This is a genomic window from Pseudomonas sp. D4002 (assembly GCF_013385665.1).
Taxonomy (GTDB): Bacteria; Pseudomonadota; Gammaproteobacteria; order Pseudomonadales; family Pseudomonadaceae; genus Aquipseudomonas.
In genome coordinates this window covers 55,166-112,000 of record NZ_JACAPN010000033.1, presented here as the reverse complement: position 1 = coordinate 112,000, position 56,835 = coordinate 55,166, and the positions used below count along the sequence as shown (strand labels likewise).

52 protein-coding genes and 1 pseudogene (2 of these 53 only partly in view) are annotated in these 56,835 nt (G+C 61.8%); 28 read left to right on the top strand and 25 right to left on the bottom strand.

Annotated elements, in window-relative coordinates; genetic code table 11:
• Positions 1–34: the beginning of an RcnB family protein gene (locus HX824_RS23460; RefSeq protein ID WP_003211589.1), read on the bottom strand. The gene continues 275 nt to the left of window position 1, outside the view; the window shows 34 of its 309 coding nt (coding positions 1–34); the start codon lies at positions 32–34; its stop codon lies off the left edge, out of view.
• Positions 35–194: 160 nt separating this feature from the next.
• Between HX824_RS23460 and HX824_RS23455 the strand changes: the two genes are divergently transcribed.
• Complete coding sequence (locus tag HX824_RS23455) at positions 195–545, top strand: LemA family protein (RefSeq protein ID WP_177021662.1); 351 nt, start codon at positions 195–197, stop codon at positions 543–545.
• An 11-nt stretch (positions 546–556) separates the two neighbouring features.
• Here the strand turns inward: HX824_RS23455 and HX824_RS23450 are convergent, their stop codons facing one another.
• Positions 557–934 carry a DUF4440 domain-containing protein gene (locus HX824_RS23450; protein ID WP_256344142.1) on the bottom strand — a complete coding sequence of 126 codons (378 nt, stop codon included), beginning with the start codon at positions 932–934 and terminating at the stop codon, positions 557–559.
• A gap of 72 nt (positions 935–1,006) precedes the next feature.
• Here HX824_RS23450 and HX824_RS23445 point away from each other — a divergent pair, with 72 nt between their 5' ends.
• The 4 genes from HX824_RS23445 (at position 1,007) to HX824_RS23430 (ending at position 6,080) form a co-directional block, all read left to right on the top strand.
• Positions 1,007–1,564 (top strand): helix-turn-helix domain-containing protein, encoded by a 558-nt coding sequence (locus HX824_RS23445; RefSeq protein ID WP_177055146.1) that lies wholly within the window; start codon positions 1,007–1,009, stop codon positions 1,562–1,564.
• Positions 1,565–1,575: 11 nt separating this feature from the next.
• On the top strand, positions 1,576–2,922 hold the full coding sequence (locus tag HX824_RS23440) for a glutamine synthetase family protein (RefSeq protein WP_008435874.1): 1,347 nt from the start codon (positions 1,576–1,578) through the stop codon (positions 2,920–2,922).
• Between the two features lie 50 nt (positions 2,923–2,972).
• Positions 2,973–4,070 (top strand): DNA alkylation repair protein, encoded by a 1,098-nt coding sequence (locus HX824_RS23435; RefSeq protein ID WP_102604863.1) that lies wholly within the window; start codon positions 2,973–2,975, stop codon positions 4,068–4,070.
• A 150-nt stretch (positions 4,071–4,220) separates the two neighbouring features.
• Positions 4,221–6,080 (top strand): DUF3857 domain-containing transglutaminase family protein, encoded by a 1,860-nt coding sequence (locus HX824_RS23430; protein WP_177055144.1) that lies wholly within the window; start codon positions 4,221–4,223, stop codon positions 6,078–6,080.
• On the opposite strand, the gene HX824_RS23425 is transcribed toward HX824_RS23430, so the two are convergent.
• On the bottom strand, positions 6,077–6,967 hold the full coding sequence (locus HX824_RS23425; protein ID WP_003211603.1) for a LysR family transcriptional regulator: 891 nt from the start codon (positions 6,965–6,967) through the stop codon (positions 6,077–6,079). The genes HX824_RS23430 and HX824_RS23425 overlap by 4 nt on opposite strands.
• Before the next feature lie 129 nt (positions 6,968–7,096).
• Here HX824_RS23425 and HX824_RS23420 point away from each other — a divergent pair, with 129 nt between their 5' ends.
• The 6 genes from HX824_RS23420 (at position 7,097) to HX824_RS23395 (ending at position 15,135) form a co-directional block, all read left to right on the top strand.
• Positions 7,097–8,740, top strand: coding sequence for a GMC family oxidoreductase (locus HX824_RS23420; RefSeq protein WP_087694091.1), 1,644 nt, complete (start codon positions 7,097–7,099; stop codon positions 8,738–8,740).
• 192 nt (positions 8,741–8,932) lie between these two features.
• A complete protein-coding gene (locus HX824_RS23415) occupies positions 8,933–10,555 on the top strand; it encodes an MFS transporter (RefSeq protein WP_008435879.1) in 1,623 nt (540 codons plus the stop codon).
• A 235-nt stretch (positions 10,556–10,790) separates the two neighbouring features.
• Positions 10,791–12,740 (top strand): DNA topoisomerase III, encoded by a 1,950-nt coding sequence (locus tag HX824_RS23410; RefSeq protein WP_177055142.1) that lies wholly within the window; start codon positions 10,791–10,793, stop codon positions 12,738–12,740.
• A 135-nt stretch (positions 12,741–12,875) separates the two neighbouring features.
• On the top strand, positions 12,876–13,316 hold the full coding sequence (locus HX824_RS23405; protein WP_003211614.1) for a CBS domain-containing protein: 441 nt from the start codon (positions 12,876–12,878) through the stop codon (positions 13,314–13,316).
• 14 nt (positions 13,317–13,330) lie between these two features.
• Positions 13,331–14,179 carry an NAD-dependent protein deacetylase gene (locus tag HX824_RS23400; RefSeq protein ID WP_177055141.1) on the top strand — a complete coding sequence of 283 codons (849 nt, stop codon included), beginning with the start codon at positions 13,331–13,333 and terminating at the stop codon, positions 14,177–14,179.
• Positions 14,180–14,805: 626 nt separating this feature from the next.
• Positions 14,806–15,135: a hypothetical protein gene (locus tag HX824_RS23395; RefSeq protein WP_003211618.1), complete on the top strand. Its 330-nt coding sequence runs from the start codon at positions 14,806–14,808 to the stop codon at positions 15,133–15,135.
• Between the two features lie 64 nt (positions 15,136–15,199).
• Here the strand turns inward: HX824_RS23395 and HX824_RS23390 are convergent, their stop codons facing one another.
• Entirely contained in the window at positions 15,200–16,108 is a 909-nt protein-coding gene (locus HX824_RS23390) for a LysR family transcriptional regulator (protein WP_023658941.1), read from the bottom strand.
• A 133-nt stretch (positions 16,109–16,241) separates the two neighbouring features.
• On the opposite strand from HX824_RS23390, the gene HX824_RS23385 reads away from it, so the two are divergent.
• The 3 genes from HX824_RS23385 to HX824_RS23375 are packed head-to-tail and all read left to right on the top strand — an operon-like array spanning position 16,242 to position 18,824.
• Entirely contained in the window at positions 16,242–16,940 is a 699-nt protein-coding gene (locus tag HX824_RS23385) for a CoA transferase subunit A (RefSeq protein ID WP_008435892.1), read from the top strand.
• 31 nt (positions 16,941–16,971) lie between these two features.
• Complete coding sequence (locus HX824_RS23380; RefSeq protein WP_003211625.1) at positions 16,972–17,631, top strand: CoA transferase subunit B; 660 nt, start codon at positions 16,972–16,974, stop codon at positions 17,629–17,631.
• 11 nt (positions 17,632–17,642) lie between these two features.
• Complete coding sequence (locus HX824_RS23375) at positions 17,643–18,824, top strand: acetyl-CoA C-acetyltransferase (protein WP_177055140.1); 1,182 nt, start codon at positions 17,643–17,645, stop codon at positions 18,822–18,824.
• A gap of 60 nt (positions 18,825–18,884) precedes the next feature.
• Here HX824_RS23375 and HX824_RS23370 read toward each other — a convergent pair whose 3' ends face one another.
• Both HX824_RS23370 and HX824_RS23365 read right to left on the bottom strand, forming a co-directional pair.
• Positions 18,885–19,304 (bottom strand): PaaI family thioesterase, encoded by a 420-nt coding sequence (locus HX824_RS23370; protein ID WP_003211628.1) that lies wholly within the window; start codon positions 19,302–19,304, stop codon positions 18,885–18,887.
• Between the two features lie 93 nt (positions 19,305–19,397).
• Positions 19,398–20,483: a DUF1615 domain-containing protein gene (locus HX824_RS23365; protein ID WP_008435895.1), complete on the bottom strand. Its 1,086-nt coding sequence runs from the start codon at positions 20,481–20,483 to the stop codon at positions 19,398–19,400.
• A gap of 146 nt (positions 20,484–20,629) precedes the next feature.
• On the opposite strand from HX824_RS23365, the gene HX824_RS23360 reads away from it, so the two are divergent.
• On the top strand, positions 20,630–21,244 hold the full coding sequence (locus tag HX824_RS23360) for a LysE family translocator (protein WP_003211632.1): 615 nt from the start codon (positions 20,630–20,632) through the stop codon (positions 21,242–21,244).
• Positions 21,245–21,369: 125 nt separating this feature from the next.
• Here HX824_RS23360 and hemB read toward each other — a convergent pair whose 3' ends face one another.
• The 3 genes from hemB to HX824_RS23345 all read right to left on the bottom strand — a co-directional run bounded on the left by hemB (position 21,370) and on the right by HX824_RS23345 (position 24,017).
• Entirely contained in the window at positions 21,370–22,344 is a 975-nt protein-coding gene (gene hemB / locus HX824_RS23355) for a porphobilinogen synthase (protein WP_177055139.1), read from the bottom strand.
• Between the two features lie 123 nt (positions 22,345–22,467).
• Complete coding sequence (locus HX824_RS23350) at positions 22,468–23,310, bottom strand: PhzF family phenazine biosynthesis protein (RefSeq protein WP_177055138.1); 843 nt, start codon at positions 23,308–23,310, stop codon at positions 22,468–22,470.
• An 8-nt stretch (positions 23,311–23,318) separates the two neighbouring features.
• Entirely contained in the window at positions 23,319–24,017 is a 699-nt protein-coding gene (locus HX824_RS23345; RefSeq protein ID WP_008435902.1) for a glutathione S-transferase N-terminal domain-containing protein, read from the bottom strand.
• A gap of 217 nt (positions 24,018–24,234) precedes the next feature.
• Between HX824_RS23345 and HX824_RS23340 the strand changes: the two genes are divergently transcribed.
• Positions 24,235–24,936, top strand: a complete 702-nt coding sequence (locus HX824_RS23340) for a hypothetical protein (protein ID WP_008435916.1) — start codon at positions 24,235–24,237, stop codon at positions 24,934–24,936.
• A gap of 125 nt (positions 24,937–25,061) precedes the next feature.
• Entirely contained in the window at positions 25,062–26,117 is a 1,056-nt protein-coding gene (locus HX824_RS23335; RefSeq protein ID WP_003211251.1) for a permease, read from the top strand.
• Positions 26,118–26,246: 129 nt separating this feature from the next.
• On the opposite strand, the gene mnmH is transcribed toward HX824_RS23335, so the two are convergent.
• The 4 genes from mnmH to HX824_RS23315 all read right to left on the bottom strand — a co-directional run bounded on the left by mnmH (position 26,247) and on the right by HX824_RS23315 (position 29,507).
• Positions 26,247–27,350, bottom strand: coding sequence for a tRNA 2-selenouridine(34) synthase MnmH (gene mnmH / locus HX824_RS23330; protein WP_177055137.1), 1,104 nt, complete (start codon positions 27,348–27,350; stop codon positions 26,247–26,249).
• Positions 27,350–28,384 carry a selenide, water dikinase SelD gene (gene selD, locus HX824_RS23325; protein ID WP_003211248.1) on the bottom strand — a complete coding sequence of 345 codons (1,035 nt, stop codon included), beginning with the start codon at positions 28,382–28,384 and terminating at the stop codon, positions 27,350–27,352. The genes mnmH and selD overlap by 1 nt, the downstream gene beginning before the upstream one ends.
• Positions 28,385–28,468: 84 nt before the next feature.
• Positions 28,469–29,215: a TerC family protein gene (locus HX824_RS23320; protein WP_003211245.1), complete on the bottom strand. Its 747-nt coding sequence runs from the start codon at positions 29,213–29,215 to the stop codon at positions 28,469–28,471.
• Between the two features lie 28 nt (positions 29,216–29,243).
• Positions 29,244–29,507, bottom strand: a complete 264-nt coding sequence (locus HX824_RS23315; RefSeq protein ID WP_177055136.1) for a hypothetical protein — start codon at positions 29,505–29,507, stop codon at positions 29,244–29,246.
• A 134-nt stretch (positions 29,508–29,641) separates the two neighbouring features.
• Here HX824_RS23315 and nhaR point away from each other — a divergent pair, with 134 nt between their 5' ends.
• Positions 29,642–30,544 (top strand): transcriptional activator NhaR, encoded by a 903-nt coding sequence (gene nhaR / locus HX824_RS23310; RefSeq protein ID WP_177055135.1) that lies wholly within the window; start codon positions 29,642–29,644, stop codon positions 30,542–30,544.
• A 4-nt stretch (positions 30,545–30,548) separates the two neighbouring features.
• Here nhaR and HX824_RS23305 read toward each other — a convergent pair whose 3' ends face one another.
• Positions 30,549–31,703: an MFS transporter gene (locus HX824_RS23305; protein ID WP_177009760.1), complete on the bottom strand. Its 1,155-nt coding sequence runs from the start codon at positions 31,701–31,703 to the stop codon at positions 30,549–30,551.
• A 214-nt stretch (positions 31,704–31,917) separates the two neighbouring features.
• Here HX824_RS23305 and sstT point away from each other — a divergent pair, with 214 nt between their 5' ends.
• A complete protein-coding gene (gene sstT, locus HX824_RS23300; protein ID WP_003211235.1) occupies positions 31,918–33,138 on the top strand; it encodes a serine/threonine transporter SstT in 1,221 nt (406 codons plus the stop codon).
• 68 nt (positions 33,139–33,206) lie between these two features.
• On the opposite strand, the gene HX824_RS23295 is transcribed toward sstT, so the two are convergent.
• Positions 33,207–33,716 (bottom strand): DUF1993 family protein, encoded by a 510-nt coding sequence (locus HX824_RS23295; RefSeq protein WP_003211233.1) that lies wholly within the window; start codon positions 33,714–33,716, stop codon positions 33,207–33,209.
• 126 nt (positions 33,717–33,842) lie between these two features.
• On the opposite strand from HX824_RS23295, the gene HX824_RS23290 reads away from it, so the two are divergent.
• Positions 33,843–34,490 (top strand): YceH family protein, encoded by a 648-nt coding sequence (locus HX824_RS23290; RefSeq protein ID WP_003211232.1) that lies wholly within the window; start codon positions 33,843–33,845, stop codon positions 34,488–34,490.
• A 219-nt stretch (positions 34,491–34,709) separates the two neighbouring features.
• On the opposite strand, the gene HX824_RS23285 is transcribed toward HX824_RS23290, so the two are convergent.
• Entirely contained in the window at positions 34,710–35,528 is an 819-nt protein-coding gene (locus HX824_RS23285) for a shikimate 5-dehydrogenase (protein ID WP_003211230.1), read from the bottom strand.
• A gap of 241 nt (positions 35,529–35,769) precedes the next feature.
• Between HX824_RS23285 and HX824_RS23280 the strand changes: the two genes are divergently transcribed.
• The 3 genes from HX824_RS23280 (at position 35,770) to HX824_RS23270 (ending at position 36,833) form a co-directional block, all read left to right on the top strand.
• Complete coding sequence (locus HX824_RS23280) at positions 35,770–36,123, top strand: hypothetical protein (RefSeq protein WP_008435927.1); 354 nt, start codon at positions 35,770–35,772, stop codon at positions 36,121–36,123.
• A 232-nt stretch (positions 36,124–36,355) separates the two neighbouring features.
• Positions 36,356–36,550 carry a hypothetical protein gene (locus HX824_RS23275; RefSeq protein ID WP_003211226.1) on the top strand — a complete coding sequence of 65 codons (195 nt, stop codon included), beginning with the start codon at positions 36,356–36,358 and terminating at the stop codon, positions 36,548–36,550.
• 103 nt (positions 36,551–36,653) lie between these two features.
• Positions 36,654–36,833 carry a hypothetical protein gene (locus HX824_RS23270; protein WP_003211225.1) on the top strand — a complete coding sequence of 60 codons (180 nt, stop codon included), beginning with the start codon at positions 36,654–36,656 and terminating at the stop codon, positions 36,831–36,833.
• On the opposite strand, the gene HX824_RS23265 is transcribed toward HX824_RS23270, so the two are convergent.
• Entirely contained in the window at positions 36,830–37,891 is a 1,062-nt protein-coding gene (locus HX824_RS23265) for an AI-2E family transporter (RefSeq protein WP_003211223.1), read from the bottom strand. The genes HX824_RS23270 and HX824_RS23265 overlap by 4 nt on opposite strands.
• A gap of 149 nt (positions 37,892–38,040) precedes the next feature.
• Between HX824_RS23265 and yegQ the strand changes: the two are divergent.
• From yegQ to HX824_RS23245, 4 genes and pseudogenes are all read left to right on the top strand, one after another.
• Positions 38,041–39,427, top strand: a pseudogene (gene yegQ / locus HX824_RS23260) (tRNA 5-hydroxyuridine modification protein YegQ); the annotation flags it as partial.
• Positions 39,428–39,568: 141 nt separating this feature from the next.
• Positions 39,569–40,810, top strand: a complete 1,242-nt coding sequence (locus tag HX824_RS23255; RefSeq protein ID WP_177055134.1) for an exonuclease SbcCD subunit D C-terminal domain-containing protein — start codon at positions 39,569–39,571, stop codon at positions 40,808–40,810.
• Positions 40,807–44,445: an AAA family ATPase gene (locus tag HX824_RS23250; protein WP_102604851.1), complete on the top strand. Its 3,639-nt coding sequence runs from the start codon at positions 40,807–40,809 to the stop codon at positions 44,443–44,445. Before HX824_RS23255 ends, HX824_RS23250 begins: the two co-directional genes overlap by 4 nt.
• The gene (locus tag HX824_RS23245; protein WP_177055133.1) at positions 44,442–45,035 is read left to right on the top strand and encodes a glutathione S-transferase; all 594 of its coding nucleotides are present in this window, start codon (positions 44,442–44,444) and stop codon (positions 45,033–45,035) included. Before HX824_RS23250 ends, HX824_RS23245 begins: the two co-directional genes overlap by 4 nt.
• Positions 45,036–45,166: 131 nt before the next feature.
• Here HX824_RS23245 and HX824_RS23240 read toward each other — a convergent pair whose 3' ends face one another.
• The 5 genes from HX824_RS23240 to HX824_RS23220 form a co-directional block, all read right to left on the bottom strand.
• Positions 45,167–45,346, bottom strand: coding sequence for a hypothetical protein (locus tag HX824_RS23240; protein ID WP_003211212.1), 180 nt, complete (start codon positions 45,344–45,346; stop codon positions 45,167–45,169).
• 156 nt (positions 45,347–45,502) lie between these two features.
• A complete protein-coding gene (locus tag HX824_RS23235) occupies positions 45,503–46,678 on the bottom strand; it encodes a lactonase family protein (RefSeq protein WP_177055132.1) in 1,176 nt (391 codons plus the stop codon).
• Positions 46,665–46,961, bottom strand: a complete 297-nt coding sequence (locus HX824_RS23230; protein WP_177055131.1) for a DUF5629 family protein — start codon at positions 46,959–46,961, stop codon at positions 46,665–46,667. Before HX824_RS23230 ends, HX824_RS23235 begins: the two co-directional genes overlap by 14 nt.
• 118 nt (positions 46,962–47,079) lie before the next feature.
• On the bottom strand, positions 47,080–49,455 hold the full coding sequence (locus HX824_RS23225) for an RND family transporter (protein ID WP_003211205.1): 2,376 nt from the start codon (positions 49,453–49,455) through the stop codon (positions 47,080–47,082).
• 15 nt (positions 49,456–49,470) lie between these two features.
• Complete coding sequence (locus tag HX824_RS23220; protein WP_256347045.1) at positions 49,471–50,511, bottom strand: YCF48-related protein; 1,041 nt, start codon at positions 50,509–50,511, stop codon at positions 49,471–49,473.
• Positions 50,512–50,938: 427 nt separating this feature from the next.
• Between HX824_RS23220 and HX824_RS23215 the strand changes: the two genes are divergently transcribed.
• Positions 50,939–52,054: a Gfo/Idh/MocA family protein gene (locus HX824_RS23215; RefSeq protein ID WP_087694111.1), complete on the top strand. Its 1,116-nt coding sequence runs from the start codon at positions 50,939–50,941 to the stop codon at positions 52,052–52,054.
• 102 nt (positions 52,055–52,156) lie between these two features.
• Here HX824_RS23215 and HX824_RS23210 read toward each other — a convergent pair whose 3' ends face one another.
• The 3 genes in view from HX824_RS23210 to HX824_RS23200 are tightly spaced (each overlapping or abutting the next) and all read right to left on the bottom strand, a layout consistent with a single transcriptional unit that may run on beyond the window.
• On the bottom strand, positions 52,157–55,270 hold the full coding sequence (locus HX824_RS23210; RefSeq protein ID WP_134326900.1) for an efflux RND transporter permease subunit: 3,114 nt from the start codon (positions 55,268–55,270) through the stop codon (positions 52,157–52,159).
• Entirely contained in the window at positions 55,267–56,538 is a 1,272-nt protein-coding gene (locus HX824_RS23205) for an efflux RND transporter periplasmic adaptor subunit (RefSeq protein WP_177055130.1), read from the bottom strand. Before HX824_RS23205 ends, HX824_RS23210 begins: the two co-directional genes overlap by 4 nt.
• Positions 56,531–56,835: the 3' portion of a TolC family protein gene (locus HX824_RS23200; protein WP_177055129.1), read on the bottom strand. The gene runs 934 nt beyond the window's last position; only the last 305 of its 1,239 coding nucleotides appear in the window; the start codon falls outside the window, past its right edge; the stop codon is at positions 56,531–56,533. The genes HX824_RS23205 and HX824_RS23200 overlap by 8 nt, the downstream gene beginning before the upstream one ends.

Genomic DNA, 56,835 nt, shown 5'->3' with positions numbered 1-56,835 from the left:
CCAGCAGGCAGGCAACAAGGGATTTGGACTTCATGGGCACTTCCTTCAATGAATGACGCGTAAAGATTCCGACCGCAGCGGCGTGGAATCATTCAGCGCCGTGATGGAAGCGGCAGATGGATGGGCGGCCAGCGACCGGGCCGGCGATTAATCAGATAAGATTGGTTCCTTTTTCCAGCCGCTCAGGAATTCCAATGACTGGTACCCACGTCATCATCATTTTCGTGACCGTTGTCACCTTGCTCGCGCTCTACGTGTTCGGCACCTACAGGGAACTGGTGGCCCTGCTCGATCGCTGCAAAAAAGCCTTCGGCCAATTCAAGGAGGCCGAACAACAATTGGCGGCGGCGCAAAATGCCTCGTCACCCAGCGCAGAAATCGCCAGCCTGGAAAGCCGTGTCGCGTTCACCCGCCAGCTCTTCCACGACTCGGTCAACAACTACAACACCTACAAGCACAAGTCGCCGACCTCGGTGGTGGCCGAGCTGCTCGGGCATCGTGATGATGTCAGCCTGTCGGGGTTCGAGGCCAAGCGTACGGCCTGACCTGCCGGCGCTTACACAGGTGCACGCTGACGTGTTGGCGTGCCCTGATGAAACACCATCTGCCACTGCCCGCCGCTTTCGCGCCACACCGAACTGCGCAATGACTCCCCCGCCGCATTTGCATCCGTCGCCGCGCGCTGGCAGCGATACGTCACCAACGCCACGCCTTCGGCCAGCACCTTCATTGCAAAGTCACTGACGCTTCGGGCTGAAAACACCTCATCCTGCAGCCCCTCGATCACCTCGGCCTTGCTGCCCCACACATTGCCGCTGGCACCAAATTCGACGAAATCATCCGCCAGCAGCACCGACAACCGCGCCGCATCTGCACGGGTGGTGCATTGGTGCAGCTCCTGTTCCAGGCGGCGTAAATGCTCTGCCAACTCCATACCCATTGCCCTCGTGAAATTAATCCTGTAATTTTTCATGAAATTTCCTGATAAGAATTTCACGAAGCGCCCATGGACAAGCAAGAAGAAATCGACGCCCTGGCGATCCTGATCCACGACCTGCGCAAGCACAAGAAGCTCACCCTGGCGCAACTGGCGCAAAAGATCGAGCGTTCCGTGGGTTTCCTGTCCCAGGTTGAACGCGGCCTGTCGCGCCCGACCGTGGCCGACCTCACGGCCATCAGCCACGCCCTCGGTGTGCCCACCACCTATTTCTACAGCCTGTCCAAACCCAAGGCGGTGGACTGGGTCACCCGCCCCAACGAACGGCGCACGGTGTATTACGCCAATGGCATCACCGACATCCTGGTGTCGCCGAGCATGCACGGCGCGTTCTCGATCCTCGACAGCCTGCTGGCTCCCGGAGCCAACAGCGGCGAACAAACCATGAGCGACCGTGCCGAACAGGCCGGTTACGTGCTGGAGGGCGAGTTGACGCTGTGGGTCGAGGGCGAGCCGGACTCGGTCACCCTGGGCCCCGGCGACAGCTTCCACCTGGCCAGTTTTGCCCACTGCCGCTACGGCAACCTGACCGACCTGCCAGCCCGCGTGCTGTGGGTCTACAACTAGGAGCAACACCCGTGAAAAGCCATGCTTCCACGCTTTTGGCCGAAGTCCGGACCTTTCGCCAGAACCATCCCGATGTGCGCTACGTCGACCTGATTGCCCTGGACATTCCCGGGCATTTCTACGGCAAGCGCTACCCGGTGGAGATGCTGGAAAAGGTCGCCGCCGGCAGCCCGTTGAAACTGCCGCAGAACGCGGTGCTGCTGGGTGCCCAGGGCGGTCTGTTCAAGATCGGCGACTATTGCTTCCACGACGGCGACCCGGACGCCAACCGCCGCCTGGTGCCCGGCACCCTCAAGCCGGTGAGCTGGGAGGCGCAGCCGCTGGGGCAGATGTTGATTACCTCCGACGGCACCGAAGCGCCCATCGAATTCGAACCCCGGGAAGTACTGGCCAAGGTGCTGGAACGCCTGCAGCGCAAAGGCATTCACCCGGTGGTCGCGTTCGAGCTGGAGTTCTACCTGTTCGACAAAAAGCTCAGCGACGGCCTGCCGCAATTTGCCCGCGACCCGCTGAGTGATGACGCGGACGACCAGCCCAACTTGCACATCGAGCGCCTGTCACGCTTTGCGCCGGTGTTGGACGATATGGTCGAGACGGCCAAGGCCCAGGGCATCGACATCACGGTGATCACCGCCGAACTCGGCCCCGGCCAGTTCGAAATCAATTTCGGCCACCTGGAAGACGGCCTGCGCGCCGCCGACTGGGCCGCCCTGTTCTGCCGCAGCACCCGTGGCGTGGCCCTCAAGCACGGCTATCGCGCCAGCTTCATGGCCAAGCCTTACCTGCAACACCCCGGCAGCGGCATGCATGTGCACGTCAGCCTGTACGATGCGGCGGGCAATAACCTGCTGGCGGCCCACCAGCAGCAACCGTTGCGCCACGCGGTGGCGGGTTGCCTGGAACTGCTGCCGCACTGCATGCCGATCTTCTCGCCCAACCACAACGCCTTCCGCCGCCTTGGTGGCACGGTCAACGCGGCAACCCGCGCATGCTGGGGCTTTGAAGACCGTGACGCGTGCGTGCGAATTCCTGAATCCGACCCGCGCAACCTGCGCATCGAACATCGCCTGGCGAGTGCCGATGCCAACCCGTATCTGGTATTGGCGGCGATTCTGGTGGGGCTTGAGCATGGTCTTGAAGCAGCGAAGGAGCCCATCGCCCCACTGAACGAAGACCGCAACAGCGGCGCGGACTTCCCCCTGGAAATGCTGGAGGCGGTGCGCGCCATGCAGCATCAGCCGACGTTGCGCGAAGGCCTGGGCGCGGAGTTTGTCGACGTGTATTGCGAAAACAAACGCCAGGACCACCTGGCATTCCAGCAGGAGATTCATGCACGGGAATATCGCTGGTATCTCTAGGCACTGATGGTTAGCCTCGTGGGCATCTCTGGCTAACCGCGGACTTGCCCATGACCGACCAAAGCGCCCCGGCCCTGAAGGAAATCTTCAACGCCGAACGCCTGCAACACATCGCCAGCGAAATGACCGCGGTGTACCCGGCGTTCGACGCCAAGGGTTTTCTCAAACACGCCAAGGCCGGGTTGGCAGACCTGTCGGTGATGCAGCGCATGGCGCGGGTCAGCGAAAGCCTGAACGCTGTGATCCCGCTGGATTATCCGCAAACCCTGAAGTTGCTGTATGCCCTTGCCCCTCGGCTGAACAGCGCCTTTGTCAGCCTGTTCCTGCCCCACTACGTTGCCAGCTACGGCGGCGATGATTTCAAGCGTTCCATGGCTGCCCTCAAGTACTTCACCACCTTCGGCTCCGCCGAGTTTGCCGTGCGGCATTTCCTGCTGAGGGATTTCAAGCGCACCCTGGCCGTAATGCAGCAATGGTCGCTGGATGACAACGAACACGTGCGACGCCTCGCCAGCGAAGGTTCACGGCCACGGCTGCCATGGTCGTTTCGCCTGGCCGAGGTGCAGGCCGACCCGAACCTGTGCGCTTCGATCCTCGACAATCTCAAGGCCGACAGCAGCCTCTACGTGCGCAAGTCGGTGGCCAACCACCTCAACGACATCACCAAGGACCATCCGGATTGGGTGCTGGGCCTGATCGAAGGCTGGTCCCTGGATAACCCCCACACCGCGTGGATCGCCCGCCACGCGCTGCGCAGCCTGATCAAGCAAGGCAACACCCGGGCGCTGACGATCATGGGCGCCGGGGCCAGGGCCGAAGTGAAGATCCATCAACTCAAGGTCGAGCCGGCGGCGATCAAGTTGGGGGAGCGGATCAACCTGTCCTTCAGCCTGGAGTCCACTGCCGATTCGTCGCAAAAGCTGGTGGTCGACTACGCCATCGACTATGTGAAAAGCGCCGGTCACAGCGCGTCCAAGGTGTTCAAGCTCAAGGCATTTACCCTGGGTGCCGGAGAACATCACGCCATCAGCCGTGGCCAACATATCCGTGAATTGACCACGCGCAAGCACTATCCCGGCAAGCATGCGGTTCACGTGCTGGTGAACGGTGAGCGGCTGGGAAGCGTCGAGTTTGAACTCGAAAAATAATCCTTAAAACATTAACAAAGGCTCTAGATCGGGCCTTACAGCGTAATTAATTGTCGGACAATGCTAGGCATTCGTGTTGCGATCCATTATCATCCGGCGCCTTCTCGGTACCCCTAGGGTACTTGTGTCAATGTTCCACCTGAGGCGCCCATGCTCCGTTTTTCGTTTTACCGTCCCCTGATCTGCATCAGCTGGGGGCTTGCCAGCCACAGCGCGTTTGCCGCCCTGCAACCAATGGCCGAAGCCCCGCTGGCCAGCGACACCGAGCTGCATTGCCACTTCAACCGCGACGCCAGCGTCGACTGCACTACCCGCTTTCACTACACCATCCTCAAGCCAAGCGGCCGCGAAATGCTCTCGCGGATCGACTTCAGCTACCAGGAAGAAGACGGCTTCGAACTGATCAAGGCCGAGTCCACCCAGCCCGGCGGTAAACCTGTGCCCCTGGACCCGACGCAAATCGACACCCGCACCGCCCCCAACCCGGACCAGGGTTTTTCCCGGGAAAAACAGACCTCGCTGGCGTTTCCCAACCTGCGGGTCGGCACGCAAATCCGCTACACGGTGCGCGAACATCACCCGGCCAAACCGCTGATGACCGAGTTCTACTACGCCTTGCAGTTCGGCCCCAACGCCGCACGGCGCGACCACTTCAAGGCACGCTTCACCGCCGAGCGGCCGATCGAGTGGCGCAGCGAATTGATGGAGGGTTTCAGCATTACGCCATCGGCCAATCGCAAGACCCTGGACGTGGTGCAAAAGGCCCCGACCTACCTCAGCTACATCAACGAATCCGCCAACGCCTACATACGCCACGCCCCGCGTATCGAAGTCGGCAGCTCCCTGGATCGCCAGCAGTACTTCGGCGGCTTTGCCGAACGCTACAACCAGATCCTCGGCGCCAAGCTGCCGCCCCAGGGCGCCGCCGCCGTGGCCGCCGTTCGCGGCTTGCCACCGGCACAACAGGTGGCCGGCCTGATGCAGCACATCAACGACCACTATCGTTACCTGGGCGACTGGCGCGCCTCGGATCGCGGCTATGTGCCCTTCAGCCTGGCGGAGATCGAGCAGCACGGCTACGGCGACTGCAAAGACCTTTCGACGCTGCTGGCGGCCATGCTCAAGGCCAGCGGAATCAAGGCCGAACCGGCCTGGGTCAGCCGCGGCGATGTGGTTAACCCGCTGCTGATTCCCGGTACCGGCGCGCCGAACCACGCCATCGTCCGCGCCGAAGTCGATGGCCAGGTGTGGTGGCTGGACCCGACCAACCCGATCTTCGCCCCCGGCCAGACCCTGCCCGACATCCAGGACCGCTGGGTGCTGGTGACCAACGCCGAGGGCCAGGTACGTGAAGAACACATCCCGCTGCAACCCGCCGCCGCCACGTTGATCCTCGACAAACAGGAACGCTTCGACGCCCAGGGCACCGCCCGGGTCTCGGCCACCGTTGATTTTCGCGGCATGCCGCTGATGCAACTGAGCGTCGCCGACCGCCAGCAAGGCGCCACCGCCAGCGACCAGAACATCTGCGACAACTTCGGCAAACAGATCACCGACTGCCAGGTCGAGCGCCCCGCCACCGCCTTCTTGATCCCGGCCAGCTACAAGGTCAGCGCCACCCTGACGGACATGCGGCCCCTGGAACCGCTGGGCAACGACCACATCTACAACGATGCCTTGCTGCAAGAGAAATGGGACGGTCTGCTCAACTACCGCCGCAATGGGCAACTGGCCGACTTGTACATAGGCAACCCCGAGACGCTGGATTACACCATCACACTGTCGGGTGGGCAGATCGACAAGGACATCAAGGCTTGCCAGGTACGCTCGCCGTGGTACGACCTGGACCTGACGGGTGAGCGCGTCAAGGGCGACTGGCGTTATCACTACGTCCTGACGCAGAAAATACGCTGGCTGACCCACGATGAAATTGTCAGCGCGCCGTTTGAAAAGATGATCAAGGAGATCCGTGCCTGTGGTGAGCAGGTGCATCAGGTGGTGAAGCTCTAACCCTCCCCCAGCAAAACCCCTTGCTCCCGCGCGCAGAGTTCCACCAGGTAATCCCACAACACCCGCAACCTTACCGACTTGTGCAACTCGCGCCGGGAGCTGATCCAGTAGCTGCGCTGGATGCTCTCCGCCGGCAGCAGCGGCACCAGGTCCGGGTCGCTCGCCGCCATGAAGCACGGCAATACGGCAATTCCCAACCCCGAGCGCGCCGCCTGGTGCTGGGCGATCACGCTGGTGCTGTGGAACACCACCTTGGGGTTGCGGCAGAAACTGCTGAGGAATTTCAGTTCCTGGCTGAACAGCAAATCATCGACGTAATCGATCCAGGCGTGCACCGCCAGGTCCTCGCGTTTTTCAATCGGCGGTGTGCGGTCCAGGTAGCTGCGGCTGGCGTAGAGCGCCAGGCGGTAGTCGGTGAGTTTGCGAGTCACCAGTTGGTCGACGCTGGGGCGTTCGAGGTGGATGCTGATTTCCGCTTCGCGGTTGAGGATGCTGACAAACCGTGGCACTGCCAGCAGTTCCACTTCCAGGCCCGGGTAGCGTTCGAACAGGCCGCCCATGCGACTGGCCAGGAACATCACGCCCAAACCTTCGGCCACCCCCAGGCGGATCTTGCCCAGGGGCGCGGCGGAATGAGTCAGTTCTTCTTCGGCCAGCAGCGCCACGTTTTCCATGGCTTCGGCATGTTTGAGCAGGGCTTCGCCGGAGGGCGTGAGTTCGTAACCCTGGGCATGCTGCACGAACAGCGCAGTGCCCAGGCTTTTCTCGATGGCCTCGATGTGCCGGGCCACGGTGGCGTGGGTGGTTTTCAGGCGTTGCGCCGCCGTGAGCAAGCGTCCGCTACGCTGTAACTCAAGAAAGAACCGCAGATCATTCCAGTCGAACATGCCTTCCCCTTCTTCCCTTGAACAGCAGCGTTGTCTAAAAACGCACAGCAGCTGGGTAAAAACTAACATTTTTAAGACGAAAACTAACAACTAGGATGGGACCAATAAGAAAAACAAGCGAGGTCACAGATGCATTCTGCAGCTGCTGAATACGATTACGTGGTGGTAGGCGCCGGCCCGGCGGGCTGCCTTCTGGCCAATCGACTGTCTGCCAACCCTGCCCATCGCGTGTTGCTGCTTGAAGCAGGCGGTCGCGATAACTACCCCTGGATCCATATTCCCGTCGGCTACCTGTTCTGCATCGGCAACCCGCGCACCGACTGGTGTTTCAAGACCGAAGCCCAGGAAGGCCTGCAAGGCCGTGCGCTGAGCTACCCGCGCGGCAAGGTGCTGGGCGGGTGCTCGTCCATCAACGGCATGATCTACATGCGCGGCCAGGCCCGGGATTACGACGGCTGGGCCGAGGACAATCCCGGCTGGGCCTGGAAGGATGTGCTGCCGCTGTTCAAGCAGAGCGAAAACCATTTTGCCGGTGCCTCGCAATTTCACAGTGACGGCGGTGAATGGCGGGTTGAGCAACAGCGCCTGCACTGGCCGATCCTCGATGCGTTTCGTGACGCGGCGCAGCAAAGCGGTATCGACAGCATCAGTGACTTCAACCAGGGCGACAACGAAGGCTGTGGCTATTTCCAGGTCAATCAGAAATCCGGCGTGCGCTGGAATGCGGCCAAGGCGTTTCTCAAACCGATCCGCCAGCGGCCCAACCTGACGGTGATGACCGAGGTTGAAGTCGACCGCGTACTCCTGGAGAACGGCCGTGCGGCGGCGGTGGTTGCTCGCCAGAATGGCCAGCCAGTCACGTGGCGGGCGCGCAAGGAAATCATCCTGTGCGCCGGCTCCGTCGGTTCGCCCGGCATCCTGCAACGCTCCGGTATCGGCCCCTCCAGCGTGCTCAAGCCTTTGGGCATCGATGTGCTGCACGAGTTACCCGGCGTGGGCGGCAACCTGCAGGATCACCTGCAACTGCGCCTGATCTACAAGCTGGAAAACGCCCGCACCCTGAACCAGATCGCCGGCACCGTGTGGGGCAAGATGGGCATGGGCCTGCGCTACCTGTACGACCGCAGCGGCCCGTTGTCCATGGCCCCCAGCCAGCTTGGCGCGTTTGCCCGCTCCGGGCCGGAGCAGACGTCGGCCAACCTCGAATACCACGTGCAACCGCTGTCCCTGGAGCGCTTTGGCGAACCACTGCACGGGTTCCCGGCCTTCACCGCTTCGGTGTGCGACTTGCGCCCGCAAAGCCGTGGCCGCATCGACATTCGCTCGGCCAACCCGGCAGACGCACCGCTGATCCGCCCCAACTACCTCAGCCATCCGGAAGACCTGCGGGTGGCCGCCGACGCCATTCGCCTGACCCGACGCATCGTCTCGGCGCCGGCCCTGAAGCAATTCAACCCGGTGGAGTACCTGCCCGGCGCAGAACTGCAGACGGACGAACAACTGCAGGAAGCCGCCGCCCGCATTGGCACCACGATTTTCCATCCAGTGGGCACCTGCCGCATGGGCAGCGACAAGGACGCGGTGGTCGACGCCCAACTGCGAGTGCACGGGGTTCCCGGCCTGCGCATTGCCGACGCGTCGGTCATGCCCCGCATCACTTCAGGCAACACCTGCTCACCGACGCTGATGATCGCGGAAAAAGCCGCGCAGCTTATCCTTTCGCCGAACACAAGGAGCCTCGCCCCGGAGAAAGAACTGACCTTACCGGCTTGAACTTACCTTACCGGCTAGACCTGTGGGAGCGGGCTTGCTCGCGAAGAACGCAAAGACACCGCGTTAATCCAGAATGCACGCGTTATCGTTGACGTTTTTCGCGAGCAAGCTCGCTCCTACAGTGGAATAGCGGCGCTGAAACTGGCGCCGACAGTGGAACAACAATAAATAATCACTGTGAGGGCTACCCAAATGTCAGAACACGCTCAACCCCTGGGCTCCGCCACCAAGGCGCGAGACAGCAACGACACACAGAAAGTCATCTTCGCCTCCTCCCTCGGGACGGTGTTCGAGTGGTATGACTTCTTCCTCTATGGCGCACTCGCGGCGGTAATCAGCAAGCAGTTCTTTGCCGGGGTCAACGACACCACGGCGTTTATCTTTGCCCTGATGGCCTTCGCCGCCGGCTTTGTGGTGCGCCCGTTCGGCGCGCTGGTGTTCGGTCGGCTGGGTGACATGATCGGGCGCAAGTACACCTTCCTCGCCACCATCATCCTGATGGGCCTGGCGACTTTCTGCGTCGGCCTGCTGCCGACCTATTCGAGCATCGGTATTGCCGCACCGATCATCCTCGTCGCGCTGCGCATGCTCCAGGGCCTGGCGCTGGGCGGCGAGTACGGCGGCGCAGCCACCTATGTGGCCGAGCACGCCCCGGCGGGCAAACGCGGCTTCCACACCAGCTGGATTCAATCCACCGCGACCCTCGGTCTGTTGCTGTCGTTGCTGGTGGTGCTGGCCTGCCGTTACTTCACCGGCGACCAATTCGAAGTGTGGGGCTGGCGCCTGCCGTTCCTGCTGTCGATCGTGCTGCTGGGTATCTCCACCTGGATCCGCATGAGCCTGCACGAGTCGCCGGCGTTCCTGAAAATGAAAGAGGAAGGCAAGGCCAGCAAGTCGCCGATCCGCGAGTCGTTCGGCAAATGGGAAAACCTCAAGATTGTGCTGATTGCGCTGTTCAGCATCAACGCCGGCCAGGCAGTGACGTTCTATGCCGCGCAGTTTTATGTGCTGTTCTTCCTCACACAGTTTTTGAAGATGGATCCGGCACTGGCCAACATGCTGCTGATCATCAGCGTGGTGATTGGTGCGCCGTTCTTCATCTTCTTCGGCTGGCTTTCGGACAAGCTGGGACGCAAGCCGGTGTTGATGGTCGGCCTGCTGCTGGCCACCGCGCTGTACTTCCCGATCTTCAAGGGCCTGGCGCACTACACCAACCCGGCGATGGACCACGCCAGCCGCCAGTCGCCGATCACCGTATTGGCAGACCCGGCCACCTGCACCTTCCAGTTCGACCCGGTGGGCAAGGCGCGTTTTGACAGCCCCTGCGACAAGGTCAAGACCTTCCTGGTGAAACAGGGCCTGCCGTACGAAAGCGCGGCCGCCCCGGCGGGCAGCGCGGTGCAGGTGAGCGTGGGTGATGTGCGTATCGACGGTTACGACGAAGCCGCCCTGAAAGGCGCGGTGACCCTGGCGGGTTATCCGCAATCGGCTGATGTGGCCCAGGTCAACAAAACCATGGTGGTGGTGCTGATCGTCGCGCTGATCCTGATCGCCGCCATGTGCTACGGCCCGCTGGCAGCGCTGATGGTGGAGCTGTTCCCGACACGCATCCGCTACACCTCGCTGTCGCTGCCATACCACATCGGGAATGGCTGGTTTGGTGGCTTCCTGCCGACGGTGTCGTTTGCGCTGGTGGTGTACACCGGGGATATTTTCTATGGGCTGTGGTACCCGGTGGTCATTACCGGGGTGAGCCTGATCGTGGGGCTGATTTGCCTGAAAGAAACCAAGAACGTCGATATCGACAATAACTAAACGTCGATCCGGCCGACGCTGGAGTTTCAGTGTGGGAGCGGGCTTGCTCGCGAAAGCGGGGTGTCAGTCGCCGGATAGGTTGACTGATACACCGCATTCGCGAGCAAGCTCGCTCCCACATTGGGTTTAGCACCAGACACACAAATTGCTGTATATCCATCCAGATAAAAGTTGCCCAATTCTGATTTATTGCCCATCCTGCTCCCCATTCAATTGCGTAGCGAATGTGGTGACCATGCGGCTGTTCCTCTGTGAAAAACCGTCCCAGGCCAAGGATATCGCCGCCGTGCTCGGCGCGACCCGGCGTGGCGACGGTTGCTGGCTGGGCTCAGGCGTGACGGTGACCTGGTGCATCGGCCACCTGCTGGAAACCGCCCCGCCCGACAGCTACGACGCCAAGTACAAGCGCTGGGTGCTGGCCGACCTGCCAATCATTCCCGAGAAGTGGAAGATGCTGGTCAAGCCCAAGACTGCCAGCCAGTTCAAGGCGGTCAAGCGTCTGCTGGGGGAAGCCAAGGAACTGGTGATCGCCACCGATGCCGACCGTGAGGGCGAGATGATCGCCCGTGAACTGGTGGAGCATTGCCGTTATCGCGGTCCCATCCAGCGGCTGTGGCTCTCGGCACTCGATGACGCATCCATCCGCAAGGCCCTGGCCTCGTTGAAGCCCGGTGCTGAAACCTTCAGCCTCTACCATTCGGCCCTTGGCCGCTCCCGTGCCGACTGGCTGATCGGGATGAACATGAGCCGGCTGTTTACCCTGCTGGGCCAACAGTCCGGCTACCAGGGCGTGTTGCCGGTCGGCCGTGTGCAAACCCCGACCTTGCGCCTGGTAGTGGACCGGGACCGCAGCATTGCCGACTTTGTACCCGTCGCTTATTGGGCCACCGATGTGGATCTGCTCCACGACGACATCACCTTTACGGCGCAGTGGCGCGCAACAGAAGACGCCTGTGACGATCAGGGCCGGTGCCTCAATCCGCAGCTTGCCCGGGACGCCGCCAATGCCATGAGCAACGCCGCCAGCGCCCGGCTGGTCAAACTGCGTACCGAGCGCATGCGCGACGTCGCGCCCCTGCCCTTCGACCTCGGCACCCTGCAGGAAATCTGCTCGAAAAAGCTTGGCCTCGGCGCCCAGGAAACCCTGGATGTTGCCCAGTCGCTCTACGAAACCCACAAGGTCATCACTTACCCACGCAGCGATTGCGGCTACCTGCCCCTGAGCCAGCACGGCGACGCGCCGAAAATTCTCGCGGCGCTGGGGCGGGCCGATCCGGCGGTGAATGAATTGATGCCACACATCGATCCGAAGCGACGCTCCCGAGCCTGGAACGACGCCAAGGTCAGCGCTCACCACGGCATCATTCCCACCGGCGCCGGCAAGGATGTCGGGCAATTGACGGGCAAGCATCGCGCCGTCTACACCTTGATTCGCGCCCGCTACCTCGCGCAGTTCCTGCCCAACCACGAGTACGACCGTACCCAGGCAGATTTCGATTGTGCCGGTGAAGCCTTGCGGGCTGTCGGTAAAGTCATCGTCGAGCCTGGCTGGAAACGCGCATTGCCGGAAGCATTGGCGCCGGCCAAGGGCCGTGAAGCACCTGCGCCGCAGTCCTTGCCAAAACTGGTTCAGGGGCAGGACTACGCCGTGGCCAAGGTCAACCTCAAGGACCTGTGGACCCAGCCACCCAAACCCTTCACCGAAGGCGACCTGATCAAGGCGATGAAAAACGTCGCCAAGCTGGTGGAAGACCCGCTGCTCAAGCAAAAGCTCAAGGACACCACCGGGATCGGCACCGAAGCCACCCGCGCCGGGATCATCCAGGGCCTGCTGGACCGCGGCTACCTGGTGAAAAACGGCAAGGCGCTGTCGGCAACACCCGCCGCTTTCAGCCTGATTGATGCAGTGCCACGGGCAATTGCCGACCCCGGTACCACCGCTATCTGGGAGCAGGCACTGGACATGGTACAAAGCGGCGAGATGAGCCTGGAAGAGTTCGTCGCCAAACAGGCGGCATGGATGAGCAAACAGGTGACCCGCTGCACTGGCATGCGCCTGACCATCAGCGGCCCGGCCAGCCCGGCCGGACGTGGCGCCACACCATGGAAAAACAAACGCAAACCGTCCAAGCGCAAGACGGCCACCAGCCCGAAGCGGGCGGCAAAACCGGCAAACAAAGGCTGAGAAGCACTAAGAAATCGCGACAATGACGTTTTTCGACGGGATGTATGCCGCTTTGGACCTTGCCCTGCTGCAGGCCATCCAGGATTCTGTAGGGCCTGCTAACCTCCCAACAATAACAACACCGGAGTGGCCTCCATGAAAACCGTTGCCCAAGTGCTGAAGTCCAAAGACCAGCATAACCATCAAGTCCACACCATCCCCCACGACCATACGGTATTTGAGGCCTTGATCGTGATGGCTTCGAAAAACGTCGGGGCCTTGCCAGTGCTCCAGGACGGCAAGGTGGTGGGCATCATCAGTGAACGAGACTATGCCCGTAAGGTCATCCTCCATGGATTGTCTTCGGTGACGACCAAAGCCCACGAGATCATGAATTCACCGGTGATCACCGTCGACACTCACCAGACTGTCGAGACGTGCATGACGATCATGACCGACCGACATCTGCGGCACCTGCCTGTGGTGGAGAATGGCGAACTGCTTGGCTTGCTGTCCATCGGCGACCTGGTCAAGGAAGCGATTGCCGAACAGGCCGACCTGATCAAACAGCTGGAGCAGTACATTCGCGGCGAATAATCATTGGGGACCCCATGCTCGATACCCTGCAACATCAAGTCGATAACCAACTCGACAGCCTGCACCGGGCCATGTCCCAACGGCGCTTCCTGGTGCTGACCGGTGCGGGTATCAGCACCTCTTCGGGGATTCCCGATTATCGCGACAGCGAAGGCGTGCGCCGGGGCAAGGCGCCGATGATGTACCAGGAGTTCCTGGCAACCTCGCAGGCGCGCCGCCGCTACTGGGCGCGGGCGATGCTAGGCTGGCCGAGGGTGCGTGTCGCGCAGCCGAACGCGGCGCATATCGCCCTGGCCACTCTGCAGCAACGCCAGCGCATTACCGGGCTGATCACCCAGAACGTCGACACCCTGCACGATCAGGCTGGCAGCCATGATGTGATCGAACTCCACGGCAGCCTTCACCGGGCGCTATGTCTGGATTGCCAGCAGACCAGCGACCGGAACCTGATCCAGCGCCAAATGGAAGCCGAGAACCCGTACCTGGCGGGTGTGGATGCCGTTCAGGCCCCCGACGGTGACACCCTGCTGGACCCGGCCTTTGAAGGACGTTTTCAGGTGCCCCGCTGCCCCCACTGCGGCGGGCAACGGTTGAAACCGGACGTGGTGTTTTTCGGCGAGAACGTCGCCCAGGGCACGGCAGCCAAGGCGATGGCGGCGGTGGATGACGCAGAAGGATTGCTAGTGGTGGGTTCGTCGCTGATGGCGTATTCAGCGTTTCGGTTGTGCAAGGCGATGGTCGAGCAAGGCAAGCCCGTGATTGCCATCAATCTGGGCAAGACACGGGGCGATGAGTTGCTGCAACTCAAGATCGAAGCCTCCTGCGAACGTTTGTTGCCGTTGCTGGCAGAACGCCTGGGATAGCCCAATCCTGCTTTTCTGTGGCGAGGGAGCTTGCTCCCGCTGGGCTGCGCAGCAGCCCCAAAACCGACAACCGAATGATTCCTGCAGAACCGCAGTCAGCCTGGTGGGGGCTCTTCGCACCCCAGCGGGAGCAAGCTCCCTCGCCACAAAAAGCCCCCGGATCCCGCGACCTGCCCGCACGAAAAGTGACGCCCAAGTCATGTTTTCCGCTCACACCCCCGCCCTGCAAGGATTTATGTAGTGCTCAAAAATAATCACTACATAATCGTTGACGTAACCGTTTTGTAATTGCATGATTCAAGCGTCTCCCGGATCGGGAGCGTTGGTAACACGCGTTTTGAACAAGCTCGTCTGACCGCCGAGCTGTTTTTTCCGGATGTGCACTGCCCACAAGGCAGATTGATGAAGCTGACCGGCCCGAAAGGATCGGTACAAGGAGCTCAAACGCTGCTTGTCTTCGTTATGAAACCATTGCGTAGCAGGTCATCAGCAAGACTACATGCATCGGTTCAAGACCCTGCCCGTATTCGGCAGACAGTCGCTGACGCCCGGTTTTCTGAGCCGGAGACAACTTAGTAGTTTTAACGGATCAACTAGAGATCGCCAACTGGTCAAGGGGCTTACACATGAATCTGAACAACCAACCAACTATCGATGAATTGGCTGAGATGTTCGCAGCGCAGAAAGACACGCTCGACGACCATATCCTCTGGATTGGTAAATCGGGCCAGGTCCATATTGACTGCCTGGCGCCCCACACCGTGGAAGAAGAGTTCGACAGGAATAACCGTGAACTGGCAGCGCGCCTGAAGATGTACCGCCGCGGCCAGGGTTATGTCGGCAAGAAAGCCGCCGCCGATCGCAACTTTATCGAGCAGGTCTTCCATACACTTAATACCGAGTGGCAGAACCTTAAAGGCCATTCGCAAGTTAAGGTGATCGACAGATACTGCTGATAACTACGCACTTATCACTTAAGCCTGCTCGCTTAAAACGAGCAGGCTTTTTTATGGCCGACGGTTATTGCAACAACGCCGGGAAACGCCCCTTCCCCGCTTCATCGCAAAAAATATCAAACATGGCCTGGGCCGCCGCTGAAAGTTCGTGGCCGGGCTTGGTCAGTACACCAATCGGCCGTTCGATCACCGGATCGCTCAAGGTGATGCAATGGGCGCCTGCTTCCTGCATTTGGCGTGCACACAACGCCGGCACTGCACTCACGCCCAAGCCACTGGCAACCATCTTGCCCACCGTCGCCAGTTGATGGCTCTCCAGGGCTACGGGCAGCTTCAGGTCCAGCGCCTTCAGGTGTTCTTCAAGCATCACTCGTACCGTGGACGGGCGCTGCAAGGTGATGAAGGGTTGTTCCAGCAAGGTGTGCCAGGCGATATCGGAGCGGCGTGCCAATGGCGAGTCACCGGGCACCACCGCCACAAAGCGGTCCACATACAGCGGGGTGAACACCAGCGATGAGCTTTCCGACGGTTCAAACGCCACGCCCAACTCCACTTGGCGATCGCGGACCATTTCCAGCACCTGCTCGTTGATCACGTCATTCACCGTTACGTTGACCTGAGGATAGCGCGCGCGAAAAATCTTCAGGATCGGTGGCAGCAGGTTTCCGGCAAACGACGGCATCGCCGCCACCGTTACCCGCCCGCGCTGCAGGGTGAAACGCTGGCGCAACTCATCCTCGGCATTGTCCCAATCGGCGATCAGGCGCCGGGCCAGGGGCAGTAGCGATTCTCCTTCGGGAGTCAGCGCGACATTGCGCGTATTGCGGCTGAACAGCCGCCCGCCCAGGCCTTCTTCCAGGCCTTTGATGGTCAAGCTCAAGGCCGACTGGGAAAGATGCAAACGCTCACAGGCGGCCGCAAAGCTCAAGGTCTGGGCCACGGCAAGAAAGGCGCGCATCTGTTTAACTGTCATGAAGCTTCTCCCGATGGCTGAGGACTGTGCTGTTTTTTAAATCAATCAACCTTAAAAAACAACTTAACAAATCAATCCGTCGGCGCAACACTCGGTTCATATGGCTGGCCCACAAACAATAAAAGAGGTGCATATGGCAGGTTTTGATAAACGCGTAGCGTCCTATGAAGAGGCGCTGGCAGGCCTGGAAGATGGCATGACGGTTCTTGCCGGTGGTTTTGGCCTGTGCGGCATCCCGGAAAACCTCATTGCCGAAATCAAGCGCAAGGGCACCCGCAACCTGACCGTGGTCTCCAACAACTGCGGCGTCGACGGCTTCGGCCTGGGCCTGCTGCTGGAAGGCAAGCAGATCAGCAAGGTCTTCGCGTCCTACGTCGGTGAAAACGCCCTGTTCGAGAAGCAACTGCTCAGCGGCGAAATCGAAGTGGTCCTGACGCCCCAAGGCACCCTCGCCGAAAAACTGCGCGCAGGCGGTGCCGGCATCCCGGCCTTCTTCACCGCCACCGGCGTCGGCACGCCAGTCGCTGAAGGCAAGGAAACCCGCGAGTTCAACGGTCGCCCGTACCTGATGGAAGAATCCATCACCGGCGACTTCGCCATCGTCAAAGGCTGGAAAGCCGACCACTTCGGCAATGTGATCTATCGCCATACCGCCCAGAACTTCAACCCGCTGGCCGCCACCGCCGGCAGGATCACCGTGGTCGAAGTCGAAGAAATCGTCGAACCGGGCGAGCTGGACCCGGCGCATATCCACACCCCAGGGATCTACGTCGACCGGATCATTTGCGGCACCTTCGAGAAGCGCATCGAACAGCGCACCCTCCGCAAATAATCCACCAGCCCAAATAATAAGGAGACAAAAAATGGCTCTTACCCGCGAACAAATGGCTCAACGCGTCGCCCGCGAAATGCAGGACGGTTTCTACGTCAACCTCGGCATCGGCATTCCGACCCTGGTGGCCAACTACATCCCAGAAGGCATGGAGGTCATGCTGCAGTCGGAAAACGGCCTGCTGGGCATGGGTCCGTTTCCTACTGAAGAAACCATCGATGCCGACATGATCAACGCCGGCAAACAGACCGTCACCGCGCGCATTGGCGCGTCGATCTTCTCCTCGGCCGAGTCCTTCGCGATGATTCGCGGCGGCCATGTCGACCTGACCGTGCTCGGCGCGTTTGAGGTCGATGTACAGGGCAACATCGCCTCGTGGATGATCCCCGGCAAGCTGGTCAAGGGAATGGGCGGCGCGATGGACCTGGTGGCCGGTGCCGAGAACATCATCGTGATCATGACCCACGCGTCCAAGGACGGTGAATCCAAGTTGCTGAGCCAATGCAGCCTGCCGCTGACCGGCGCCAACTGCATCAAGCGCGTGCTGACGGACCTGGCCTACCTGGAAATCGAAAATGGCGCTTTTGTCCTCAAGGAACGCGCACCTGGCGTCAGTGTTGAAGAGATCGTCAGCAAGACAGCCGGTAAACTGATCGTCCCGGACCACGTTCCAGAAATGCACTTCCAGTGAGGACAGATTCCATGCAAGACGTCGTGATTGTTGCTGCCACCCGCACCGCCGTGGGCAGCTTCCAAGGTTCGCTGGCAAGCATCCCGGCCCCGGAGCTGGGGGCTGCGGTGATTCGTCGCCTGCTGGAGCAGACCGGCATCGACCCGGCACTCGTGGATGAAGTGATCCTTGGCCAGGTGCTCACCGCCGGCAGCGGCCAGAACCCGGCCCGCCAGGCCTCGATCCTCGCCGGCCTGCCCCACGCCGTGCCGGCGCTGACCCTGAACAAGGTCTGCGGCTCGGGGCTCAAGGCCCTGCACCTGGGCGCACAAGCGATCCGTTGCGGCGATGCCGAGGTGATCATCGCCGGCGGCATGGAGAACATGAGCCTGGCCCCGTACGTATTGCCGGCCGCCCGCACCGGCCTGCGCATGGGCCATGCGAAGATGATCGACAGCATGATCACCGACGGTCTGTGGGATGCGTTCAACGACTACCACATGGGCATCACCGCCGAGAACCTGGTGGACAAGTACGGCATCAGCCGTGAAGCCCAGGACGCCTTCGCCGCCGCCTCCCAGCAAAAAGCCACGGCGGCCATTGAAGCCGGGCGTTTCAGCGATGAGATCACACCGATCCTGATTCCCCAGCGCAAGGGCGACCCGGTGGCCTTCGCCGTGGACGAACAGCCACGGGCGGGCACCACCGCCGAATCCCTGGCCAAGCTCAAGCCGGCCTTCAAGAAAGACGGCACGGTCACCGCCGGCAATGCATCCAGCCTCAACGACGGCGCGGCTGCCGTGCTGCTGATGAGCGCGGACAAAGCCAAGGCCCTGGGCCTGCCGGTACTGGCACGCATCGCCAGCTACGCCAACGCCGGCGTCGATCCCGCGATCATGGGCATTGGCCCGGTATCGGCCACCCGCCGCTGCCTGGACAAGGCCGGCTGGAGCCTGGGCGACCTGGACCTGATCGAAGCCAACGAAGCCTTTGCCGCGCAGTCACTGGCGGTGGGCAAAGAGCTGGAATGGGACGCGGCCAGGGTCAACGTCAACGGCGGCGCGATTGCCATCGGCCACCCGATTGGCGCGTCAGGCTGCCGTGTGCTGGTGACCCTGCTGCATGAAATGATCAAGCGTGACGCCAAGAAGGGCCTGGCCACCCTGTGCATCGGTGGCGGGCAAGGTGTAGCCCTGGCCCTTGAACGCAGCTGATTTCAAAGAGCAACATGGAAAAGGCCCGGTTCCACGAAAACCGGGCCTTTTCTTTATCGGTCAGTCCCGCGCCTGGGGCACCGCAAACACCGCATTTGCCCGCACCACCACCTTCTCCCCGACCTGCACGCTGACCGTGGCAAACGCCATCTGCCGCCCGCGCTTGTGATGCTCCAGACGCACCTCGACCCACTCCCCTACCTGCACCGCGCCGAGATAGTCCAGGGTCATGCTCGCCGTGATCAACGGCAGCGGCGGCTCGCTGGAAAACGCCATGGCGTAGCCCATGCCCACATCCGCCAGGGTGGCCAGCACGCCACCGTGCACGGTGCCGCGTCCGTTGGCGTGGCGGTTGTCGGCGCGCAGGCCGATTTCCAGCTGCAAGCCTTCACCTCGGCTATACACCGGGCCAAGCAGGTCCAGGAGTGGGCTGCTGCGACGCAGTGGAGTAAAGCCTTCGGGGATGGCATGGGCAGTCATGTCAGGTTCTTCCTTGGGGACAAGACTGGAGGTGTATCCCACCGCCGCCATCCGGACCATCAACATCAGCCCGGTAAATCCCCGGTGATAAGCCTAACGCTTCATGCAGCGCTGATAACGCTCATCCACGCGCTTGGCAAACCAGGCCGTGGTGAGGTTGCGGGTGATCTTCGGGCTTTTCAGCACGATACCCGGCAGGATCGCCCGCGGCACCGGTTTGCCGGCGGCCTTGTCGGCCAGGGCGAACACCCGCTGGTACAGGGTGGTGTCTTCAAAATCCAGGCGCTCGCCCTGCTCCAGCTGGCTGCGGATGCTCGGGTTGCGCATGTCCAGCGCCTTGCCCAGTGAGCGCACTGCCAGCTCGGTGGTGCCTGGCAGGAACGAGCCGTAGTTGATCAAGTCGCCGTCCAGCGCCAGCGTGGTACCCGAGACCCGGCTGACCGCTGCCTGGAATGCGGCGTTGCGGCTGGCGTACCAACCGGCATTGAAATCGGCGAAGCGGTACAGCATCTGGTCGTAATTCACCGGGTAGCCCAGCAGATGGGTGATGCCAAAGTACATGCCGCCTCGGCGGGTAAACACTTCCCGGCGGATGCTGCCATCCACGGTGTAGGGATAATCCCGTGCCTGCTTTTGTGCAAAGTCGATGCTGACCTGCATCGGGCCTGCGGTATGCACCGGGTTGAAGCCGCCAAACAGCGTATTGCCCAAGGGCACGACACTGATGAAGTCGTCAAAGATTCCACTCAAATCCCGCTCGGTGCGCGCAGCGTTCAAGCGCTCGGCGTAGGACTTGCCGGTGGGCGAGCGCAGTTGCAGTGCCGTGCGCACCAATACCGCCGGCACATGGACTTTAGCGGCGCGCCGCAGGATTTCGTCCTGGGCGATCTTGCCCATGTTCGGGACCGGCGGGTCGACCTGATAGGTGGACTCCTGCTCGGTCACGGCCAATACCGCGCAGATGTTCTCCGTACCGGGGTAGATTTTCTGCGTGTTGAAGGCGGTGTAGATGTCCTGGGCCCAGCCGCCACGATCCGGCACGCTGGCCGGCATCAGTCGCACGATCTGCGCTTTCACCTCGGCTTCGCTGCGTTCCGGCAGTTGCTGGGTGCGCTGGCTGGAGCAGCCGGCCAATACCAATAAGGTGGTAAGGCACAGGATGAGGCGAGATGAACGCATGGGGCTTCCTTGGGCGACAATGGGCCAGTCTTGGCAGATATCGACCGGTAAGTCTAACCGGGGTTCGCCGACCTGCCGCACTCGCCAAAAAAACCGCAACGTGAAAGGATCAGGCTCCCGTCGTTCCTACAAGGAGTTTGAATGCCATGCTTAGCCTGAACTTCCTGATCACCTGCCTGATCGTCGTGCTCATTCCCGGCACCGGCGTGATCTTCACCGTGTCCACCGGACTGACCGCCGGCAAGCGCGCCAGTGTGTTCGCGGCGCTGGGCTGCACCGCCGGGATCGTTCCGCACTTGTTGGCCTCCGTGCTTGGGCTGTCCGCCCTGCTGCATACCAGCGCCCTGGCGTTCGAAGCCCTCAAGTATGCCGGGGCCGCCTACTTGCTGTACCTCGCCTACGCCACCTGGCGGGACCGAACGGCCTTTGCCATGAACGACACACCGACGATTTCCAGCGCCCACAGCCTGATGGTGCGAGGCCTGTTGCTGAATATTCTGAACCCCAAGCTGACGATTTTCTTCCTGGCGTTCCTGCCGCAATTCGTCACCCCGGGCGCGGGCGCACCGGCCCTGCAAATGCTGTTGCTGAGCAGTGTATTCATGGCGATGACGTTTGCGGTGTTTGTGATTTATGGCCTGCTGGCCAATGTGTTCCGCCGCGCGGTGATCGAATCGCCACGTGTACAGAACTGGCTGCGCCGCAGTTTTGCAGCGGCGTTTGCGGGGTTGGGGCTGAACCTGGCGTTTGCCCAGCGCTAAGTTGCAAGCAGCCGCGAACAGCCTTCTTGTGGCGAGGGAGCTTGCTCCCGCTGGACTGCGCAGCAGGCCCATTTTCAGGGCCGCTGCGCGCCCCAGCGGGAGCAAGCTCCCTCGCCACAGGTTACTTAGATCCCGGCGAGTGCCAGGTCCATCGCGAAGTAGGTGAAGATCAAGTCCGCACCGGCGCGCTTGATCGAGCCCAGGGTTTCCCGTACCACGCGGGCTTCGTCGATCGCGCCCGCCTGGGCGCCGAACTTGATCATCGCGTACTCGCCGCTGACCTGGTACGCCGCCACCGGCAAACGCGAGGCTTCGCGGATGTCGCGGATGATGTCCAGGTACGCGCCGGCCGGCTTGACCATCAGCGCGTCCGCACCTTCCTGCTCATCCAGCAACGATTCGCGCACCGCTTCGCGGCGGTTCATCGGGTTCATCTGGTAGCTCTTGCGATCGCCCTTCAGCGCGCTGCCGCCGGCTTCGCGGAACGGGCCGTAGAGGGCCGAGGCGAACTTGGTGGAATAGGCCATGATCGGGATATGGCTGAAGCCTGCTTCATCCAGGGCCCGGCGAATGGCCTGGACCTGCCCGTCCATCGCGGCAGACGGCGCGATCACATCGGCACCGGCACGGGCGGCGGCCACAGCTTGCTTGCCAAGGTTGACCAGGGTGCGGTCGTTGTCGACTTCGGCGCCGTGCATCACGCCGCAATGGCCGTGGTCGGTGTACTCGCAGAAACAGGTATCGGACATCACGATCATTTCCGGCACCGCATCCTTGATGATCGAGGACATGCGCGACACCAGGCCACGCTCTTGCCAGGTGTCACTGCCCGAGGCGTCCAGGTGGTGGGACACGCCGAAGGTCATCACCGACTTGATCCCGGCTTTCGCATAGCGTTCGATCTCGCTGGCCAGCTTCGACTCGGGAATGCGCTGCACCCCGGGCATGCTGGTGATCGGCACGAAGTCGTCGATTTCTTCTTCAACGAAGATCGGCAGCACTAGGTCATTGAGGGTGAATTCGCTTTCCTGGAACAGGCCACGCAACTCCGGGGAGCGGCGCAGGCGGCGTGGACGGGCTTCGGGGAACTGGCTGGACATTGATGCTCCTGAAAAAAGGCAGGCCAAAAATCTTTGGGGCGAAAGCTTATGCCTCGTGCACCGCAGAGCACAAACGCCAAGTGCGGAACAGTTTATTGCAGGCTTGGTAACAATTGCATTGATCTAGAGCTGTAGACGGCCTTCAATGCAAACGGCAACCGCGCCGCCGATCCATATTTTCTCGCCGCTGTGTTCAACGCGGATTCGCCCGGCGCGGCCCATGGCGGTGCCCTGGCTGACCACATAGCAACTGGGCGCCAAGCCCTCGCCCAGCAACCACTGGGCGACACCGGCGTTCAGGCTGCCGGTGGCCGGATCTTCCGGAGCGCCGTCGCCGGCAATAAAGGCCCGCACCTCAAACTGCGCCTCATCGCCATCCCGCTCGGGGTTCCACGGGGCGATCACGCCCACGGCCAAGCCCTGCAACTGCGAATAGTCCGGCCGCAGTGCCAGTACCTGCTCGCGATCCGCCAGCATCACCGCCAGCCAGCCCGCGCCGTTATCCACCCACTGGCTGCGCAAAATCGCACCGGGTTCAAGGGCCAGGGCCCGACGCACGCGCTCGACCAATTCAGCTTCCAGCGGGCCGGAACGCAGCAACGGTGGCGCGATAAACGCCAGTTCATCGCCCTGGCGGCGGATGCGCACTAGGCCGATCTCACACTCCTGGATGATCTCCTCCCCAGCGGGTTGGCCACCGGCCAGCAACCAGGCATGGCAACTGCCCAGGGTCGGATGGCCGGCAAACGGCAATTCCTTGAGGGTCGTGAAGATCCTTACGCGGTAGTCCGCTCGTGGATCACGGGGCTTGAGCAGGAAGGTGGTTTCGCTGAGGTTGGTCCAGTTGGCGAAATCCGCCATCTGCTGGTCGCTCAGGCTGTCGGCGCCCAGCACCACGGCCAACGGGTTGCCCTTGACGGCCACGCTGCTGAAAACGTCCAGTTGTTTGAAGTCGAAAGAAGCCATGCCGGTCCTTATGCTGGGATGTTCAAGCCACGGATCACCGCCGGCCGGGCGACAAACCCGTCCAGGGCCCGCAGTACGTTCGGGAAGTCGGTAATACCCACCAGGTCGCCGGACTCATAGAAGCCGATCAGGTTGCGAACCCACGGGAAGGTGGCGATATCGGCGATGCTGTACTCGTCACCCATGATCCAGGTGCGGCCCAACAGGCGCTTTTCCAGCACCTCCAGCAAGCGGCGCGACTCGGCGACGTAGCGGTCGCGCGGGCGCTTGTCTTCGTAGGCCGCGCCGGCGAATTTGTTGAAGAACCCCACCTGGCCGAACATCGGCCCGATACCGGCCATCTGGAACATCAGCCACTGGATCGTCTCGTAACGCATCGCCGGGTCTTCGGGAAGCAATTCACCGCTCTTCTCGGCGAGGTAGATCAGGATCGCGCCCGACTCGAACAGCCCCAGCGCCTGGCCGCTCGGGCCATTGGGGTCGATGATCGCCGGGATCTTGTTGTTGGGGTTCAGCGACAGGAACTCGCTGGAAAGCTGGTCCTGGGTCTCGAAACTGACCTTGTGCGCCTCGTAGGGCAGGCCGATTTCCTCGAGCATGATCGACACCTTGACCCCGTTGGGCGTGGGCAACGAATACAGCTGCAGACGCTCGGGATGCCGGGCCGGCCATTTGGCGGTGATGGGGAAGTCTGAAAGTGAGTTCATCATAGGACTCCTGATAAAAGTAGGAGAGTAGTGGTTCAGTGCCTATCGTGCATCCGTCTTAATTCAGCAACATCTGCGGGTTAATCTCCTGCACACGGCAAGGATGCCGCCCCATCTCCCCCGCGAAACGAACCAAACTGCCTTGGGGGACTCTTAAAGAGCGCCCGATGGCTGGGCTTGCTTGCCCTGAATCCCTGCACCGAGACTTAGAACCATCATGACCTACAAGCCTCTGTGTCTTGCGAAACGCTTCAAACGCTACTCCTACATCCTGCTGCCGGTATTGCTGGTGAGCGCCGCGGTCGGCCTTAGCCTGGAATCGCGGGTCAGCCGCGCCCAGCCGGTCGACGGCGTGCAAACCCTGGTGTTCCTGCGCCATGGCGAGAAACCTGCCGGGGGCCTCGGCCAACTCAACTGCCAGGGGCTTAACCGTGCGATGAACCTGGCCACCGTGCTGCCGGAAAAATTCGGCAAGGCCAACTACGTGTTCGCACCCAACCCGACCCGCAATGTCGAGGAAGGCGAGAAAGACAACTCCTACAGCTACATCCGCCCGTTGATGACCATCAGCCCCAGCGCGATCAAGCTCGGGTTGCCGGTCAACATCAAGTTCTCGGCCAATGACACCAGCGCCCTCGCTGACGAACTGGTGGAAGACAAATACCACAACGCCGTCATCTACACTGCCTGGTCCCATGGGTATCTGCCGGACTTGATCAACAAGGTGGCAAGCGAGGCCGTCGGTGAAAAACATGTGATTACCGACGATTGGTCCGGCAGCGATTTCGATAGCTTGTATGTGTTGACCCTGACCTGGCACAACGGCAAGGCCTCGCTGCTCAGCCGCAACTACAAGCAAGGCCTGGATAATGGCCAGCAGACTTGCCCGGACGCAACGCAAGTCAGCGCCGATATCTGACCGCCCCTGAAGACCCGTGGCGAGGGAGCTCCCTCGCCACAGCAAGCTCCCTCGCCACAGTGCTTCGGAGGCGGCCTTGTACAGCGTATGATGTTGCGCTATTGACTCACCTGCGGATCATCTACATGTCCAACCTCTCCTCCACCCAGCCTGCCCGGGGCTGGTCCTTCTGGTGGAAACCAGCGCTGTTCCTGCTGGTGGCCTGCGTCGGCCTCTACTACGTGAAATGGTCGCCCTACTACGCCAAGGCGTTTATCGCGGCAGACAACCACAGCATCGGCGCCTCGATTCTCAACGACCAGCAAAGCGCGCCACTGGCCGCCGCGCTGGCCTATGCCCAGGTGTATTTCCTGGCGATCTGGAAAGCTGCCGTATTGGCGGTCATTCTCGGCTCATTGCTGCAGGTGCTGATCCCACGGGACTGGCTGCTGCGCCTGTTTGGCCGTGCCGGGCTGGGATCTACCCTGCGTGGCGGGCTGTTCGCCCTGCCGGGGATGATGTGCAGTTGCTGCGCCGCTCCGGTGGCGGCCGGTATGCGTCGGCAGAAAGTCTCGGTCGGCGCGGCGCTGGCGTTCTGGATTGCCAACCCGGTGCTGAACCCGGCGACACTGGTGTTCATGGGCTTTGTGCTGGGCTGGGGCTTTACTGCGCTGCGGTTGGTGGCCGGGATCGTGCTGGTGGTGGGTGTTTCGCTGGTGGCGCAACGCATCGCGCGGCCGGAGCAGGTACCGGAAGCCGCGCTCGACGCCGTGGCCCAGGCCAGCCATGCCGAAACCGAACCGTTCCTGACCCGCTGGCTGCGCACCCTGTGGCAGCTGTTCTGGAGCACGATTCCGGTGTACATCCTGGCGGTGCTGATCCTTGGCGCGGCGCGGGTCTGGCTGTTTCCCCACGTTGACGGCGCCATGGCCAACAGCCTGGTGTGGCTGGTGCCTCTGGCGATTGTCGGCACGTTGTTCGTGATCCCGACCGCCGCCGAAATTCCGATTGTGCAGACCATGATGACCCTCGGCATGGGTACCGGCCCGGCCGTGGCCTTGCTGATGACCCTGCCGAGCGTGAGCCTGCCGTCGCTGCTGATGCTGCGCAAGGATTTCGATGCGCGGGTGCTGGTGACCGTGGCCGGGCTGACGATGCTGATGGGGGTGGTGTGTGGGCTGATCGGGGCGTTTATCCTGTAGTGATCGAGTGAATTCGAGGGCCTCTTCGCGGGCAAGCCCGCTCCCACATTTTTCCTGCATTCCTACTGGATAAACGCGGTCGAATGTGGGAGCGGGCTTGCTCGCGAAGGGGCCGGCAAACTCAATCAATCACGTACGCCGAGCGAGCCTGTCCCGGAAATACTCCACCACCGCCGCTTGCTCTCCCGCAAACTCGATGCGTGCGCCTTTGCTTTCCCGCTGGAACGCGTACATCGGGTCGTAATACTCACGCAACAACCCCTCAATCCAGCCGCGGTGCAACTCCACCGCACCGCTGCGAGCTTGCTCCGCCAATGCTTCCTGCATGATCGCGTGCAACCGCGCAAACCGCTCGCCGCCCAGGCGCTTGTGGATATTGCCCAGGCTCTGGGTCAGGCGCTCGGCAAACAGTTCCTGGCCAGTGTCGCCAAACACCGCGACAAACTCGGCGCAGAGGTCCACCACATAATCCTTCAGGATGCGCTCCACCCGGCCTTCAACGCTGTCTTCCAGCCAGACCATCGGGAAGCCCTGCATGCCTTTGTGCAGGGGCAACGGCAGCGCGCAGCTGCCGATCATGCGGCTCTCATCCTCGACCACAAACTGCTCGATACCGGCGGCGCGCTTTTTCAGCAGGTCCACCGCCAGGCGGTTTTCGAAGTCGATGTTGGAAGGTTGCGCCGTGGCGCGTTTGCCGAAGCTGGAACCGCGATGGTTGGCGTGGCCTTCCAGGTCCAGGGCGTTGTTCAACTGGCCGAGCACTTCGGTCTTGCCGGTACCGGTCATGCCACCCAACAGTACGAAGTCGCATTGCGCGGTGGCGCTTTCAACCGTGTCGAGCAGGAAAGTCCGCATGGCCTTGTAGCCACCGCCCACTCGCGGATAGTCGATACCCGCCTCGGTTTTCAACCATTGCTGGGCAATCTGCGAACGCATCCCGCCGCGAAAGCAGTACAGCAGACCATCCGGATTGGCCTGGGCAAAACGCGCCCAGTGTTCGATACGTTCGGCCTTGATCGCCCCGGACACCAGTTCGTGCCCGAGAACAATGGCCGCCTGCTGGCCTTGCTGCTTGTAACAGGTGCCCACCCGTTCGCGTTCGTCGTCGGTCATCAACGGCAGGTTGACCACCCCGGGAAACGCGCCCTTGATGAACTCGATCGGCGCGCGGGTATCCATCATCGGCCGGTCGTTGAGAAAGATATCGCGGTAATCGGTGATGTCGATGGGCATCAGAACACCTCTACCGCGTTGGTCTGTCGCTCAACCAGTTCGCCGATCGGCTCAAGGTTCAGGCCCAGCTCCGCCGCCACGGCGAGGAATTCGGCATTGCCTTCGGGGGTGACCGCCACCAGCAGCCCGCCGCTGGTTTGCGGGTCGCACAGCACGCGTTTGTGCAGTTCGTTCAGGCGCCCCAGCTTGCTGGCGTAGCTGTCGAAATTGCGCAAGGTGCCGCCGGGGACGCAGCCCTGTTCCAGGTAGTACTCAACCCCGGGCAGGCGTGGGACTTTTTCATATTCGATGCGGGCAGTTAATTGGCTGCCGTCAGCCATTTCCACCAGGTGGCCCAACAGGCCGAAACCGGTGACGTCGGTCATGGCCGTGACACCGGCCAGCTTGCCAAAACGGCTGCCGGGTTTGTTGAGGGTGCACATCCAGTCACGGGCCAGGCCCACGTCGGCCTCGCGCAGCTTGCCCTTCTTCTCGGCCGTGGTGAGGATGCCGATGCCCAGGGGTTTGGTCAGGTACAGCTGGCAACCGGCGGTGGCGGTGTCGTTGCGCTTCATGTGGCGCTTCTCCACCAGCCCGGTGACGGCCAGGCCGAAGATCGGCTCGGGGGCGTCGATGGAGTGGCCGCCGGCCAGGGGAATCCCGGCAGCGTCACACACGGAACGGCCGCCGCGAATCACTTCCCGGGCAATCTCCGGAGCCAGCACGTTGACCGGCCAGCCGAGAATCGCGATGGCCATCAACGGATCGCCGCCCATCGCATAGATATCGCTGATGGCATTGGTGGCGGCAATGCGGCCGAAGTCGAAGGGGTCATCGACGATCGGCATGAAAAAGTCGGTGGTGGACACCACGCCGCGCTCCTCGTCGATGGCGTACACCGCCGCGTCATCGCGCGAAGCGTTGCCTACCCAGAGCTTGGGGTCGAGGTTCTGTGCGCCACTGCCGGCGAGGATCACTTCCAGTACCTGAGGTGAGATCTTGCAACCGCAACCAGCACCGTGGCTGTATTGGGTCAGGCGAATCGGCTCGTTCATGGGTATCCCTCAAGGCGTCAAGTGGGCGGATTCTAGCAGACAGCAAAAGGCCGACTGCATGCAGTCGGCCTTTATGTTCAGCCCTTAGTGTTTGGCAGCAAGCCGTTTATGCCGGTTGCGTCGCATCATGTTCAGGCACTCGATGGCCGCCGAGAACGCCATGGCCGCATACACATAGCCTTTTGGCACATGGGCGCCGAAACCTTCGGCGATCAGCGTCATACCGATCATGATGAGGAAGCCCAGGGCCAACATCACGATGGTCGGGTTGTCGTTGATGAACTTGGCCAGCGGCTCGGCCGCCACCAGCATCACGATCACCGAGACCACCACGGCAATGATCATGATCGGCAAGTGCTCGGTCATGCCCACGGCGGTGATGATGCTGTCGATGGAAAACACCATGTCCAGCAGCAGGATCTGGCCAATCGCCGAGGCGAAGCCCAGGGTCACGCTCGGCGCGCCGGTGTCCACATGCTCCTTCTCGGGGTCCATGCTGTGATGGATCTCGGTGGTGGCCTTCCACACCAGGAACAGGCCACCGGCGATCAGGATCATGTCTTTCCAGGAGAACGACTGCCCCAGGATGTCGATGACCGGCTCGGTCAGCTGCACGATAAAGGCGATAGTGCTCAACAGGCCCAGACGCAGGATCAATGCCATGCTGATGCCGATGCGGCGGGCCTTGGCCCGGTGCTTCACCGGCAACTTGTTGGTGAGAATCGAGATAAAGATCAGGTTATCGATCCCCAGCACGATCTCCATGACGATCAGGGTGGCCAGTGCGATCCACGCGGTCGGGCTGGCGGCCAGTTGTAAAAGGTATTCCATAGGTCATTCCTGGTGTTGTGTGCGGGTATCAGGTTTCTTGGGAGGTGGACTCAGGCTTGCTGTCTTCCTGTTCCGGCTTGTCCTGCTTGCCTTGCGGCGGTGCGATCAAGCCCTTGGTCGCGTCACTCAACGCCTGTTCGGCGGCCTGGTGGGTGTCGTCAATCACTTGCTTGGCCGACTCGGTGGCCTTGCCCAGCAATTGTTGCGCGCTTTTTTCCGCTTGGTCACAGCCACTGAGCATGACTAATGAAAGCCCAAGTAACGCCGTTGCGCCCAGGGAATTGAGTTTCATGATGCGTTCCTCGTTAGAACCTTCGGGTCCAAGTAGTGGCCCCTCGATAGCGACGCATTCTATGCAGGGTAACACTTCAGGAAAATTCGTATTTTTTTCGTTTATACTTCGGCTTTAACGAAGTATTGGCCGCCATGCTCAATTACCGACAACTGCACTACTTCTGGGTCGTCGCCAAGACCGGCAGCATCGTGCGCGCCTGCGAGCAACTGAACCTCACGCCGCAGACCATCAGCGGGCAGATCAGCCTGCTGGAACAGACCTTTGGCGTGGCATTGTTCCAGAAGGTCGGGCGCCAGCTGGAGCTGACCGAAGCCGGGCGCCAGGCGCTGCCCTATGCCGAGCAGATGTTCCAGCTGGGCAATGAGCTTGAAGCGATGTTGCGCACCCAGCCCAATGAGCAGCAGATCCTGTTCCGGGTTGGCGTCGCGGATGTGGTGCCCAAGTCCATCGTCTATCGGCTGATTGCGCCAACCATGGAGTTGAGCGAGCCGATCCGCATCACCTGCCGTGAAGACAAGCTCGAACGCTTGCTGGCGGACCTGGCGATCCAGCGCCTGGACCTGGTGATCTCCGACAGCCCGATGCCGCCGCACCTGGACATCAAGGGCTACAGCCAGAAGCTCGGGGAATGCGGCATCAGTTTCTTCGCAACCCAGACATTGGCTGACCAGCATCGCGGCGATTTCCCACAATGCCTGCAGGGTGCGCCGCTGTTGATTCCGGGGGCGGAGACGGTGGTGCGCAGCCGTTTGCTGCGCTGGTTTGCCGAGCAGCAGATCCAGCCACGGATTGTCGGGGAATTTGACGACAGTGCGTTGATGCAGGCCTTTGGCCAATCCGGCAGCGGGATTTTTATCGCGCCGAGCGTGATTGCCGACGAGGTGGAGCGCCAGTATGGCGTGGCGCTGATCGGCCAGACGGATGCGGTGACCGAATCGTTTTATGCAATCTCGGTGGAGCGCAAGGTCAAGCACCCCGGCATCGTGGCGATTACCGAAGGTGCCAGACGGGAGCTGTTCACTTCCCTGCCCTGAAGGCTCAGGCGCAGACGGCGCGGGTCTTGGCAGTCATCAGCCACAGCGCCAGCAGGATCGACAACAGGATAAAGCCCGCCGCGGCAAACCCGAGGCTGCCCAGGCCCAGGGTGTCGATCACGTGCCCGCCCACCAGCGCCCCCAGGCCAATCCCCAGGTTGGCCCCGGCAATGTTCAACGAGGCGGCAAACGCCGGCGCATGGGGTGCGGCCTTCATCAGTCGCACATGGCTGACCAGAAACAATGCCGCCTGGGTCACGCCCCATACCGCCATCGCCGCCGCCAACCCGATCGTGGAATGGATGGCGGGCACCAGCGCCACCATGCCGGCGATCATGAAACCGCAGAACACCATCGACGCAATCAGCGGATGACGGTCGACCATGCGCCCGCCCAAAGAGTTGCCGATCAGGCCGACCGCGCCAAAGCCCATGAGGCACCAGCCCACTACCGTGCCGTCAAAACCCGCCAGGCGTTCGAGGATGTCTGCCAGGTAGGTGTAGGCGGTGAACATCCCGCTGAACACCAGGATCGACAGCAGGATATGGCCCTGCATCAGCGGGCTGCGCAAGATCTTGAACTGCGAGCGCAGGCTGACCTGGTCGTGCTTTGCCCGGGTCTTCGGCAGGTAGATAAACAGCAGCAGGGCCTTGGCAAACGCCACCACCGCAAGAATGCCAAAGGCGGTGCGCCAGCCGAACATATCGGAAATCAGCGTGCCCACCGGGATCCCGAAGACCGTGGCACACACGATGCCGAAGCCGATTTTTTCAATCGCGCGGCCGGCGAAGTCCGGCCCCACAATGTCCACCGCTGTTTCGCTGGCCAGGGCCCAGAACACCGGCAGCCCCAGCGCCGGGATCAACCGGGCCAGGGACATGACCCAGATATTCGAGGCCATCGCCGCCAGAGTGTTGGCCAGGCCGAACATGATCAGGATCGTGATAAACAGCCGCTTGCGCTCGAACCGGGCGAAATATGCGGTCAGGAACGGGCCAAACGCCGCCACGGTGAAGGCGAACAACGTCACCAGCAAACCGGCCTGGGACACGCTTACATCGAGGTCCCGGGCGATGGAAGGCAACAGGCCGACGATGATGAACTCTGTGGTCAGCACGGTAAAACCGGCTGCCGACAACAGCAGGATCGGAAACAACATCAAAAACTCCAGAAAACAGCGACATCAACGACAGCCCGGAGGGCCCGCTGATAGAGAAGAAATAAGAGGATGGGCAATGTTAACAGAATGTGTCCCATCGTGGTGACGGAACGCCGCACCCGGATTAGACGTTTCCTACAGATGTTAGACTTCGCCCCTGCCAGATTCATGCTGCCTAGCTGCATCTATTAAAAAAACCAGAGACAACCTTTTTATGACTGCTGCCCCTTCCCTCTTTCAACGCCTGATGTCTATCAGCCTGGTCACCCAAATTGTCATCGGCCTGATCGCCGGTATCCTGTTGGCCCTGCTGTTGCCCGACGTCGCACAAGCCACCGGGTTTATTGGCAAGGTCTTTGTCTCGGCGCTCAAGGCCGTCGCGCCCATCCTGGTATTTGTGCTGGTAATGGCCTCGATTGCCAGCCACAAGCACGGCCAGGAAACCCATATCCGCCCGATCCTGTTCCTGTACCTGCTGGGCACGTTCGCTGCCGCCGTGGTCGCGGTGATCGCCAGCACGCTGTTCCCCTCCTCGCTGGTGCTGGCCACCCACGATGTGGCCGTCAGCCCTCCCGGCGGTATCGGTGATGTGTTGCAAAGCCTGTTGCTGAGCGTGGTGGACAACCCGGTCAGCGCGCTGATGAACGCCAATTTCATCGGTATCCTGGCGTGGGCCATCGGCATGGGCATCGCCATTCGCCATGCCAGCGACACCACCCGCACCGTGCTGGGGGACCTGTCCAACGGCGTCACGCTGATCGTGCGCATGGTGATCCGCTTCGCGCCCCTGGGGATTTTCGGCCTGGTGGCCTCGACCCTCGCCACGTCCGGCTTCGGCGCCCTGCTGGGCTACGCACACCTGCTGTTGGTGTTGATCGGCTGCATGCTGTTCGTCGCGCTGGTGATCAACCCGGCCATCGTGTTCTGGAAGCTGCGCCGCAACCCTTACCCACTGGTGCTGATGTGCCTGCGGGAAAGCGGGATCACCGCGTTTTTTACCCGCAGTTCGGCGGCCAACATTCCGGTCAACCTGGCGTTGAGCAAGCGCCTGGGCCTGCATGAAGACACCTACTCGGTGTCGATCCCGCTGGGCGCCACCATCAATATGGCCGGCGCTGCCATCACCATCACCGTGCTGACCCTGGCCGCCGTGCACACCCTGGGCATTGCCGTGGACATCCCCACCGCCGTGCTGCTCAGCGTGGTCGCGGCGGTGTGTGCCTGCGGCGCGTCGGGGGTTGCCGGGGGCTCGCTGCTGTTGATCCCGCTGGCGTGCAGCCTGTTCGGCATTCCCAGCGAAATCGCCATGCAGGTGGTGGCCGTGGGCTTCATCATCGGCGTGTTGCAGGACTCGGCGGAGACCGCACTGAACTCGTCCACCGACGTGTTGTTCACCGCTGCCGCGTGCCTGGGCAAGGAAGAACAAGCCGCGTAGACCTTGCGCGCACAAAAAAGCCCGGGGCGGTTCGTGAATGAACCGCCCCGGGCTTTTTATTACAAGGCTTAGAACGCGCCCATGTAGTCGCGCTTGCCCACTTCCACGCCGTTGTGACGCAGCAAGGCGTAAGCGGTGGTGACGTGGAAGAAGAACTGCGGCAGGCCGTAGCTCAGCAGGTACGACTGGCCGCTGAAGCGCTTCTCTTTCGGGGTGCCAGGGCGAGTGATGATCTCGATGCCTTCTTTACCGTCGACCTGGGCCGGGGTGATGGTGTCGATAAACGCCAGGACCTTGGCGATCAGCGCTTGCAGGTCGGCGAAGGTGACTTCTGTATCGTCGTATTTCGGAACTTCGATTTCAGCCAGGCGGGCAGAAACGCCTTTGGCGAAGTCGACGGCGATCTGCACCTGGCGCACCAGCGGGAACATGTCCGGGTACAGGCGTGCCTGCAGGAAGGCGTTCGGGTCGATGTTCTTGGCGGTGGCGTGGGCCTCGGCCTTGTTCAGCACATCGCTCAGGGCGTTGAGCATTTGCTTGAAGACCGGGAGGGAAGCGGCGTACAGGGAAATAGTCATGACAGTCTCGACAGTTGTGGCAGGGTTTGAAACAGCCGCGATTATAGACATGCCGGCCACCGGCGCCGCTTGTCTTTTATTTTTTCAGGATTAGGCTAGTGAGCTCACTGCATTAGGGAAAGCGCGATGACCACCGAGCACGACACCACTTCCGAAGAGCCGCGCCTGAACAGCACGGAAATCCGCATCCTGGGCTGCCTGATCGAAAAACAGGCCACCAGCCCCGAAACCTACCCGTTGACCCTCAACGCGCTGGTGATCGCCTGTAACCAGAAAACCAGCCGCGAACCGGTGATGAACCTCAGCCAGGGCCAGGTTGGCCAGAGCCTGCGGGCCCTGGAAGGCCGCGGGTTTACCCGGCTGGTGATGGGCAGCCGCGCCGACCGCTGGGAGCATCGGGTGGACAAGGCGCTGGAGCTGGTGCCGGCCCAGGTGATTCTCAGCGGGTTGCTGTTCCTGCGGGGGCCGCAGACGGTCAACGAACTGCTGACCCGCAGCGGGCGCATGCATGACTTTGAAGACGCCGAGCAGGTGGTGCATCAACTGGAACGCCTGATTGCCCGTGGGCTGGCGTTGTTGGTGCCGCGTCAGTCGGGGCAGCGGGAAGATCGGTACATGCACGCCCTGGGCGACCCGGCGGACATTGAAGCGATCCTGGCGGCACGTGGGAATCCGGTGGAGCGTGGTGCGGGAAGTGGGGTTTCCCTGGAGCGTATCGAAGAGCTGGAAGCGCGGATTGCGGCGCTGGAAGAGCGCCTTTCGCGGCTCGAATAATGTTTGTGGTGAGTGGGCTTCTGTGGTGATGGAGCTCGCTGTGGTGATGGAGCTTTTGTGGCGAGGGAGCTTGCTGTGGCGAGGGAGCTTGCTCCCGCTGGAGTGCGTAGCGCTCCCATTTTCTTGGGGCTGCTGCGCAACCCAGCGGGAGCAAGCTCCCTCGCCACAAAAGCTCACCCTCCACAGCAAGCTCACTCTCCACACCGCCAGCGGTGATGCTCAGCTCCGGGCAAATGCCACCGCCGCCTGAAACTGTTCATCCGTCGGCCGCACGCCGGTGTACAGCACGAACTGCTCCAACGCCTGGATGGCGATCACTTCCAAACCGGTGATCACTCGTTTGCCCTGGGCCCGTCCACGCAGGATCAGCGGGGTTTCCGAGGGAATCGCCACCACATCGAAGACTGTCTCGGCCGCATCAACCGCGTCAGCTTCAAACGCCAACTGATCCGCTTCCGCCCCTCCGGTCATGCCAATCGGCGTCACGTTGACCAGCATCTGCGGGCGCAAGGCACCCAACTGCGCCTGCCACTCATACCCCAGGCTCTGGGCCAGCGCCCGGCCCGCTTCTTCATTGCGCGCCACGATCACGCCCTTGGCGTAGCCGCCATCGCGCAAGGCACTGGCCACCGCCTTGGCCATGCCGCCGCTGCCGCGCAGGGCGAAGGTCGAGTCCTTGGGCACCTGGTGCTTGTGCAGCAGTTGCTCGATGGCAATGTAATCGGTGTTGTAGGCCTTCAAATGCCCGTCGGTGTTGACGATGGTATTGATTGACGCAATGGCCCGCGCCGAATCGTCCAGCTCATCCACCAGGGCAATACAGGCTTCCTTGAACGGCATCGACACGCCACAACCCCGAATGCCCAAGGCCCGAATGCCACCGACGGCGCCCGGCAGGTCCTGGCTACTGAAGGCCTTGTAGTAGAAATTCAACCCCAACTGCTCGTACAGGTGGTTATGAAAGCGCAGGCCAAAGTTCCCGGGGCGCGCCGACAGTGACATGCACAGTTGGGTGTCCTTGTTGGGGTTCATCTGCATCGGTAACTCCTTGAAGCCATTCCAGAGGCGGTTTCGGATAGACGGAATACCCGCGCCGGCGGGTTGTCATGGATCATACGCACTGTGCCCGGCCACTTGTGTAAGCCAACCGATACAGACCTTACACAACCTTTACCTATCGGCTGTGCTGTTTTTTAGAAATACGCTGTCTTAAAAGTATCCCCGCGACAATCCTTGAGTCGATTGATTGCAGACCATGAGCGCAGGGGCTAACCGAGGAATGACCATGATTCGTAAACTCCCCAAGATCGCCTTGCTGATCGGCGCACTCGCTATGGCAGGACAGGCCTCCGCCCACGGTGGTGGTTGGGGTGCTCCGCTCGCACTGGGAGCCGTTGTTGGTGCAGTGGTAGGCGGCTCGATCGTCGCCAGTCAATCGCGGCCGGTCTACGTGCAACAACCGGTGTATGTCCAGCCGCAGCCGGTGTATGCCGCTCCGCCGCCGGTCTACTACGCACCGCCACCGCCTGTGTATGTGCAACAACAGGTTTATTACCGCCCGGCGCCGGTCTACTACGGCCCACCGCGCGGCTACTACGGCCCTCCACACGGCTATTACGGTCGCGGCTGGTAAGCCTCAACTGATACACCTGAACAGGCTCCGCCCTAAAAGCGGGGCCTTTTTTTGGCCTGCAGGTCTGAATAAATCTCGCCAAGGTCGTTATAAGGACAATGGCTGTGGCCAAATCCCACATCATTGATCTCAATAGGCGCTTGCCCGAACGGGGCCTGCGCTGTCATGTTTGTGTCTCAAAAGGCTTCCACTATCAACACTGTCCGACCAATAACAACAAGGACGATTGCCCATGCCCACGCAAAACCCACATCGCACCGCCGGCCTCTGCACCTCGAGCAAGGTCTATAGCGTACTGACGGAGCTCAAGGCCCTGGAAGGCCATCGCAACGCCAAGTTCCTGTCCTTGCTGACGGAAAACCTGGTGCGCAAGGGCCTGCTCAGTGAACAGGAAGTGGTGCATATGCTCGACCAGGTGGTCGACTGACTGAGGGTCGCTCGATAACAGTGATGTCGACTATCGAGCAGGTTGATTTTCCCTGAAGGCCCACGCACCGTAATGTCACCTCCATAGCGTATCGGAGGTCATCATGCCCACTATTCAAATCATGTCTGTCATCGGCAGTGCCGTTCCCGCCTCTCTCCGGGAGCTGGGTCTACTCGCCTGCTGGTACCTGGTACGCGATGGCGAAGCCATCAGCGGCCCACTCACTTCACTACCGGCCGCCCAGGCCCTGTCGGTCAAAATGGCGCATTGCTTTCATGCCTAAGGCAGTTGCACCCGCGGTTTGGTTTCCACAAACAGCGCCCAGCTGGACATGAACAACGCAGCAATCAGTGGCCCGATGACAAAGCCGTTCAAGCCAAAGATCGACAGGCCGCCCAAGGTTGAGATAAGGATCAGGTAATCCGGCATGCGGGTGTCCTTGCCCACCAGGATGGGCCTTAGCACATTGTCCACCAGCCCGATCACAAATACCCCGAACAACCCGAGCACCACGCCCTGCCAGATCGACCCGCTCAGCAGGAAGTACGCCGCCACCGGCCCCCACACAATCCCCGCGCCCACCGCCGGCAGCAGCGACAGAAACGCCATCAACACCGCCCAGAGCAGCGCGCTGGGAATGTCCAGGAACCAGAAGATCAAACCACCCAACGCGCCTTGCGTGACCGCTACCAGCACGTTGCCTTTCACCGTGGCACGCACCACCCGGTTGAACTTCAATTGCAGGCGACGCTTCTGCGGTTCGGCCAGCGGCACCGCGGTGCGCACCTTGCGCACCAGCTCGGGGCCATCGCGCAGCAGGAAGTACAGCAAGTACAGCATGATGAAAAAGCTCACCAGGAAATCAAACGTGCCCTGGCCGAAGCTGAACGCCTGGGTCGCAAAAAACTGGCTGCCCTGCATCGCACTCTTGACGATCTTCTCCCGCAGGCCTTCCAGGTTGCCCATGCCGAAGCGGTCCAGCAGATGCTGGAAATACGGTGGCAGGAAGTTCTTGAACTGCTCGATATACCCGGCAACGTCGAGCTTGCCGCTCTCGACGTTCTTGTAAAGCGTCGCGCCCTCCTGCACCAGCAAGGCACTGGTGATGATCACCGGCAGAATCGCGATTATCAGGCACACCGTCAGGGTTGCCAGGGATGTGAGATTGCGGTTCCAGCCAAAACGTTGCTGGAAGCGCCGTTGCATCGGCGCAAAGATGATCCCCAGGATCACCGCCCAGAACACCGCGCCGTAGAACGGCAGCAAAATCCAGATAAACGCGATGGTCACCAGGGCGAGCAGTAACAGCAGGGTTTTGAATTGCAGGTTGGTTTGGTTCATGTTCGGTCCATGTCTAAAACACCAGGCGCTCATGTGCGCCTTGATGTTTAGTCCACTGCAAATCCCGCGAGTGCCCTACTTATTAGACCTGGATCAATAAACTGCGCACCCGGCCCGGCTACCCTGCCGCCCTTTTGCGACCCGAACCCATGCCTCCCGTTATCGCCCCTGAACTGCTCGCCCCCGCCGGCACCCTGAAAAACATGCGTTATGCCTTTGCCTACGGTGCCGATGCCGTCTACGCCGGGCAACCGCGCTACAGCCTGCGGGTGCGCAATAACGAGTTCGACCACGCCAACCTCGCCCTCGGCATCCAGGAAGCCCAGGCCCAGGGCAAGCGGTTCTATGTGGTGGTCAACATCGCGCCTCACAACGCCAAGCTGAAAACCTTCCTCAAGGACCTTGCCCCGGTGATCGCCATGGGCCCGGATGCGCTGATCATGTCCGACCCGGGCCTGATCATGCTGGTGCGCCGGCACTTCCCGCACATGCCGATCCACCTGTCGGTGCAGGCCAATACGGTGAACTGGGCCAGCGTCGAATTCTGGCAGGCGCAGGGCATCTGCCGGATCATCCTGTCGCGGGAGTTGTCGCTGGAGGAAATCGACGAGATTCGCCAGCAAGTCCCCGCCATGGAGCTGGAAGTGTTTGTGCACGGTGCGCTGTGCATGGCCTATTCCGGGCGCTGCCTGCTGTCGGGCTACATGAACAAGCGGGATGCCAACCAGGGCACCTGCACCAACGCCTGCCGCTGGAAATACCAGGCGACGCCTGCGGTGGAAAACGCCGCCGGCGACATCGTGCAGCACTATGCGCCCGAGCCGACCCTGGGCCTCGGTGCGCCCACCGACCAGGTGTTCCTGCTGCAGGAGGCCAATCGCCCCGACGAACAGATGCCCGCCTTCGAAGATGAACACGGCACCTACATCATGAACGCCAAGGACCTGCGGGCGGTGCAGCACGTCGAGCGGCTGACGCGCATGGGCGTGCACTCGTTGAAGATCGAAGGCCGCACCAAATCCCACTTTTACTGCGCCCGCACCACCCAGGTATATCGCCAGGCGATTGATGACGCGGTGGCCGGGCGCGACTTTGACCGGGGCTTGATGACCAACCTCGAATCCCTGGCCCAGCGCGGCTACACCGAGGGTTTCCTGCGCCGGCACGTGCACGATGAGTATCAGAACTATCAGAACGGCAGCTCGGTGTCCGAACGCCAGCAGTTCGTCGGCGAACTGACCGGTGAACGGCGCGGCGAACTGGCCGAGGTCAAGGTCAAGAACCGTTTTGCCGTGGGCAATCACCTGGAACTGATGACCCCGGCGGGGAATTTCCACTTTGACCTGGGCTCATTGCACAACGCCAAGGGCGAGGCCATCGCGGTGGCGCCGGGTGACGGGCATACGGTGTATTTGCCGATCCCGGCGGAGATGGACCTGCGTTTCGGCCTTTTGATGCGCGACGTTTAACTTCGCCAGACACCTCAATGAGTGCGAGGGAGCTTGCTGTGGTGAGGGAGCTTGCTCCCTCACCACAGCACTCTCCTTCACCACCGCAAGCTCCTCACCACAAAAAGCAGGGCGTACGCGCACTAGGTTCATTTGCAAAGTAGAATTGGCGGTTCTGCGTACCGCCACCTTGTCTTGAGCGGTCACCCTCTTTTTTACGGAGATCGCCTTGCGTCTGTTTCATACCTCCGACTGGCACCTTGGGCAAAACCTGCACGGCCAGGAACGCGACTTCGAACACGCCTGCTTCCTCGACTGGCTGCTGGGCCAGTTGGGCCTGCATCGCCCTGACGTGCTGTTGATCGCCGGCGATATCTTCGACACGGTCAACCCGCCGCTCAAGGCCCAGGAGCGGCTGTACGACTTCATCATCAGCGCCCATGAGCAAAACCCTGCACTGACCATCGTGATGATCGCCGGCAACCACGACTCCGGCTCGCGCATCGAACTGCCGGCACCGTTGATGCGCCGCCTGCGCACCCACGCATTGGGCCGGGTGCTGTGGTTGGATGACGGACAACTGGATGTCGAACGCCTGCTGATTCCATTGCCCGGTGCCGACGGTGAAATTGCCGGCTGGTGCCTGGCATTGCCGTTCCTGCGCCCGGCCGAAGTGACCGGCGCCCAACTGGGGGACGATTACCTGCGGGGCATCGGCCAGGTTCACGAGTGGCTGATTGCTGCCGCCAATGCCAAGCGCCAGCCGGGCCAGGCACTGGTTGCCATCAGCCATGCGCACATGGCCGGCGGCTCGGTGTCGGAAGACTCCGAGCGCAGCCTGATCATCGGCAATGCCGAAGCGCTGCCCGCCAGCCTGTTCGATGCCAGCGTCAGCTATGTGGCCCTCGGCCATTTGCATAAACCGCAGCGGGTGAATGGCGAGGAGCGGATTCGCTACTGCGGCTCGCCGATTCCGCTGTCATTCTCGGAAATCGGCTACCAGCACCAGATCCTCGACGTGCAGCTGGACGGCGAAACCCTGGTCAGCGTCGAGTCCCGGCTGATCCCGCGCTCGGTCAACCTGCAACGCCTGGAAGCCGCGCCCCTGGCCGACATCCTCAAGCAACTGGCCGACCTGCCCGACATCGACCTGCTGGCCGAAACCCAGCGCCAACCGTGGCTGGAAGTGCGGGTGCGCCTCGACGAACCGCAGCCCGACCTGCGCCAGCAGGTGGAAAACGCCCTGCAAGGCAAGGCCGTGCGCCTGGTGCGCATCGCCGCTGAATACGCAGGCAACGGAGGCCGTGAAGACAGCCAGGAAGACCGCCTGATCGAACTCGACCAGCTCACGCCCCAGGAATTGTTCAGCCGCGCCTGGCAGGAAAGCTACGGCAGTGAAGTGGACGAACAGACCCTGAAGGACTTCGCCGTGCTGCTCCAGGAAGTGCAACAGGAGGGCGAACAGCCATGAAGATCCTCGCCATTCGCCTGAAAAACCTCGCCTCTTTGGCGGGCCCGTTTGAAATCGACTTTACCGCCGAGCCCCTGGCCAGCGCCGGGCTGTTCGCGATTACCGGGCCCACCGGCGCCGGCAAAAGTACCTTGCTCGATGCGCTGTGCCTGGCGCTATTTGGCGCCGTGCCGCGCCTGGGCGATACCGGCCAGGCAAAAATGCCGGATGCCGACACCGATATTTCCATCGGTGACCCACGCACCCTGATTCGCCGGGGCACTGGCGGCGGTTATGCCGAAGTGGATTTTGTCGGCGTCAGTGGCCGTCGCTACCGCGCCCGCTGGGAAGCCAACCGCGCCCGGGACAAGGCCAGCGGCAAGCTGCAAGCCAGCCGGCAAAGCCTGATCGACCTGGACAGCGAGCAACTGCTGGCCAGCCAGAAAACCGAATACAAGACCCAGCTGGAATTGGCCCTGGGCCTGAACTTCGAGCAGTTCACCCGCGCCGTGTTGCTCGCGCAAAGTGAGTTCAGCGCGTTCCTCAAGGCCAACGACAATGAGCGCAGCGAACTGCTGGAAAAGCTCACCGACACCGCGCTCTACACCCAGCTCGGTCGCCGCGCCTTCGACAAGGCCAAGGACGCCCGGGACGCCCACAAACACCTGCAGGACCAGGCCACCGGCGTCACCCCGCTGGCCCCCGAGGCCCGCGCCGAACTCGACGAACAGCTGGCCGCCGCACAGCAACAGCTCAAGACCCAGCAGGCGCAACTCAAGCAACTCGAGTTGCAGCACACCTGGCTGAAGGAACTGCGGGAATGGCAGGAGCGCCAACAAGGCGCGGTCGAGCAACTGCAACAGGCCCAGCAACACTGGGAAAGCCAGGGCCCGCAGCGCCTGGACCTCAGCCGCCTGGAACAACTGGCGCCGCAACGTCACCACTTCGCCCGCCAGGCCGAACTGACCACGCAGTTGCAGCCCCTTGCCGCGCAGATCCAGCAGCACCTTGAGCAACAAACCGCGCTGCACACCCGCCAGACCCAACTGCAACAGCAACAGGCCGACGTGCAAGCCGCGCTCGCCCAGGCCCTCAAGCAGCAAGCCGACGCTGTGCCCTTGCTGCGCCAGGCCTTCGAGGAGCAAACCACCCTCGCCCACTTGACCCGCGAGCTGGCCAAACGCAGCGAAGAGAAACAGCTGGGCGAAGCTGCCTGTGTGGAAGGCCAGGCGACGTTGACCGGCTTGCTCGACAAGCAGAAAGTTGTCGCCGAGCGCCTGCACAGGCTGGCCGCAGAGCTTGAACGCAGCGCCGCCCTCGCGCCGTTGAGTGAGGCCTGGAGCGCCTACCGCGACCGCTTGCAACAGCTGATGCTGATCGGCAATCGCCTCAATAAAGGCCAGGCCGAACTGCCACAACTGGAAGAGCGCGCCACCCGTCTCGGTGAAAAATGGACCGAGCAACGCGAAGCCCTTGACCTGCTGTACCACGAAGCCGGCGCCGAACCCCATGCAGTGGCCGAACAGATCCAGTTGCTCGGCAGCCTGCTCCAGGACAACCGCAAGCAACATCGCGCGTTTGAGGACTTGGCGCGGCTGTGGGACAGCCATCAGCAACTCGACAGCCAGAGCCAGGCCCTGACGCAAAAGCAGACCCTCGCCCAGCAACAACGCGAACTGTTGAACCAGAGCGGCTTGCAGGCCAAGGCCGAGCTGGCCGTCGCCGAACAGACCCTGACCGTCACCAAGCAACTGCTGGAGCGCCAGCGCCTGGCCCGCAGTGCCAGCGTCGAAGAGTTGCGCGGCCAGCTGCAGGATGAGCAGCCGTGCCCGGTGTGCGGCAGTGTCGAGCACCCGTATCACCAGCCCGAAGCCATGCTGCAAAGCCTGACCCGCCACGACGAAAGCGAAGAAGCCAACGCGCAGCAAGCCGTGGATGTGCTCAAGGAAAAACTCACTGACCTGCGTGGCGAAGTGGGCGGCCTGATCGCCCAGCAAAAGGAATTCCTGCAACAACAGGAGCAACTCGCCAGCCAGTTGCAGGCCTTGCTGCCAAGCCTTGAAGCCCATCCGCTGTCGGCCTCGCTGTTCAACCAGGACGCGGCCAAGCGCGACGCCTGGCTCGCCCAGCAACTGAGCCAGCTCAGCCAGAGCCTCACCCAGGACGAGCAACGCCAGGGCGCCCTGCTCAACCTGCAACAGAACGCCGGGCGTTTGCAGCAACAACTGCAAGCCGCCCAGGACGCCAGCCAACAGGCGCGCCAGTTACTGATCGACCAGCAACGGGAACTGTCCAACGACCGCGAACGCCTGGACGAAGAACTCAACGCCTTCGCCAGCCTGCTGCCCACCGAGACCCTCGAAGGCCTGCGCAGCGAGCCGGCGGCGACCTTCATGTTGCTCGACCAGCAGGTCAGCCAGCGCCTGGAACAGCTCGACAACCAAAAGGAAGAATTGGCCGAGCAGCTGCAGCGCCAGCAAGCCATCGAGAAAGAGCAGGACCGCCAGCAACATCGCCAGCAGCAGCTGGAGACTTTGCACAAACAGCTCGCCGAACAGAGCGCCCTGCAACACGCCGCCAAGGAAAAACTCGCCGGCCTACTGGGCGAAAACTCCAGCGCCGAACACTGGCAACAGCAATTGGACCTGGCCGTCGACCAGGCGCGGCAACATGAGGCCGAGGCCAACCAGCAGTTGCAGGACACCCGCAACCAGTTGATCCAACTGGCCGCCGACCTCAAATCGCTGCAAGAACGCCAACAGTCCCTGGAAACCGAACACGCGGCCCTCACTACGCGCCTGAGCGACTGGCGCGCGTTGCACCCGGAACTCGATGACGAAGGCCTGGCGCGCCTGGTGGCCTTCGATGAGCCGCAGGTGGCCGAGCTACGCCAGCAACTGCAACACAGCGAAAAAGCCATCGAGCAGGCCAAGGTGTTGCTGCAAGAGCGCGAACAGCGGCTCAAGGATCACCAGGCGCTGCACAACGGCAACCTCGACGCCGAGCAACTGGACAGCGCCCTGGCCGAACTCAATGCCGCGCTGATCATTGGCGAAAAACACTGCGCCGAACTGCGCGCCCAACAGGCCGACGACCAGCGCCGCCAGGATGCCAACCAGGCCTTGGCGGCCGAGATCGCCAAGGCCTACGAAGAATGGCAACGCTGGGCACGCCTGAATGCACTGATCGGTTCGGCCACCGGTGATACCTTCCGCAAGATCGCCCAGGCCTACAACCTCGACCTGCTGGTGCACCACGCCAACGTCCAACTGCGCCAACTGGTGCGCCGCTACCGCCTCAAGCGCGGCGGCAGCATGCTCGGCCTGCTGGTACTCGACACGGAAATGGGCGACGAATTGCGCTCGGTGCATTCGTTGTCGGGTGGCGAGACATTCCTGGTGTCGCTGGCGCTGGCCTTGGGCCTGGCGTCGATGGCGTCGAGCACGTTGAAGATCGAGTCGCTGTTTATCGACGAAGGCTTCGGCAGTCTCGACCCCGAGTCGCTGCAACTGGCGATGGATGCCCTCGACGGCTTGCAGGCCCAGGGCCGCAAGGTGGCGGTGATTTCCCATGTGCAGGAAATGCACGAGCGGATTCCGGTGCAGATTCAGGTCAAGCGCCAGGGCAATGGCTTGAGCACCCTGGAGGTCAAGTGAGCAAGGCCGTGTTGTATTCGTTCCGCCGTTGCCCCTATGCGATGCGGGCGCGGATGGCCCTGCGGTATTCAGGGGTGGCGGTGCAAATCATCGAGGTCAGCCTCAAGGCCAAGCCGGCGGAGATGCTCGCGTTGTCACCCAAAGGCACGGTGCCGGTGCTGAGCGTGGATGGCCGGGTGATCGATGAAAGCCTGGCGATCATGCGCTGGGCACTGGCACAGAACGATCCTGAGGGTTGGTTGCTTGGGGATGATCGGGCGACGCAGGCGCTGATTGAAGAGAATGATCAGGGCTTCAAACATCAATTGAATCGATACAAGTATGCCGAGCGCTATCCGGAGTATCCGATGGAGCATTATCGGGCCGAGGGTGAGGTATTTTTGATGAAGCTGGAGGGGTTGCTGGCGGAGCGGGAGTATTTGCTGGCCGGGCATTTGAGCCTGGCGGATGTGGCACTTGCACCGTTTGTGCGGCAGTTTGCCCATGTGGATCGGGAGTGGTTTGGCCAGGCGCCCTATCCGCGATTGCAGGGCTGGTTGCAACGCTTCCTGGAATCGCCGTTGTTCATCGCCGTGATGGCAAAAACCTGAGACTGTCGCAGGACAAAATGTGGGAGCGGGCTTGCTCGCGAAGGCGGTGTATCAGTCAGCCCATGTATAGACTGACCCGGCGCTTTCGCGAGCAAGCCCGCTCCCACATTTGATCTTCATCAGCTTCAAGATCAGTTCTGGATTTTGTGGTCCAGCGCTGCGTAGAAGTTGGCGCTTTGTTGCAGGTATTTCTGGGTGTAGGCGCTGGTGCTGGTTTTTTTGCTGCTGATTTCAACACTGGCGCTGGCTGGCAACGCTACGGTGGCGGAAACAGCGGAAGCGGCGATGATCGAGAAAAGATTGAAGTTCATGTCGGTAACCCTTGTGTTCGGTTGGCTTGGTGGCCTGTGTTGGCCTTGGAACCAAACTTACGCCCGAGGGGTTAGCCTTAGAAATTCATTGAAACACTAGCCGCTATTAATAGTATTAATACAACAAGTCAGGCCCCGCACTGCGGGGCCTGTGGCTTATTGCCGCACCAGGAACTTGAGGTCGCTGGGGGCATCAATCGCCAGTTTCTGCACGGTTTTGCCCAAAAGACCGGTCTTGGGATCGCGCTCGACGACCACAATCTCGTTGCTCTTCTGGTTGGCGATCAGCAGGAACTTGCCGCTGGGGTCCAGGGCGAACTCCCGGGGATGGTCACCTTCCACCGATCGGCGCTGGATCTCTTTGAGCTGCGCAGTGGCCGGGTCGATGGCAAACACCAACATCTGGTTGGCGGTGCCACGGTTGCTCACGTAGAGGAACTTGCCGTCGCTTGAGGTGTGCAGTGCAGCACCGGCCTTGTCGGACACCGGCTGGCCATCCGCGAAGTTGACCAGTTGCTTCTGGGTCAGCTTGCCATCGTTGTAGTCGAACACCGCCACTTGCGCGCTCATCTCGGTGGTCAGCCACGCGTGCTTGCCGTCTGCGGTGAACAGCAGGTGCCGCGGGCCGCTGCCCGGTGGCAATTGCACAAACGCAGGGGCGGCCGGGGTCAGCGGCAGTTCGTGGTTGGCCTTGGGGTCGTAGTGGTAGGAAAAGATCTTGTCCGCCCCCAGGTCCTGGACAAACACGTATTTGCCGTCCGGCGAAGACACCACCGAATGCACGTGGTTGGACGCCTGGCGCTCCGGGTTGACCCGGCTGGCCGGGTGCCCGCTCAACTGCACTGGCGGCGACAGCTTGCCTTCGGTGTCTAGCGGCAGCACCGCGAGGCTGCCGCCCGGATCTTCCAGCACCGAATAGTTGGCCACGAACAGGTAGCGCCCGTCACTGGCCAGGCTGGAATGGGTCGGCTCGTTGCCCAGGCTCTGCACCTGGTTGATCAGGGTCAGTTGATGGTTCTTCGGGTCGATGCTGTAGCTGCTGACGCGCCCCACCGGGTCTTTTTGGCCCGGGCCGTTTTCGTTGACCACAAACAGGTGCTTCTGGTCCTTGGACAGGGTCAGCCACGACGGGTTGGCCGCCTTGGCGGCGAGCACCGGCTGGCCGCTGAACTGCCCGGTACGGCTGTCGAACTGCAAGCGGTAGATACCTTCACTGGTGCCGGCGGTGTAGCTGCCCACCAGCAACTCATAGGTGTCCACCGGCGCAGCCTGGACCGACATTGCGCCTACGCTGCCGGCCATCAGCAGGGGCCAGAATTTACGCATCATCATCCGCTTCATCCTCGTCATTATTGTTGCCGGTGACGCCGCTCATGCAGACCAGGCGGTGTTCGCCCGAGTCACCGGTAAGGGTCCAGCTTTGCAGGGTTTGATCAAAGGTCGCCGCCTTGACTTGCTCCAGGGTGAAACTCCAGCGCTTCTCGGCGCGACCGTCCATGCAGATGATCGATAACGTCTGGTCATCCAGGCTGAAATCGAAGCTGTGCAGGCCATCGATTTCGACCATCTGGCAGTCTTCAAAAGCGTCGGGCAAGGTAGCGGTGTCGGCAGTCATAACCATCAATCATCAAGAGGAAAGACCTCATGATAGGTCAAATCGTTGCATCGGCCTAAGCCCGCGCAATGCAAAACGCCGTGGCACAGGCCACGGCGTTTTGGCAAACAGCGTTGGATCAGTGGGCGAACAGCGAATTGCCCTTCTGCCCCGCCAGCTTCTCGGGCTTGATCAGGAAGCGTGCCAGCGCCGGCAGCAGCCACAGCGCGCCGAACATGTTCCACAGCAGCATGAAGGTCAGCATCAGCCCCATGTCGGCCTGGAACTTGATGGCCGAGAAGATCCAGGTGCATACGCCGATTGCCAGGCACAGGCCGGTGAACAGCACGGCTTTACCGGTGGACTTGAGCGTCTGGTAATAGGCTTCCTGCAACGGCAGGCCGGCCCGCAGGAAACTCTCCAGGCGGCTGTAGATGTAGATGCCGTAGTCCACGCCGATCCCCACCCCCAGCGCCACCACCGGCAAGGTCGCGACCTTGACGCCGATGCCCATGAACGCCATCAGCGCGTTGCCCAGCACCGAGGTCAGCACCAGCGGCAGCACGATGCACAGGGTCGCCGCCCACGAGCGGAAGGTGATCATGCACATGGTGGCCACGCACAGGTAAACCAGGATCAGGATGGTCAGCTCGGACTCCTTGATCACCTCGTTGGTGGCCGCCTCGATCCCGGCGTTACCGGCGGCGAGGATGAATTCCAGGCCGTCCTTGTTGTTCTCTTTCGCGAAGTCCTGCACCGCATGCACCGCGCGGTCGAGGGTTTCGGCCTTGTGGTCGTTGAGGAACACCAGCACCGGCGCCAGGGAGCAATTGTTGTTATACAGGCCATCGGCACGGGCAATGGAGTTGTTCAGCACGTCCGGGTTGCGCGACAGGGTTTCCCATTTCAGGTTGCCCTCGTTCATGCCCTTGATCATCTGCTTGGACACGGTCACCAGCGAGATGGCCGACTGCACGCCTTCGGTGTTCTGCATCTTCCACATCAACTGGTCGATGGGCGCCATGGCTTCATACCGCGAGCAGCCTTCGGGCGGGGTCTTGACCATCACCACCAGCACGTCGGAGCTGGTGGAGTAGTTGTTGATGATGAAGTTGTTGTCCTTGTTGTAGCGCGAGTCCGGCCGCAGCTCCGGTGCACCCTGGTCGAGGTCACCGATCTTCAGGTTCTGGCTGTACCAGAGGCCGCCACCGAAGGCGATCAGCGCCAGGGCTATCGACACCGGCGCGACCTTGGGGCTGGCGAACTTCGACAGCAGGCGCCAGAACGGGTGTTCGCGGTGCGCATCCTTCTTGCTCTTGGCGATGGCGCGTTTGCTGATGCCGACATACGAGATCGCCACCGGCAGCAGGATCAGGTTGGTGAACACGATGACCGCCACACCCACCGAAGCACCGATTGCCAGCTCGCGGATCACACCGATGTCGATGATCAAGAGGGTGATAAAACCGACCGCATCGGCGAGGATCGCGATCATGCCCGGCAGGAACAGCTGGCGGAAGGTACGCCGGGCCGCGGTCAGGGCGTTGTCGGCATCACTGGATTGCAGGGCGATGCCGTTGATCTTCTGTACGCCGTGGGAAATACCGATGGCGAAGATCAGGAACGGCACGAGCATCGAGTAGGGATCCAGCCCGAAACCCAGGGCATGCATCAGCCCGAGCTGCCAGATCACCGCCACCAGCGTGGTGCTCAACACCGCGACGGTACTGCGCAGGCAGTTGGTAAACCACAGCAGCAGCACCAGGGTGATGACGAAGGCGATACCGAAGAACATCACCACCATCACCAGGCCGTCGATCAGGTCGCCGACCTTCTTGGCAAAACCGACAATGTGGATCTTGACGTTGGGGTTCTGCGCTTCGAACTTGTCGCGGATCTTGTCTTCGAGCTCATGGGAGAACTTGCGGTAGTCCAGGGCCAGCAGCTTGCCCTGGTCCTGTGGGTCCGGATAGGACTCCAGCAGCGGAATGTCGACGATGCTCGACTTGAAGTCGTTGGCCACCAACCGCCCGACCTGCCCGGACTTCAGCACGTTGTTGCGCAACTGGTCGAGGCTTTCCGGCGAGCCGTTGTAGCTCTGCGGGATCACTTCACCGCCGGCAAAGCCTTCTTCGGTAACTTCGGTCCAGCGCACGCTGGGGCTCCACAGGGACTTGAGGCCGGAGCGGTCGACGCCGGAGATGTAGAACACCTCGTCGTTGATCTGGCGCAGGGTCTCCATGTACTCCTTCGTGAAGATGTCACCGTCCTTGGCCTCCACCGAAATGCGCACCGTGTTGCCCAGGTTCGCCAGGTCATTGCGGTGCTCCATCATCCTCTCGATGAAGGGGTGCTGGAGGGGGATCATTTTTTCGAAGCTGGTGGACGGGCGAATCAACGTCGCCTGCCAGAACAGGAAAATACTCACCAGCAGGCAGATCGTGATGACTGCCGGGCGGTTATTGAAAATCAGGCGCTCGAGAAACGTGGCCTTGTCGTTGTGATGACTGCTCATTGTGTCCCCGCCTTCTTATTGTTTTGTCGGCTCGGCGCCGGTTGGACTGGCCACGCGAACGCCGCCCTGCCCCGCCAGAATCAAGTTGCCGTTGCCCGCCGCGGTGACCGCCGACAGCGAAATGCGGTCCGGGCGATTGAATACGCTGAAGGTCAGGCCGTCGTCGTGGCTGACCACCACGCTGCCACCGTTGCCCACTACCACGATGGAACCGTCGTCCAGCAGGGTCGCCCCCGACAAACCGAATTCCAGCGCGCCACGAGTGGCGTTCAGCTCCACCGGCTCCCAGGTGCTGCCAAAATCCGTGGAGCGGAACAGGTTGCCACGCAGGCCGTAGGCCAACAGCGTCTGCGCCTGGGCGGTGCCGATCACGCCGAACAGCGAGCCCTCGTAGGGGCCTTCGAGTTTTTCCCAGGTCTGCCCCTCGTCATGGGAGCGGAACATGCTGCCCTGCTCACCGACGATAAACAGCCCGGCATCTTTCACCTGGGCGATGGCGTTGAGGTGGTATTGGTCTTCGTTGTCGAGGCGGTCGCTGACGTCGTCCCAGGTCTTGCCCCCGTCGGTGGTTTCGATCAGCGCACCGTAGGCACCCACGGCAAAGCCGTTGCTGGCGTCCTTGAACCAGACGTCGAGCAGCGGTGCTTCGCGCTTGAGGTCCTGGAATTGTTGGGTCCAGGTAACGCCGCCGTCGGTGGTGGCGAGGATCTGTGCGTCATGGCCCACCGCCCAGCCGTGTTGGTCGTCGGCGAAAAATACGGCGGTCAGCAGTTGCCGGGTGGGGACTTTGCCTTGGGTCCAGGTGACACCCTGGTCGTCGGAATAGAGGATGTGCCCGCGATCACCGACCGCGACCAGGCGCTTGCCTGCGTGGACCACGTCGATCATCAGGCTTTTGGCGGCCTTGGGGGAGTCAATGGCGAACACCGCGGCGGCGGTGGTTTCTGTGGCGGCATGGGCCGGTGTCGACAACGCGACAACCCCCAGCAACGAGAGCGCTGTGGCCAGCAATGCGACCCTGCGCGTGGCCTTCGGGCGGAAAAACACCACACCCATGACAGGCTCACTCATAGACCTTTCTCCCATTTATTATTGTTAGGTCGTCTTGCCGTGGGGAGCCCTGAAACCTGCAATCTAGAGCGCCTTGGGCAAGCTGGGCCATCCTAGCGGGCTTTGGAATCGTCTGACAATCGGCGCTACGTTATGTTTTGTTAACTGGAGGGGTTTGGGTCGGTGCTGAATGTAGTGCTATCAGCGGCGGTGATCCGTGGAGGGGCGCTGTTGGGGTGAGGGGGCTTGCTTCCGCTGGAGTGCGCAGCGCTCCTACGCTTTTTGGGGCCGCTGCGCAGCCCAGCGGGAGCAAGCTCCCTCGCCACGGGTGAGGTGTGGGCCTTGGAATGAATTTTTATTCTATGTGTTGAGTTTTGGGAATATTTATTCCATAAATAGGCTTCTCAATACAATAATTCGAAGGAACCCGGCTATGCGCGAACTCGGAATCGGCCTGATTGGTACAGGCTTTATGGGGCGTGCCCACGCCTTGGCGTTCAATAATGCGCGGGCGGTGTTCGAGCTGCCGGTGAAGCTCACGCTGGCCGCCCTGGCCGATGCCGATACCGAGCGCGCAATACGCTGCGCCAATGACTGGGGGTTTGCCCAGGCCCATGGCGACTGGCAGCAGTTGATTGACGATCCCAAGGTGGATGTTGTCGCCATCACTACTCCCAACCATTTGCACTACCCCATGGCCATGGCTGCACTGGCGGCAGGCAAGGCGGTGTATTGCGAGAAGCCGCTGGCGGTGAGCCTGGAGCAGGCGGCCGCGATGCGTGATGCGGCGAGCAAGGCCGGGGTGGTGACGCGGGTGGGTTACAACTATCAGCACAACCCGATGATTGGCTTGGCCCGGCAGTTGATCGCCCGCGGTGAGTTGGGGGAGATCATCAGTTTTCAGGGGGAGTTCAGCGAGGATTTCATGGCGGATTCGGCGTCGCCGTGGTCGTGGCGCTGTGAGGTGGGACATGCCGGCGGTGCGTTGGCGGATCTGGGCAGTCATTTACTGTCCATGGCGCGCTATTTGGTGGGGGATGTGGTGAGTGTGTGTGCCGATACGCAAACGGTGCACGGGCAGCGGCCTGCCACCGCCGGGAGTGAGACGCTGCGGGAGATTGCGGTGGATGACCAGGTGCATGCGTTGTTGCGGTTTGCCAATGGGGCACGGGGGACGGTGAGCAGTAGCTGGCTGAAGCATGGGTATAAGAATCACCTGAGCTTTGAGATCAGTGGCACGCGGGGCACGTTGTTGTTTGATCAGGAACGGTTGAATGAGTTGCAGCTGTTTCGGGTTGGGCAGGAGGGGTTTCAGCGGGTGTTGGCGGGGCCTTCGTTGCCAGGGTATGCGGCGTTCAGTCCGGCGCCGGGGCATCAGTTGGGGTACAACGAGTTGAAGACGCTGGAGGTGCATGAGTTGGTGATGGCGTTGGCCGGCAAGGGCAGTGACGGGACGGATTTTGCGGCGGCTTGGGAGATTGAGCGGTTGGCCACGGCGATTCGGGTGGCGGCCAAGGAGGAGCGGTGGGTCAGGCTGAATGAGGTCTAAATGTGGGAGCGGGCTTGCTCGCGAACGCGGTGGGTCAGCCACGGCATCTGGCGACTGACACACCGCTTTCGCGAGCAAGCCCGCTCCCACATTTGATTGTCGTTAGCTTTTGGATTTGCGCATTAGCCTATATGCCGCCGGGATGACGAAGAGGGAGAGCAAGGGCGCTGTGAGCATGCCGCCAATCATGGGCGCGGCAATCCGGCTCATGACTTCGCTGCCGGTGCCGCCGCCTAAAAGGATCGGCAGCAAGCCGGCGATGATTACGGCCACGGTCATCGCCTTGGGCCGCACGCGTAATACGGCACCTTCGGTGATGGCTTCCAGCAGGGCCTGGTCCCCTCCTCCCTGGCGTTCGGCCCAGGCGTTTTTCAAATACAGCAGCATGATCACGCCAAACTCCGCCGACACCCCCGCCAACGCGATAAATCCAACACCCGTCGCCACCGACAGGTTGAAGCCCAGCCAGTACAGCAACCACACCCCACCCGTCAGCGCGAACGGCAACGTGGCGAGGATCAGCAGCGCCTCATCCACCCGCCGGAACGTCAGGTACAGCAGCACGAAGATGATCAGCAAAGTCGCCGGCACCACCAGTTTCAGGCGTTCATTGGCCCGCTCCAGGAACTCGAACTGCCCCGAGTAGCTGAGGCTCATGCCCGGTTGCAGTTGCACGTTCTGGTTGATCGCTTCACGCAAGTCCTTCACCACCGACGCCAGGTCGCGGTCGCGCACGTCGATGTACACCCAGCCGGAAGGCCGGGCGTTTTCGCTCTTGAGCATCGGCGGGCCTTCGCTGACCTTGATCCTGGCCACGGTGCCCAGGGTGATCTGGCTGCCCGACGGCGTATAGATCGGCAGGTTGCTCAACGCGCTCACCGAGTCGCGCCATTCTTTCGGGTAGCGCAGGTTGATGGGAAACCGCGCCAAGCCTTCGACGGTCTCGCCGATGTTTTCCCCGCCAATCGCCCCGGAGACAATGGACTGCACATCGGTGATGTTCAGGCCATAACGCGCGGCGGCCGGGCGGTCGATATCCACGTCGATGTAGCGCCCGCCCGTCAGGCGTTCCGCCAGCGCCGAGCTGACGCCGGGCACCGTCTTGGCAACCTTTTCCACGGCCTGGGTCACGGCGTCGATGTCCATCAGGCTGGAACCCGCGACCTTGACGCCGATCGGGCTTTTGACCCCGGTGGCGAGCATGTCGATGCGGTTGCGGATCGGCGGAATCCAGATGTTGGTCAGCCCCGGCACCTGCACCACCCGGTCGAGTTCCTTCACCAGTTTTTCCGGGGTCATGCCCGGCCGCCATTGGTCTCGCGGCTTGAACTCGATGGTGGTTTCGAACATTTCCAGCGGCGCCGGGTCGGTGGCGGTTTCCGCGCGGCCGGCCTTGCCAAACACGTGGGCGACTTCCGGCACGCTCTTGATCAAGCGGTCTGTACGTTGCAGCAATGCGCCGGCAGTTTGCGTCGACAAACCAGGCAACGCCGACGGCATATACAACAGGTCACCCTCATCCAGCGGCGGCAGGAATTCACCGCCCAGGTGCGACACCGGCCATAGCGCACTGGCGACCATCAGCAGCGCGACCAGCATGGTCATGCGCGGCCAGCGCAACACCGCGCCGAGGGCCGGTTGGTAGAGTTTGATCAGGCCGCGATTCAGCGGGTTGCGTTGCTCATCGGGAATACGCCCGCGAATCCAGTAGCCCATCAGCACCGGGATCAGGGTCACCGACAACCCCGCCGCAGCGGCCATGGCATAGGTCTTGGTGTAGGCCAGCGGCCCGAACAAGCGGCCTTCCTGGGCTTGCAGGGTGAACACCGGGATAAACGACAAGGTGATGATCAGCAGGCAGAAAAACAACGCCGGCCCCACCTCCACTGCTGCATCGGTGATGACCTTCCAATGCGCCTCCCCCTTCAATTCCTGGTTCGGATGCGCGTGGTGCCAGGCTTCGATTTTCTTGTGGGCATTCTCGATCATCACCACCGCGCCATCGACCATCGCGCCGATGGCAATCGCAATCCCGCCCAGGGACATGATGTTCGCGTTGATGCCCTGGAAGCGCATGACGATAAAGGCAATCAACACCCCCACCGGCAACGAAATGATCGCCACCAGCGAGGAGCGCAGGTGCCACAGGAAGATCCCGCACACCAGCGCCACCACCAGGAACTCTTCGAGCAGCTTGTGGCTGAGGTTGTCCACGGCGCGATCGATGAGTTTGCTGCGATCGTAGGTGGTGACGATTTCCACCCCGGGCGGCAGGCTGGTTTGCAGTTGCTCCAGCTTGGTCTTGACCGCCGCGATGGCCTCGCGGGCGTTCTTGCCGCTGCGCAGGATCACCACGCCGCCCACCGCCTCGCCTTCGCCATCCAGTTCACTGATGCCCCGGCGCATGTCCGGGCCCAGCTGGATCGTCGCCACATCCCCAAGGGTCACCGGCACGTTGTGGGTGTCGAGCCGCAGGGGAATGCCGCGAAAGTCCTCCAGGGTTTTCAGGTAGCCGGACGCACGCACCATGTATTCCGACTCACCCATGTTCAGCACCGAACCGCCGGTTTCCTGGTTTGCCTTGCCGATGGCTTCCACCACCTGGGCCTGGGTGATGCCGCGACTGGCCAGGGCCAGCGGGTCGATCTGCACCTGGTACTGCTTGACCTGGCCGCCGATGGTCGCCACTTCGGCGACATTGGGCAGGGTCTTGAGCTCGAACTTGAGGAACCAGTCCTGCAACGAGCGCAGTTGCGCCAGGTCGTGTTTGCCGGTGCGGTCCACCAGCGCGTACTGGTAGATCCAGCCGACACCGGTGGCATCCGGGCCCAGCGCCGGCTTGGCCGATGCCGGCAAACGCGCCTGCAACTGGCTCAGGTATTCCAGCACCCGCGAGCGCGCCCAATACAGGTCGGTGCCTTCGTCGAACAGCACGTAGACATAGCTGTCGCCGAAGAACGAAAAGCCACGCACGGTCTTCGCCCCCGGCACCGAGAGCATGGTGGTGGTCATCGGGTAAGTGACCTGGTTCTCGACAATCTGCGGGGCCTGGCCCGGGTACGGCGTGCGGATGATCACCTGCACATCCGACAGGTCCGGCAAGGCGTCCACCGGGGTGTTCTGGATCGACCACAAACCCCAGGCCGTCACGAATAAAGTCGCCAACAACACCAAAAAGCGGTTGGCCACCGACCAGCGAATCAACAGGGCGATCATGGCCTGGCTCCCGGTTGCATGCTCATGCCGTCCATGGCCCCCTCATCTGAAAAACCGCCGGACGATTGAGTGGTAATTCCCTTCAAACTTGCTTCGGAGTCCAGCAGAAATTGACCGGAGGCCACCACCTGCTGGCCTTCCTGCAGGCCGGCGAGGATGACGGTGTTGTCCTGGTTTTCTGCACCCACCTGGACTTCTACCGGGCGATATCGCCCGCCCTCCTCGGCCACCATCACCAGCACGCGTTTGCCGGTGCGAATCAACGCCTCGCTCGGCAGCAACAGCACCGATTGGCCGCTGGATTGGGCCAGGCGCACCTGGGCGGTCATACCGGGGCGCAACATACCGTCAGGGTTGGGCAGTTCGACCCGAACCTGCACGGTGCGGCTGTCCATGGCGGTTGCCGGCAGAATCGCGGCGACGGTGCCTTTGACGACTTGTCCCGGCAACCCGACAAAACGGCTCTCGACCGTTTGCCCAACGGCCAGCGCGGCGCCCTGGGCTTCAGGCACGGCGACCTGCAGCCACACGGTGCCCAGGCCATTGACCCGCGCCAGGGTTTGACCCGCCGCGACGGTCATGCCTTCGCGTACGTCGAGGGTTTGCAACGCGCCGCCCAGCGGGGTGGTGATGGTCATCACCGATTGCACCCGGCCGCTGCGCTCCATCTGCGTGATCAACCCGGCAGGCATTCCGCTCAAGCGCAGACGCTGGCGGGCGGCAGCCAACAAACCTGGATCGCTGTGTCGCAGAGCAAGGAACTCTTCCTGAGCGGCGGCCCATTCGGGCACCAGAATGTCCGCCAGGGGCGCCTGGGCCTTGAGCACATCCCCCGGCGCGCGGGCGTAAACCCGCTCGACAAATCCCGCAGCCCGCGCCTGCACCACCGCCACATCGCGGTCGTTGAACGCAAGGATTCCCGACAGCTCAAGACTCGACGCCAGCACCCCACGGCTGACGCTCGCAAGACGCACACCGATGTTCTGGGTCAGGCTCGAATCGATATGAATCGCCGCACTCTCCTCGGCGCCACCGGCGTAGCGCGGCACCAGTTGCATGTCCATGAAGGGCGACTTGCCCGGCTTGTCGAATTTTTGCTGCGGGTACATCGGGTCGTACCAGTACAGCGCCTTTTTCTCGTCCGGCGCCTGCATCGTCCCGGCCATGGCCGGCTGTGCCTCGCGCATCTGCGCCAGCCAGTAGCCGCCGCCCAGACCCAGCAGCAGGACGCCGCCCAACAGGGCCATATTCACGATTCGGTTATTCATTGGCAGGTTCCCCGTAAGCGAAATACAGCTGGGCACCCGTGAGGGCGCGCTGCTCAATGGCGTCAATCTGTTTGAAGCGCGCCTCGACCCACTCGCGGCGGGCGCTGACCACGCTCATCAGGTCGCCCTTGCCCGCGCGATACCCCGCCAGGCTCAGCGACACTTTCTCCTCGGCCAGCGGCACCAGGCTGTCCTGGCTGCGCTGCACGGCGCGGTCCAGGCGCTGGTAGTTGGCCAGGTCGTCTTCGAGTTCCTGGGTATGTTCACGGGTCTTGGCTTCGCGTTCGGCGTCCAGTT

Bases quoted from the DNA above. Each gene is read 5' to 3' on its own strand.
- HX824_RS23455 (WP_177021662.1), top strand. From the start codon at position 195: ATGACTGGTACCCACGTCATCATCATTTTCGTGACCGTTGTCACCTTG.
- HX824_RS23450 (WP_256344142.1), bottom strand. From the start codon at position 934: ATGGAGTTGGCAGAGCATTTACGCCGCCTGGAACAGGAGCTGCACCAA.
- HX824_RS23445 (WP_177055146.1), top strand. From the start codon at position 1,007: ATGGACAAGCAAGAAGAAATCGACGCCCTGGCGATCCTGATCCACGAC.
- HX824_RS23435 (WP_102604863.1), top strand. From the start codon at position 2,973: ATGACCGACCAAAGCGCCCCGGCCCTGAAGGAAATCTTCAACGCCGAA.
- HX824_RS23430 (WP_177055144.1), top strand. From the start codon at position 4,221: ATGCTCCGTTTTTCGTTTTACCGTCCCCTGATCTGCATCAGCTGGGGG.
- HX824_RS23425 (WP_003211603.1), bottom strand. From the start codon at position 6,967: ATGTTCGACTGGAATGATCTGCGGTTCTTTCTTGAGTTACAGCGTAGC.
- HX824_RS23420 (WP_087694091.1), top strand. From the start codon at position 7,097: ATGCATTCTGCAGCTGCTGAATACGATTACGTGGTGGTAGGCGCCGGC.
- HX824_RS23415 (WP_008435879.1), top strand. From the start codon at position 8,933: ATGTCAGAACACGCTCAACCCCTGGGCTCCGCCACCAAGGCGCGAGAC.
- HX824_RS23410 (WP_177055142.1), top strand. From the start codon at position 10,791: ATGCGGCTGTTCCTCTGTGAAAAACCGTCCCAGGCCAAGGATATCGCC.
- HX824_RS23405 (WP_003211614.1), top strand. From the start codon at position 12,876: ATGAAAACCGTTGCCCAAGTGCTGAAGTCCAAAGACCAGCATAACCAT.
- HX824_RS23400 (WP_177055141.1), top strand. From the start codon at position 13,331: ATGCTCGATACCCTGCAACATCAAGTCGATAACCAACTCGACAGCCTG.
- HX824_RS23395 (WP_003211618.1), top strand. From the start codon at position 14,806: ATGAATCTGAACAACCAACCAACTATCGATGAATTGGCTGAGATGTTC.
- HX824_RS23390 (WP_023658941.1), bottom strand. From the start codon at position 16,108: ATGACAGTTAAACAGATGCGCGCCTTTCTTGCCGTGGCCCAGACCTTG.
- HX824_RS23385 (WP_008435892.1), top strand. From the start codon at position 16,242: ATGGCAGGTTTTGATAAACGCGTAGCGTCCTATGAAGAGGCGCTGGCA.
- HX824_RS23380 (WP_003211625.1), top strand. From the start codon at position 16,972: ATGGCTCTTACCCGCGAACAAATGGCTCAACGCGTCGCCCGCGAAATG.
- HX824_RS23375 (WP_177055140.1), top strand. From the start codon at position 17,643: ATGCAAGACGTCGTGATTGTTGCTGCCACCCGCACCGCCGTGGGCAGC.
- HX824_RS23370 (WP_003211628.1), bottom strand. From the start codon at position 19,304: ATGACTGCCCATGCCATCCCCGAAGGCTTTACTCCACTGCGTCGCAGC.
- HX824_RS23365 (WP_008435895.1), bottom strand. From the start codon at position 20,483: ATGCGTTCATCTCGCCTCATCCTGTGCCTTACCACCTTATTGGTATTG.
- HX824_RS23360 (WP_003211632.1), top strand. From the start codon at position 20,630: ATGCTTAGCCTGAACTTCCTGATCACCTGCCTGATCGTCGTGCTCATT.
- hemB (WP_177055139.1), bottom strand. From the start codon at position 22,344: ATGTCCAGCCAGTTCCCCGAAGCCCGTCCACGCCGCCTGCGCCGCTCC.
- HX824_RS23350 (WP_177055138.1), bottom strand. From the start codon at position 23,310: ATGGCTTCTTTCGACTTCAAACAACTGGACGTTTTCAGCAGCGTGGCC.
- HX824_RS23345 (WP_008435902.1), bottom strand. From the start codon at position 24,017: ATGAACTCACTTTCAGACTTCCCCATCACCGCCAAATGGCCGGCCCGG.
- HX824_RS23340 (WP_008435916.1), top strand. From the start codon at position 24,235: ATGACCTACAAGCCTCTGTGTCTTGCGAAACGCTTCAAACGCTACTCC.
- HX824_RS23335 (WP_003211251.1), top strand. From the start codon at position 25,062: ATGTCCAACCTCTCCTCCACCCAGCCTGCCCGGGGCTGGTCCTTCTGG.
- mnmH (WP_177055137.1), bottom strand. From the start codon at position 27,350: ATGCCCATCGACATCACCGATTACCGCGATATCTTTCTCAACGACCGG.
- selD (WP_003211248.1), bottom strand. From the start codon at position 28,384: ATGAACGAGCCGATTCGCCTGACCCAATACAGCCACGGTGCTGGTTGC.
- HX824_RS23320 (WP_003211245.1), bottom strand. From the start codon at position 29,215: ATGGAATACCTTTTACAACTGGCCGCCAGCCCGACCGCGTGGATCGCA.
- HX824_RS23315 (WP_177055136.1), bottom strand. From the start codon at position 29,507: ATGAAACTCAATTCCCTGGGCGCAACGGCGTTACTTGGGCTTTCATTA.
- nhaR (WP_177055135.1), top strand. From the start codon at position 29,642: ATGCTCAATTACCGACAACTGCACTACTTCTGGGTCGTCGCCAAGACC.
- HX824_RS23305 (WP_177009760.1), bottom strand. From the start codon at position 31,703: ATGTTGTTTCCGATCCTGCTGTTGTCGGCAGCCGGTTTTACCGTGCTG.
- sstT (WP_003211235.1), top strand. From the start codon at position 31,918: ATGACTGCTGCCCCTTCCCTCTTTCAACGCCTGATGTCTATCAGCCTG.
- HX824_RS23295 (WP_003211233.1), bottom strand. From the start codon at position 33,716: ATGACTATTTCCCTGTACGCCGCTTCCCTCCCGGTCTTCAAGCAAATG.
- HX824_RS23290 (WP_003211232.1), top strand. From the start codon at position 33,843: ATGACCACCGAGCACGACACCACTTCCGAAGAGCCGCGCCTGAACAGC.
- HX824_RS23285 (WP_003211230.1), bottom strand. From the start codon at position 35,528: ATGCAGATGAACCCCAACAAGGACACCCAACTGTGCATGTCACTGTCG.
- HX824_RS23280 (WP_008435927.1), top strand. From the start codon at position 35,770: ATGACCATGATTCGTAAACTCCCCAAGATCGCCTTGCTGATCGGCGCA.
- HX824_RS23275 (WP_003211226.1), top strand. From the start codon at position 36,356: ATGCCCACGCAAAACCCACATCGCACCGCCGGCCTCTGCACCTCGAGC.
- HX824_RS23270 (WP_003211225.1), top strand. From the start codon at position 36,654: ATGCCCACTATTCAAATCATGTCTGTCATCGGCAGTGCCGTTCCCGCC.
- HX824_RS23265 (WP_003211223.1), bottom strand. From the start codon at position 37,891: ATGAACCAAACCAACCTGCAATTCAAAACCCTGCTGTTACTGCTCGCC.
- HX824_RS23250 (WP_102604851.1), top strand. From the start codon at position 40,807: ATGAAGATCCTCGCCATTCGCCTGAAAAACCTCGCCTCTTTGGCGGGC.
- HX824_RS23240 (WP_003211212.1), bottom strand. From the start codon at position 45,346: ATGAACTTCAATCTTTTCTCGATCATCGCCGCTTCCGCTGTTTCCGCC.
- HX824_RS23235 (WP_177055132.1), bottom strand. From the start codon at position 46,678: ATGATGATGCGTAAATTCTGGCCCCTGCTGATGGCCGGCAGCGTAGGC.
- HX824_RS23230 (WP_177055131.1), bottom strand. From the start codon at position 46,961: ATGACTGCCGACACCGCTACCTTGCCCGACGCTTTTGAAGACTGCCAG.
- HX824_RS23225 (WP_003211205.1), bottom strand. From the start codon at position 49,455: ATGAGCAGTCATCACAACGACAAGGCCACGTTTCTCGAGCGCCTGATT.
- HX824_RS23220 (WP_256347045.1), bottom strand. From the start codon at position 50,511: ATGGGTGTGGTGTTTTTCCGCCCGAAGGCCACGCGCAGGGTCGCATTG.
- HX824_RS23215 (WP_087694111.1), top strand. From the start codon at position 50,939: ATGCGCGAACTCGGAATCGGCCTGATTGGTACAGGCTTTATGGGGCGT.
- HX824_RS23210 (WP_134326900.1), bottom strand. From the start codon at position 55,270: ATGATCGCCCTGTTGATTCGCTGGTCGGTGGCCAACCGCTTTTTGGTG.
- HX824_RS23205 (WP_177055130.1), bottom strand. From the start codon at position 56,538: ATGAATAACCGAATCGTGAATATGGCCCTGTTGGGCGGCGTCCTGCTG.